51 protein-coding genes, 4 tRNA genes and 2 pseudogenes (2 of these 57 running past the window's edge) are annotated in these 57671 nt (G+C 63.3%); 30 read left to right on the forward strand and 27 right to left on the reverse strand.

From position 1 onward, the window contains the following. The 5 genes from glgB to glgX all read right to left on the reverse strand — a co-directional run. Positions 1-678, reverse strand: the beginning of a protein-coding gene (glgB, locus tag BQ7471_RS04745) for a 1,4-alpha-glucan branching protein GlgB (RefSeq protein WP_407922680.1). Its footprint begins 1506 nt before the window's first position; 678 of the gene's 2184 nt are visible here — the first part of the coding sequence; the start codon lies at positions 676-678; the stop codon falls past the left edge of the window. Positions 679-778: 100 nt separating this feature from the next. Further along, complete coding sequence (locus tag BQ7471_RS04750; protein WP_076464633.1) at positions 779-2830, reverse strand: alpha-1,4-glucan--maltose-1-phosphate maltosyltransferase; 2052 nt, start codon at positions 2828-2830, stop codon at positions 779-781. Between the two features lie 110 nt (positions 2831-2940). Then, the gene (locus BQ7471_RS04755; protein ID WP_129583361.1) at positions 2941-3690 is read right to left on the reverse strand and encodes a VIT1/CCC1 transporter family protein; all 750 of its coding nucleotides are present in this window, start codon (positions 3688-3690) and stop codon (positions 2941-2943) included. Positions 3691-3843: 153 nt separating this feature from the next. Beyond that, positions 3844-4944, reverse strand: a complete 1101-nt coding sequence (trpS, locus tag BQ7471_RS04760; RefSeq protein WP_076464634.1) for a tryptophan--tRNA ligase — start codon at positions 4942-4944, stop codon at positions 3844-3846. A gap of 63 nt (positions 4945-5007) precedes the next feature. Further along, positions 5008-7302, reverse strand: a complete 2295-nt coding sequence (gene glgX / locus BQ7471_RS04765) for a glycogen debranching protein GlgX (RefSeq protein ID WP_076464636.1) — start codon at positions 7300-7302, stop codon at positions 5008-5010. Positions 7303-7467: 165 nt separating this feature from the next. Here glgX and BQ7471_RS04770 point away from each other — a divergent pair, with 165 nt between their 5' ends. From BQ7471_RS04770 to BQ7471_RS04790, 5 genes are all read left to right on the forward strand, one after another. Then, a complete protein-coding gene (locus BQ7471_RS04770; protein ID WP_076464638.1) occupies positions 7468-8259 on the forward strand; it encodes an electron transfer flavoprotein subunit beta/FixA family protein in 792 nt (263 codons plus the stop codon). A gap of 2 nt (positions 8260-8261) precedes the next feature. Beyond that, on the forward strand, positions 8262-9254 hold the full coding sequence (locus BQ7471_RS04775) for an electron transfer flavoprotein subunit alpha/FixB family protein (RefSeq protein WP_076464639.1): 993 nt from the start codon (positions 8262-8264) through the stop codon (positions 9252-9254). A gap of 2 nt (positions 9255-9256) precedes the next feature. After that, on the forward strand, positions 9257-10456 hold the full coding sequence (locus BQ7471_RS04780) for a cysteine desulfurase family protein (RefSeq protein WP_076464641.1): 1200 nt from the start codon (positions 9257-9259) through the stop codon (positions 10454-10456). A gap of 49 nt (positions 10457-10505) precedes the next feature. Continuing rightward, positions 10506-11624, forward strand: coding sequence for a tRNA 2-thiouridine(34) synthase MnmA (gene mnmA / locus BQ7471_RS04785; RefSeq protein ID WP_076464642.1), 1119 nt, complete (start codon positions 10506-10508; stop codon positions 11622-11624). Between the two features lie 110 nt (positions 11625-11734). Then, positions 11735-11815: transfer RNA gene (locus BQ7471_RS04790), tRNA-Leu, on the forward strand. Between the two features lie 247 nt (positions 11816-12062). Here the strand turns inward: BQ7471_RS04790 and BQ7471_RS04800 are convergent. The 3 genes from BQ7471_RS04800 to BQ7471_RS04810 all read right to left on the reverse strand — a co-directional run bounded on the left by BQ7471_RS04800 (position 12063) and on the right by BQ7471_RS04810 (position 13193). After that, positions 12063-12536 carry a peroxiredoxin gene (locus BQ7471_RS04800; RefSeq protein WP_076464645.1) on the reverse strand — a complete coding sequence of 158 codons (474 nt, stop codon included), beginning with the start codon at positions 12534-12536 and terminating at the stop codon, positions 12063-12065. 477 nt (positions 12537-13013) lie between these two features. After that, a tRNA-Lys gene (locus BQ7471_RS04805) sits at positions 13014-13086 on the reverse strand. A 34-nt stretch (positions 13087-13120) separates the two neighbouring features. After that, positions 13121-13193, reverse strand: a tRNA-Lys gene (locus tag BQ7471_RS04810). Between the two features lie 226 nt (positions 13194-13419). On the opposite strand from BQ7471_RS04810, the gene BQ7471_RS04815 reads away from it, so the two are divergent. Further along, positions 13420-14184, forward strand: coding sequence for a metal-dependent transcriptional regulator (locus BQ7471_RS04815; RefSeq protein ID WP_407922681.1), 765 nt, complete (start codon positions 13420-13422; stop codon positions 14182-14184). 39 nt (positions 14185-14223) lie between these two features. On the opposite strand, the gene BQ7471_RS04820 is transcribed toward BQ7471_RS04815, so the two are convergent. After that, complete coding sequence (locus BQ7471_RS04820; protein WP_076464646.1) at positions 14224-14670, reverse strand: HIT family protein; 447 nt, start codon at positions 14668-14670, stop codon at positions 14224-14226. Between the two features lie 200 nt (positions 14671-14870). On the opposite strand from BQ7471_RS04820, the gene BQ7471_RS04825 reads away from it, so the two are divergent. After that, on the forward strand, positions 14871-17801 hold the full coding sequence (locus tag BQ7471_RS04825; protein ID WP_076464648.1) for a leucine--tRNA ligase: 2931 nt from the start codon (positions 14871-14873) through the stop codon (positions 17799-17801). A 77-nt stretch (positions 17802-17878) separates the two neighbouring features. Beyond that, positions 17879-18841 carry an Fpg/Nei family DNA glycosylase gene (locus BQ7471_RS04830; protein WP_076464649.1) on the forward strand — a complete coding sequence of 321 codons (963 nt, stop codon included), beginning with the start codon at positions 17879-17881 and terminating at the stop codon, positions 18839-18841. A 70-nt stretch (positions 18842-18911) separates the two neighbouring features. Here the strand turns inward: BQ7471_RS04830 and BQ7471_RS04835 are convergent, their stop codons facing one another. From BQ7471_RS04835 to BQ7471_RS04855, 5 genes are all read right to left on the reverse strand, one after another. Next, complete coding sequence (locus tag BQ7471_RS04835; protein ID WP_076464651.1) at positions 18912-19403, reverse strand: GNAT family N-acetyltransferase; 492 nt, start codon at positions 19401-19403, stop codon at positions 18912-18914. A 203-nt stretch (positions 19404-19606) separates the two neighbouring features. Then, positions 19607-20215 carry a serine O-acetyltransferase gene (gene cysE, locus BQ7471_RS04840; RefSeq protein WP_076464652.1) on the reverse strand — a complete coding sequence of 203 codons (609 nt, stop codon included), beginning with the start codon at positions 20213-20215 and terminating at the stop codon, positions 19607-19609. A gap of 179 nt (positions 20216-20394) precedes the next feature. After that, the gene (gene cysK / locus BQ7471_RS04845) at positions 20395-21327 is read right to left on the reverse strand and encodes a cysteine synthase A (RefSeq protein WP_076464654.1); all 933 of its coding nucleotides are present in this window, start codon (positions 21325-21327) and stop codon (positions 20395-20397) included. Between the two features lie 219 nt (positions 21328-21546). After that, entirely contained in the window at positions 21547-22203 is a 657-nt protein-coding gene (locus BQ7471_RS04850) for an IMPACT family protein (RefSeq protein ID WP_076464655.1), read from the reverse strand. Positions 22204-22318: 115 nt separating this feature from the next. Continuing rightward, positions 22319-23365, reverse strand: a complete 1047-nt coding sequence (locus BQ7471_RS04855) for a GTP-binding protein (RefSeq protein ID WP_083663265.1) — start codon at positions 23363-23365, stop codon at positions 22319-22321. A gap of 108 nt (positions 23366-23473) precedes the next feature. On the opposite strand from BQ7471_RS04855, the gene rpmB reads away from it, so the two are divergent. The 9 genes from rpmB to BQ7471_RS04900 all read left to right on the forward strand — a co-directional run bounded on the left by rpmB (position 23474) and on the right by BQ7471_RS04900 (position 26496). Next, a complete protein-coding gene (gene rpmB, locus BQ7471_RS04860; protein ID WP_076464658.1) occupies positions 23474-23710 on the forward strand; it encodes a 50S ribosomal protein L28 in 237 nt (78 codons plus the stop codon). Then, the gene (gene rpmG, locus BQ7471_RS04865) at positions 23710-23880 is read left to right on the forward strand and encodes a 50S ribosomal protein L33 (protein WP_076464660.1); all 171 of its coding nucleotides are present in this window, start codon (positions 23710-23712) and stop codon (positions 23878-23880) included. Before rpmB ends, rpmG begins: the two co-directional genes overlap by 1 nt. Before the next feature lies 1 nt (position 23881). After that, positions 23882-24187, forward strand: a complete 306-nt coding sequence (rpsN, locus tag BQ7471_RS04870; RefSeq protein ID WP_076464661.1) for a 30S ribosomal protein S14 — start codon at positions 23882-23884, stop codon at positions 24185-24187. 34 nt (positions 24188-24221) lie between these two features. Then, complete coding sequence (locus BQ7471_RS04875; RefSeq protein ID WP_076464663.1) at positions 24222-24494, forward strand: type B 50S ribosomal protein L31; 273 nt, start codon at positions 24222-24224, stop codon at positions 24492-24494. Continuing rightward, entirely contained in the window at positions 24494-24616 is a 123-nt protein-coding gene (gene ykgO, locus BQ7471_RS04880; protein WP_076464665.1) for a type B 50S ribosomal protein L36, read from the forward strand. Before BQ7471_RS04875 ends, ykgO begins: the two co-directional genes overlap by 1 nt. Positions 24617-24845: 229 nt before the next feature. Continuing rightward, complete coding sequence (rpmF, locus tag BQ7471_RS04885; protein WP_076464666.1) at positions 24846-25016, forward strand: 50S ribosomal protein L32; 171 nt, start codon at positions 24846-24848, stop codon at positions 25014-25016. Between the two features lie 111 nt (positions 25017-25127). Continuing rightward, the gene (locus BQ7471_RS04890; protein WP_076464668.1) at positions 25128-25418 is read left to right on the forward strand and encodes a putative quinol monooxygenase; all 291 of its coding nucleotides are present in this window, start codon (positions 25128-25130) and stop codon (positions 25416-25418) included. A gap of 150 nt (positions 25419-25568) precedes the next feature. Then, positions 25569-26207: a MarR family winged helix-turn-helix transcriptional regulator gene (locus BQ7471_RS04895; protein WP_076464669.1), complete on the forward strand. Its 639-nt coding sequence runs from the start codon at positions 25569-25571 to the stop codon at positions 26205-26207. Between the two features lie 216 nt (positions 26208-26423). Continuing rightward, positions 26424-26496 (forward strand) — tRNA-Arg (locus BQ7471_RS04900). A gap of 76 nt (positions 26497-26572) precedes the next feature. On the opposite strand, the gene BQ7471_RS04905 is transcribed toward BQ7471_RS04900, so the two are convergent. From BQ7471_RS04905 to BQ7471_RS11640, 6 genes and pseudogenes are all read right to left on the reverse strand, one after another. Beyond that, positions 26573-28309 carry an ABC transporter ATP-binding protein gene (locus BQ7471_RS04905; RefSeq protein ID WP_076464671.1) on the reverse strand — a complete coding sequence of 579 codons (1737 nt, stop codon included), beginning with the start codon at positions 28307-28309 and terminating at the stop codon, positions 26573-26575. Then, positions 28306-30036 carry an ABC transporter ATP-binding protein gene (locus tag BQ7471_RS04910; RefSeq protein WP_076464672.1) on the reverse strand — a complete coding sequence of 577 codons (1731 nt, stop codon included), beginning with the start codon at positions 30034-30036 and terminating at the stop codon, positions 28306-28308. The genes BQ7471_RS04905 and BQ7471_RS04910 overlap by 4 nt, the downstream gene beginning before the upstream one ends. Before the next feature lie 5 nt (positions 30037-30041). Next, a complete protein-coding gene (locus tag BQ7471_RS04915) occupies positions 30042-30857 on the reverse strand; it encodes an energy-coupling factor transporter transmembrane component T family protein (protein WP_076464674.1) in 816 nt (271 codons plus the stop codon). Then, positions 30854-32668, reverse strand: coding sequence for an ABC transporter ATP-binding protein (locus tag BQ7471_RS04920; RefSeq protein ID WP_159438520.1), 1815 nt, complete (start codon positions 32666-32668; stop codon positions 30854-30856). Before BQ7471_RS04920 ends, BQ7471_RS04915 begins: the two co-directional genes overlap by 4 nt. Beyond that, positions 32665-33252, reverse strand: coding sequence for an ECF transporter S component (locus BQ7471_RS04925; protein WP_076464675.1), 588 nt, complete (start codon positions 33250-33252; stop codon positions 32665-32667). Before BQ7471_RS04925 ends, BQ7471_RS04920 begins: the two co-directional genes overlap by 4 nt. A gap of 355 nt (positions 33253-33607) precedes the next feature. Then, positions 33608-33871, reverse strand: a pseudogene (locus tag BQ7471_RS11640) (GyrI-like domain-containing protein); the annotation flags it as partial. Positions 33872-34151: 280 nt separating this feature from the next. Between BQ7471_RS11640 and BQ7471_RS11795 the strand changes: the two are divergent. Beyond that, positions 34152-34283 carry a hypothetical protein gene (locus tag BQ7471_RS11795; RefSeq protein ID WP_268874465.1) on the forward strand — a complete coding sequence of 44 codons (132 nt, stop codon included), beginning with the start codon at positions 34152-34154 and terminating at the stop codon, positions 34281-34283. On the opposite strand, the pseudogene BQ7471_RS11895 reads toward BQ7471_RS11795, so the two are convergent. Further along, positions 34257-34439: pseudogene (locus tag BQ7471_RS11895) on the reverse strand (MerR family transcriptional regulator); the annotation flags it as partial. The gene BQ7471_RS11795 and the pseudogene BQ7471_RS11895 sit on opposite strands and share 27 nt — an antisense overlap. Before the next feature lie 336 nt (positions 34440-34775). On the opposite strand from BQ7471_RS11895, the gene BQ7471_RS04935 reads away from it, so the two are divergent. Further along, the gene (locus BQ7471_RS04935; protein WP_076464677.1) at positions 34776-35213 is read left to right on the forward strand and encodes a winged helix-turn-helix domain-containing protein; all 438 of its coding nucleotides are present in this window, start codon (positions 34776-34778) and stop codon (positions 35211-35213) included. 128 nt (positions 35214-35341) lie between these two features. On the opposite strand, the gene ilvA is transcribed toward BQ7471_RS04935, so the two are convergent. Then, the gene (ilvA, locus tag BQ7471_RS04940) at positions 35342-36631 is read right to left on the reverse strand and encodes a threonine ammonia-lyase IlvA (RefSeq protein WP_076464678.1); all 1290 of its coding nucleotides are present in this window, start codon (positions 36629-36631) and stop codon (positions 35342-35344) included. A gap of 163 nt (positions 36632-36794) precedes the next feature. On the opposite strand from ilvA, the gene orn reads away from it, so the two are divergent. The 3 genes from orn to ettA all read left to right on the forward strand — a co-directional run bounded on the left by orn (position 36795) and on the right by ettA (position 40099). Then, positions 36795-37427, forward strand: a complete 633-nt coding sequence (gene orn, locus BQ7471_RS04945; protein WP_076466166.1) for an oligoribonuclease — start codon at positions 36795-36797, stop codon at positions 37425-37427. A gap of 59 nt (positions 37428-37486) precedes the next feature. Further along, positions 37487-38278, forward strand: coding sequence for a single-stranded DNA-binding protein (ssb, locus tag BQ7471_RS04950; RefSeq protein WP_076464680.1), 792 nt, complete (start codon positions 37487-37489; stop codon positions 38276-38278). A 138-nt stretch (positions 38279-38416) separates the two neighbouring features. After that, positions 38417-40099, forward strand: coding sequence for an energy-dependent translational throttle protein EttA (gene ettA / locus BQ7471_RS04955; RefSeq protein WP_076464681.1), 1683 nt, complete (start codon positions 38417-38419; stop codon positions 40097-40099). A gap of 180 nt (positions 40100-40279) precedes the next feature. Here ettA and BQ7471_RS04960 read toward each other — a convergent pair whose 3' ends face one another. Next, a complete protein-coding gene (locus BQ7471_RS04960; RefSeq protein ID WP_076466167.1) occupies positions 40280-41254 on the reverse strand; it encodes an acyl-CoA thioesterase in 975 nt (324 codons plus the stop codon). Positions 41255-41363: 109 nt separating this feature from the next. Between BQ7471_RS04960 and BQ7471_RS04965 the strand changes: the two genes are divergently transcribed. Next, the gene (locus BQ7471_RS04965; protein ID WP_076464683.1) at positions 41364-41609 is read left to right on the forward strand and encodes a PTS sugar transporter subunit IIB; all 246 of its coding nucleotides are present in this window, start codon (positions 41364-41366) and stop codon (positions 41607-41609) included. Positions 41610-41727: 118 nt separating this feature from the next. Then, positions 41728-43875, forward strand: a complete 2148-nt coding sequence (malQ, locus tag BQ7471_RS04970) for a 4-alpha-glucanotransferase (protein ID WP_076464684.1) — start codon at positions 41728-41730, stop codon at positions 43873-43875. A gap of 41 nt (positions 43876-43916) precedes the next feature. On the opposite strand, the gene BQ7471_RS04975 is transcribed toward malQ, so the two are convergent. The 3 genes from BQ7471_RS04975 to BQ7471_RS04985 all read right to left on the reverse strand — a co-directional run bounded on the left by BQ7471_RS04975 (position 43917) and on the right by BQ7471_RS04985 (position 45624). Continuing rightward, on the reverse strand, positions 43917-44408 hold the full coding sequence (locus tag BQ7471_RS04975; protein WP_076464686.1) for a PTS sugar transporter subunit IIA: 492 nt from the start codon (positions 44406-44408) through the stop codon (positions 43917-43919). Continuing rightward, on the reverse strand, positions 44399-44635 hold the full coding sequence (locus tag BQ7471_RS04980) for a PTS sugar transporter subunit IIB (protein WP_076464687.1): 237 nt from the start codon (positions 44633-44635) through the stop codon (positions 44399-44401). Before BQ7471_RS04980 ends, BQ7471_RS04975 begins: the two co-directional genes overlap by 10 nt. 65 nt (positions 44636-44700) lie before the next feature. Beyond that, positions 44701-45624: an HAD family hydrolase gene (locus BQ7471_RS04985; RefSeq protein ID WP_076464689.1), complete on the reverse strand. Its 924-nt coding sequence runs from the start codon at positions 45622-45624 to the stop codon at positions 44701-44703. 331 nt (positions 45625-45955) lie between these two features. Here BQ7471_RS04985 and BQ7471_RS04990 point away from each other — a divergent pair, with 331 nt between their 5' ends. The 6 genes from BQ7471_RS04990 to BQ7471_RS05015 all read left to right on the forward strand — a co-directional run bounded on the left by BQ7471_RS04990 (position 45956) and on the right by BQ7471_RS05015 (position 56351). Beyond that, positions 45956-48334, forward strand: a complete 2379-nt coding sequence (locus BQ7471_RS04990; RefSeq protein ID WP_076464690.1) for a glycoside hydrolase family 3 N-terminal domain-containing protein — start codon at positions 45956-45958, stop codon at positions 48332-48334. A 96-nt stretch (positions 48335-48430) separates the two neighbouring features. Beyond that, positions 48431-48862, forward strand: a complete 432-nt coding sequence (locus tag BQ7471_RS04995) for a hypothetical protein (RefSeq protein WP_076464692.1) — start codon at positions 48431-48433, stop codon at positions 48860-48862. A gap of 155 nt (positions 48863-49017) precedes the next feature. Continuing rightward, positions 49018-51963, forward strand: coding sequence for a glycoside hydrolase family 3 protein (locus tag BQ7471_RS05000; RefSeq protein ID WP_205408255.1), 2946 nt, complete (start codon positions 49018-49020; stop codon positions 51961-51963). A 199-nt stretch (positions 51964-52162) separates the two neighbouring features. Next, positions 52163-54580: a glycoside hydrolase family 3 C-terminal domain-containing protein gene (locus BQ7471_RS05005; RefSeq protein WP_235821241.1), complete on the forward strand. Its 2418-nt coding sequence runs from the start codon at positions 52163-52165 to the stop codon at positions 54578-54580. 33 nt (positions 54581-54613) lie between these two features. Further along, positions 54614-55219, forward strand: coding sequence for a hypothetical protein (locus BQ7471_RS05010; RefSeq protein ID WP_076464695.1), 606 nt, complete (start codon positions 54614-54616; stop codon positions 55217-55219). A 112-nt stretch (positions 55220-55331) separates the two neighbouring features. Further along, positions 55332-56351 carry a glycosyltransferase gene (locus BQ7471_RS05015; protein WP_076464697.1) on the forward strand — a complete coding sequence of 340 codons (1020 nt, stop codon included), beginning with the start codon at positions 55332-55334 and terminating at the stop codon, positions 56349-56351. Here BQ7471_RS05015 and BQ7471_RS05020 read toward each other — a convergent pair. Then, positions 56344-57671, reverse strand: partial view of an ATP-binding protein gene (locus tag BQ7471_RS05020; protein ID WP_076464698.1) — the 3' portion only. Its footprint extends 16 nt past the window's final position; only the last 1328 of its 1344 coding nucleotides appear in the window; its start codon lies off the right edge, out of view; its stop codon occupies positions 56344-56346. The genes BQ7471_RS05015 and BQ7471_RS05020 overlap by 8 nt on opposite strands.

The following is a 57671-nucleotide window of genomic DNA, read 5'->3' on the forward strand; positions in this document are numbered from 1 at the left end:
CTCGTGGAAGTAGTCGGTGACGACGGAGGCCGTCGCCGGAGGGATCTCCGTGGCGCGGGCGAGTGGATCGGCCTTTTGCATCCAATTGCCGCCGGGGCCCTGGATCTCGAACTTGTAGCGGGTACCGACACCGATGCCGGGGATGAAGATCTCCCAGACGCCGGAGGAGCCCAGGGAGCGCATCGCGGTGCCCGAGCCGTCCCAGAAGTTGAAGTCGCCGACCACGCGCACGGCACGGGCATTGGGAGCCCACACGGCGAAGGCGACGCCATCGACATCGCCCATTTCGCCGCTGTAGTGCGTGACATGAGCGCCCAGTACCTTCCACAGATCCTCGTGGCGGCCCTCGGAGATGAGATAGGTGTCCATCTCTCCGAGAGTCGGCAGGTAGTGGTACGGGTCGTCAAGGACCGTGATCTGGTCGCCGTAGGTGACGCGAACCCGGTAATCGGGAATCTCATCGATGGGCAGTACGACGACCCACACACCCGCCCTTTCGTGTACTGCGGGGTACGACGCGGCAGAGGTCACGACGTCGACGGCATCGGCGAGGTGGTGCACTGTCCGAATGGTGACTCCGCTGTCCCCGAGGTGTGCTCCGAGGATCGAGTGGGGAGCGTAATAAGTTCCGTTGCCAATCGCGTCGAGGACTCCGTCGTCGACCGGAATTGGGCTCATGTCCGTATCCATAGGTGTAATTCTCCCACAGTTGGCGCCCGATGTGTGAGCCGTGCGACATTTCGGTCGGCAGCGGTCAGCGCACCGGGCGCATCGGTGTTCAATTGCGGTGGTTCGTCCAGGGCTCGACGCTGGTGGCGGGTTCAACCGAGAAGACGTGCCCGAGTCTGGTGACGGGCGACAACTCCACCCAGTTGCTCGTACCCCATGTGTAGGTCCTGCCGTCGAGTTCGTCAACGACGCGGATGTGCCCGCCGGGTGTTTCCACTCCCAACTCCCCAAGATTGAGTTCAACGGTGCCATTGACCCCGTCATGGGGGTTGAGAGAAATCACGCAGATGACAGTATCGGTTTGTCCGGACTCGGTGAAGCGGCCGGACATCTGTCGGGAAAAGCACACGATCTCGGGATGTGAGGTCGGGTGGATCCTGATCTGGTGAAGCTGTTGCAATGCGGGGTGCTTCGCGCGAGCCGCATTGAGGAGGGTGAGAAGGCGGGAGATGCCTAGGTGCTCCGCGTCGGCCCACTTGCGTGGGCGGAACTCGTACTTCTCGTTGTCGTTCTGCTCTTCGAATCCGGGGCGCTGAATGTTCTCAACGAATTCACACCCCGAGTAGATGCCCCATGTGGGCGAGCCGAGGGCTGCGAGCATGGCGCGGATCGCGAAGATTGCGGTGCCGCCCGTCGTCATCTGGGGGGTCAAGATGTCGTGCGTGGCCGGCCAGAACGTCGGGCGCATGAGGTGCGGCGTCTGAGTGGAGACCTCGGAGAAGTACTCTTCGATCTCCTGTTTGGTTCTGCGCCACGCGAAGTAGGTGTAGGACTGGTCGAATCCCGCCATACCGAGGGTGCGCATCATCGCGGGGCGGGTGAAGGCCTCGGCGAGGAAGAGGATATCGGGGTGGCAGGCGCGTACATCTGCGATGATCTCCTGCCAGAAGCGCACGGGCTTCGTGTGGGGGTTGTCGACGCGGAAGAAGGTGACGCCGTGGGTGATCCACACTTCGATGACATCGCGGATGGCCCGGTAGATCCCCTCGTAATCGTTGTCGAAGTTGAGGGGGTAGATGTCCTGGTACTTCTTCGGGGGGTTCTCCGCATAGGCGATGGTGCCGTCCGCGCGGGTCGTGAACCATTCGGGGTGCTCGCTCACCCACGGGTGGTCGGGGGAGCACTGCAGCGCGAGATCGAGGGCGACTTCCATGCCGAGCTCATGGGCGCGGGCCACGAATGCGTCGAAGTCGTCGAAGGTCCCCAGATCGGGGTGGATCGCGTCGTGTCCGCCCTCGTCGGAGCCGATGCCATAGGGCGACCCCGGATCTCCGGGTTCGGCGACGAGCGTGTTGTTCTTGCCCTTGCGGTTCGTCGTTCCGATCGGGTGGATCGGCGTGAGATAGACGACGTCGAAGCCCATGTCGGCGATGCGGTCGAGATCGCGGGCGGCCGCATTCAATGTGCCCGACACCCAGGTACCGTCGGGGCGCTGGAATGCCCCGGCGGAGCGGGGGAAGATCTCGTACCAGGAGCCGACGAGGGCGCGCGAGCGGGCGACCTCGAGCGGATAGGAATGCGACGCCCCGATGAGGTCGCGCAACGGGTTGGCGCGGAAGTAGGCGCGAACCCTCGAGGAGATGCCCGCCGAGAGGCGCTGCTGGGGGGAGCGGCTGGTATCGCGCAAATGAGTGGCAGCGTCGGCGAGGATGACGGCGTCCCGGGGGTCGGCCGCTTGTTGGGTAGGATTGCAGAGCGCCTCTCCTGCGATCGCCCTCTCCATGAGGCGCGCGCCCTCTTCCAGCATGAGTTCGACATCAACACGGGCGTCGATCTTGATGGTCGCGTCGTGGCGCCACGTGGCGTACGGGTCGGACCAGGAGTCGACGCGGAATGACCACGCCCCCGGCTCATTCGGCATCACCCACGCCTCATAGCGGTCGAGGCCGGGCGCGATGTCGACCATCGGGGTGCGAGAGAACTCGGTTCCATCCGGCGCGATGAGCACGGCCTCGGCGGCGAAGGCATCATGTCCCTCGCGGAACACCGTGGCGCGAATGGGCAGGGGCTCATTCTGCGTCGCCTTTGCTGCGAGTCTGCCGTTCTCAATGACTGGGAACAGTTCAATAACAGGGATCCGGGGCAGAAGAATGTCGCTCACGTCACTAAGACTACCCATGGAAGCGATCGAATGCTCGGCCCATGGAGAATCTGAGCGGGCCTTGCGCGTGTTGCGGAAATCATGAACGCCCGTTCACCCCGATGCGGATATCAGACGTTCACGCCGAAGAGATGGCCGACGATGAAGGTCAGGGCCATGGCGGCACTGCCCCCGACAAGCAGGCGGATGATCGCGGGCCTCCTGGGTGCCTCGCCGAGGACAGCACTGATCCAACCGGTCAATGCCAATGCGACGAGGACGGCGACCGCAGTCGCGCCGATGCGCAGGTGTGCGGGGAAAGCCAACATGGTGAGAAGGGGGAGCAGGGAACCTGCGATGAATGCGAGGAATGAGCTCCCCGCCGCCGCCCACGGATTCGTCAGGTCGTCGGGATCGATATTGTGCTCGGTGCGAAGGTGTGCATCGAGGGCGTCATGGGCACTGAGATCCTTGGCGACGAGGGCCGCGGCCTCAGCAGACAGACCGCGCTTCGTCCACATGTCGGCGAGCTTGCGCTCCTGCCCCTCGGGATCGGAGACGAGCAGGGCGCTTTGATCGGCGACGAGTTGGCGCTCCGTGTCGCGCTGGGTGGACACTGATACGTATTCTCCGACGGACATCGACAGCGCTGCTGAAACGATTCCGGCGACTCCGGCGATCGCGATGGCAGTGGTATTCGCCGGATTCGCGGCCGCGACGCCGACGAGGAGGCCCGAGATGGAGACGATGCCGTCATTGGCGCCGAGCACTGCTGCGCGCAACCAGTTGAGCCGCCCCGCAAGTGAGCGCTGCTTGGCGGGTTGATCGCCGTGAGACCGTGTGAGGAATGCGCTCGCATTCGGGCGCGTGAGTGTCATCATTGGGCAACAATATCCGCATGATTCAGCGGATTCCACGAAGGAATGGCATCCCTGTCGCTGCTGCGGGGACCCTCCGTTTTCGGATGTTGTCATACAAGACTTCGGGGGTTCTCACCGCAGTGAGGACCCCCGAAAACCGTATCCGCGGTCCGCTCAATAGTTCATTTGCATGGCGGTGCGCACCTCGGCGAGCGTCTCATCCGCTTGGGCGTTCGCCCGCTCATTGCCCGCGTGAAGCACGGACAACAAGTAGCCCTCATCAGCGATGAGTTCGGTGCGCCGGACGCGCATCGGTGCGAGCATCTCGTTGAGAGACTCGGTCACCCGCATCTTGAGCGTCCCCGCCCCCTTGTCACCGATCTGCTCGGCGATGACCTCGGGCGCTTCACCGGAGGCGAGGGAGGCCAGCATGAGGAGGTTCGCGACCTCGGGGCGAGTCACCGGGTCGTAGGTGATGACGCGGTCAGCGTCGGTCTTCGCCTTCTTGAGGATCTTCGCCGTCTCATCCGCGCTCATGCCGAGTTCGATGGTATTGCCCCGCGACTTCGACATCTTCGTCCCATCCGTTCCGAGAAGAAGCGGGACTTCGGATAGGAGGGCCTCGGGACGGCGGAAGACGGGGCGCTCGGGCGTCGCGCGCCCGTAGCGCTTATCGAAGCGCTGGGCGATGAGCCGCGCCTGTTCGAGGTGGGGGAGCTGATCCTGGCCGACGGGGACGATATTCGCCTTGCAGAATAAGATGTCGGCCGCCTGGTGGACGGGGTAAGTGAGCATCAGGCCGGTCATGGCGCGTCCCTGGGTGGCTTCCAACTCGGCCTTCACCGTCGGATTGCGATGCAGTTCGGACTCGGTGACGAGTGAGAGGAACGGCAGCATGAGTTGGTTGAGGGCGGGGACCGATGAGTGGTTGAAGATGACAGAGCGCTCGGGATCGATGCCCGCCGCGATGTAGTCGGCGATGAGTGCGAGCACCCGCTCTTTGATGGGGCCGACGCCGTCGCGGTCCGTGATCACCTGGTAGTCGGCGATGAGGACCCATGTCTCGACGCCCCGGTCCTGCAGGAGCACGCGGTTGCGCAGCGTCCCGAAGTAGTGGCCGAGGTGGAGGTGGCCGGTCGGGCGGTCGCCTGTGAGGATCCTGAACTGGGACGGATCCTGGTCGATCGCGAGATCGATCTGCGCCGAGCGCTCCTTCGAACGGGCGAGCGACGCATCCGACGTCGAATTGGCGAGAGCATCTTCACTGGAAGTCATGCCCCGGATTCTATCGTGGAGCCCGGGGGCGCTCGAATCCGTCCGTGCAGGCGCAGCCCCTGGTCAGAGGTTGGGGCTCGGAGCCACGTCGGTGAGGAGGACGAGAACAGACAAGGGCCCGACCTCGATGCTCGTACCGTGTGGCACCAGTTCAAGTCCGACGCTCAGATCCTTCGGATCCGTACCCTCGGGAATACCTTCGCCCAGAGAGTTCCACGCGGTGTTGACCGCCAGCAGCCAGTCGAGCTCATGGCCGACGGGGGGCGTGACCTCTTGAACGTCAAGGGTTCCGTTGATGATGACGAGGGCGTCACGGTCGTTCCATCTGAGGCCCGAGCGCAGCATCTGGAAGACTCGGTTCTCCGTCTTCGACCACGCATCTGAAGGCATGGGGGAACCGTTGGCGCAGTACCACGTCAGATCGGGGATCGAGTCGCCCCCGTGCGGCTGACCCGAGGCGTAGACATCGGGGCGCAGCACCGGATGCGCCTTGCGCAGCGCGATGAGCCACTTCGTGAACTCGATCTGGTCGCGCTGAGAGCGCGTGAGATTCCAATCGACCCACGAAATAGGGGAGTCCTGGCAGTAGGCGTTGTTATTGCCGTACTGGGTGCGGGCGAACTCGTCGCCGCCCAAGAGCATCGGCGTGCCGACGGAGATGAACATCGTCGTCAGGAGGTTGCGCCGAGTCTTGCGACGCTTGACGAAGATCTCCTCGTTGCCCTCCGTGCCCGACTGGAGCTCAGTGTCATCCTCCTCGGTGCGCGCCAAGGAGGCGACCGACCCCTCAATGCCATGGTTCCACGAACGATTGTCGTCGGAGCCGTCCCGGTTGCTCTCGAGGTTCGCCCAATTGTGCTTGAAATCGAAGGACGTGAGATCAGCGAGGGTGAAGCCGTCGTGCGCAGTGATGAAGTTGATGGACGCCCTCGGGCCGCGGCCAAGGCCCGTGTGGTGGTCGTAGACGTCACGCGAACCCGCCAGACGAGTCGCCAGATCATTCGGCCCCTCGGCGTGCCCGCCCTCGTCGAGGGCGCGCGCATCAGAGAGCCAGAATCCCCGCAGGGCACCGCGGTAGCGGTCGTTCCACTCGGAGAAGGGGAAAGGGAAGTTGCCAGTCTGCCAGCCCCCCGGCCCGATGTCCCACGGTTCGGCGATGAGTTTCACCGTCCCCAGGTCCGGGTCAGTCGCCATTGCCATGAGGAGCGGGTGCATGGGGGAGTAGCCGGTGGAGAAGCGTCCGAGCGTGGCCGCGAGGTCGAAGCGGAACCCGTCAACGCCCATCGTCTGCGACCAGTAGCGCAAGGAGTCGAGGATCATCGCCATAGTCTGAGGATGATCGACGTTCATCGTGTTGCCGCAGCCCGTGTCATCGATCATCTGGGTCGGTCGTGAGGGCGTGTGGCGGTAGTACAGGTCGGAGTCGAGTCCGCGCCACGACAGCGACGGACCGGCATCCCCGCCCTCGCAGGTGTGGTTGTACACGACGTCGAGGATGACTTCGATACCCGCCTGGTGAAGGAGCGATACCATTCCGCGGAACTCGTCGACGACCGCCTGAGCCCCCTGGGCCTGGGCCGACTTCGACGCGTAGGACGGTTCGGGGGAGAAGAAGGACAGGGTGGAATAACCCCAGTAGTTCGTCAAGCCCCTCTCAGTGAGGAAGGGCTCCTCGCACTTGGCGTGGATGGGGAGCAATTCGACGGAGGTGATCCCGAGGTTTTTGAGGTAGTGGATGCACGCCGGGTGGGCGAGTCCCGCATAGGTCCCCTGCAGGTCCTCGGGAACGCCCGGCATATTCTTCGTGAAGCCCTTGACGTGGATCTCATAGATCACCGTTTGTTCCCAGGGGATCCGCGGTTTGGGAGCGATGGGGAAACCATTCGACACGACGACTGACACGGGCACGTGTCCGCGCGAATCCAGAGGGGAGCGCTTGAGAGGGTAGGAGATCGGGTAGAGGTCCTCATCAACTTCGTGAGCGTAAACGGCGGGTGAGATATCGACTTCGCCCTCGATGCCGCGCCCGTAGGGGTCGAGGAGAAAATGAGCCGGATTGTGGAAGAAACCGGCGTCGGGATCCCACGGGCCGTCAACCCTGAATCCATAGCGGGTTCCCCTGCCGTAGCCGTGGATATGACCGTGCCAGATTCCGGCATTCGAACTCATGAGGCGGTAGCGGGTCTCGGTGCCATCGACTCCGATGATGCAGAAGTCGACACTCGTGGCGCTGCGCGCGATGACGGAGACATCGAGACCACCATCTCGGATGGTGACGCCGTAGCGTCCGGGAACCGGATGCGGATCTGTGACAGTGACTACAGTGGTGCGGCGATCGTAAGCATTGTCGCGGGTCATCGCACTGCGCCTCCACTATCAATCGAACACTCGTCTGACAAGCTGATCCCCACATTATGCGCTGAAGGTCCAGTATGTGCGAAAACACAGTGTTTTGGTGTGGGAATGACCATGTGTTCCGTCCGTGACGGCGGTATGTGAACACCGGTATGGCACGCTTGAGCCATGAGAATTGTGGTATGCGTGAAGCACGTTCCGGACGCGCAGTCCGAACGTCGATTCGAAGACGGCCGTCTCGTGCGCGGCGAGGACGACGTCCTCAACGAACTCGACGAGAACGCCGTCGAAGCGGCTGTACAACTCGTCGAAGAGCACGGCGGCGAGGTCATCGCCCTCACCATGGGTCCCGAGGACGCCGAAGACGCAGTCTTCTCAGCGCTCCAAAAAGGCGCTGATCGCGGTCTTCTCATCACCGACGAGCGCCTAGTCGGCGCTGACGCCGGAGTAACGGCACTGGTCCTCGCAGCCGCCATTCAGATGCTTGCAGAAGAAGAACCCATCGACATGGTGATCACCGGCATGGCGTCCCTCGACTCCATGACCTCCCTGCTCCCCGCGGCGCTCGCGACGCGCCTGCACATGCCCCTGCTCGGCCTAGCCCACGGGCTCAGGGTCGACACCGCGGCGCACACCGCCACGATCGAGCGCAACGCCGACGGATACGACGATGTCCTCATGGCGCCGCTGCCCGCCGTCATCTCGGTCACCGACCAGCTCAACGAGCCGCGCTACCCGGCCTTCGCCGCGATGAAGGCCGCGCGCAAGAAGCCGCTCGACACGTGGGGCCTCGACGAGGTCGAGGGAACTGAATGCGGCTCCCTCATCGCCGAACACCCCAGCCTCATCACCGTGATCGAGGCGAATGAAGTGACGCGCGACGGGGCGGGAACGATCATTCCGGATTCTGGAGACGCCGGCAAGCGCCTGGCCGCCTACCTCCTGGAAGTGGTGAAGTGACAATGACGGATACGACCAACGCCCCCCTCCTCGTCCTCGTCGACCATTCGGGCTCCGATGCCGACGGGTGGACCCTCACCCCCGCATCCGCGCAGATCCTCACACTCGCGCGCACCCTCTCCACGGCGCCCGTCACTGCGATCTCATTGACCGGTGCCCCCGACCTCGACGCGCTTGCCCGCTTCGGTGCGGCAACGGTCCTCACCCCGGCGCTACCCGACGCAGCCCCACGGGTCAGTGCCGTCGTCGCCGATGCCGTCGCCGCGTGCCTGGACACCGACTCCTTCAGAGCGCTCCTCATCGTTTCAACCTACCGCGGCCGCGAGGTCGCCTCGCGCATCGCGACCCTCACGGACTCCGGCGTCGTGGCGGACGCAGTCTGCGTGGAGATTGTCGACGGAACAGTCGTGGCGACTACCACCGCGCTCGCGGGCACATGGTCGACGCGCATCCGCGTCCAGGGCCGACTCCCCGTCATCACCGTGCGCCCGGGCAGTGTCGATGAGGCCAATGCCGCTTCTATTGCGGCGCCCCGAGTACAGTCCGTCGCCGTCTGCCCCTCCGCGGAGGCGGCCGCAGTCGCCGTCGTCTCGTCATCGGCACTGGACTCCGATGGGCGCGTCCCCCTCACCGATGCGTCGACTGTCGTCGTCGCGGGCAGGGGAGTCGGCGGCGATATGGCGATCGCCGAACAACTCGCCGATGCCTTCGATGCAGCCGTGGGCGCGACTCGCGTCGTCTGCGATGAAGGGTGGGCGACGCGTTCGCTTCAGATCGGGCAGACCGGTGTATCCGTCTCGCCGAATGTCTACATCGGGCTGGGCGTGTCCGGCGCGATCCACCACACCGTCGGCATGCAGTCGGCCCAGCATATCGTCGCCGTCTGCGATGACCCGGATGCCCCGATTTTTGAGATCGCGGACTTCGGCGTCGTCGGGGATATCTTCGAGGTCGTTCCCGCGGCCCTCGAGGCGATTGCGGAAGCGCGCGCCTGACAGTGGCCCATTACCTCGATCACGCTGCGACCACGCCGATTCTGCCCGTCTCCCTCGAGGCGTGGACGCGCGCGCAGCGCGACCTGATGGACCAGCCCGGCAACCCGGCGGCTCTGCACTCGGGCGGCAGGAGGGCGCGCCTCATGCTTGAGGATGCTCGTGAAAGAGTGGCTGCGGCGCTGGGGGCGCAGCGCGCCGAAGTCGTCTTCACCTCCGGTGCTACCGAGTCCAACGCCCTCGCAATCGCAGGGGGTGCGCGCGCCATCCGCTCCCTCGATGCGTCGCGCAAACGGGTCCTCCTCTCGGGGATCGAGCACGACTCTGTCGCGGAGCAGTCCTCGACCCTCGCCCGCGAGGGCTTCTCCGTTGATGCGCTTCCCGTCGGCTCCGACGGGGTGGCGGTCATCGACACTGACCGGCTTGCGCAGATGTCGGACGTCCTCGCCCTCGCATCCTGCGTCCTCGTCAGCTCCGAAGTCGGAACGGTCCAACCGGTCGAGCGCCTCGTCAGCGCACTCGGAAGCGGAGGACAGCGTCCGCCCGAGCGCCCTCTCGTCCACACCGACGCCGCACAGGGGATCGGACTCCTCGACGTCTCCTTCGCTGGCCTCGGCGTCGACCTCATGTCGGTCGGTGGACACAAAATCGGAGCCCCCGTCGGCACGGGGGTCATATGCGCGAAGCGGGGAATTCCGCTGGAGACGGACCGTCCCGGCGGCGGACACGAGCGGGGCCTGCGGTCGGGGACACCCGATGCCGCAGGAGCCTGCGCCCTCGCCGCGGCCCTCGAGGCGGCAGTCGCCGGGCGCGACCAGTGGCGCCGCCGTGCGAGCGCCCTGCGCACCAGGCTCGCCCAGGGGCTGCCCCCGTCAGCCCGCCTCACCGTCGATCAGTCGGCGAGTGTCGCGTCGATCATCCACGTGTCGATCCCCACCCGCCATCCCGAGACCGTGCTCATGGCGATGGATGCGGCAGACGTCCTCGTGTCCGTCGGCTCGGCCTGCCATGCGGGCGTGACGAGGCCGTCGAAGGCGCTCCTCGCGATGGGCGCGTCCGAGGAGCAGGCCCTCGGAGTCCTGCGCGTCTCCACGGGCCCGGATACGACCGACGAGGACGTCGACGCCTTCCTTGAGGCTCTGCCGCGTGCGATCGAGGCGGGATGCGCCCTCGACGCCCTCGACGACACCCGGGCGAGGACCTGACACGACGCTCGCATTAGACCACCTGCCCCACCCACCCCAGAGGGAGACCATGAGAGTCCTCGCCGCACTGTCCGGCGGAGTCGATTCCGCCGTTGCCGCAGCCAAGGCCGTTGAAGCCGGACACGATGTCGTCGGAGTCCATATGGCGTTGTCGACGCAGCCACAGGAGTGCCGCATCGGCTCGCGGGGCTGCTGCTCCGTCGAGGATGCGGGCGATGCGGCGCGCGCCGCGCAGATCATGGGGATCCCGTTCTACGTGTGGGATCTCGCCGAACAGTTCGAGGCCACCGTCATCGACGACTTTATCTCCCGGTACAAGCTCGGACACACCCCCAATCCGTGCGTGCGCTGCAATGAGTTCGTGAAGTTCCGCGAACTCGCCGAACGTGCGAGGGCCCTGGGCTTCGACGCCGTGTGCACCGGCCACTACGCTGCGATCGTCGACGGGTCGGCCGGTCCCGAATTGCATCGCGCTGCGGATGCGGCGAAGGACCAGTCCTATGTGCTAGCAGTGATCGGGCGCGAGGAACTCTCCCGGATCCTCCTGCCGTTGGGAAATGCGGCCTCCAAGGAGTGGGTCAGGGCGGAGGCCGACAGGCTCGGGCTCGGGGTATCGAATAAGCCCGACTCCTACGACATCTGCTTCATCCCCGACGGGGACACGCAGGGATTCCTGCGCGCACACCTGGGCTCGGCGGAGGGGGAGATCGTCACCCCCGACGGCGAGGTGCTGGGAACGCATAAGGGGTACTGGAATTACACCGTCGGCCAGAGGAAGGGTCTCAACATCAACCGGCCCGCCCCCGATGGGAGGCCCCGCTACGTGCTGGAGACGCGCCCGGAGTCGAATCAGGTCGTCGTCGGCGCATTGGAGTTGCTGAGCGTCACGCGGATCGACTGTACGGACACGGTGTGGCTCGCCCCTGACGATGATGGACAGGATCCGGCGGATCTATTCGTCCAGGTGAGGGCTCATGGCGAAGCCGCCCCCGTCGCTTCGCTCAACCGCAGCGGGGGTTCGGACGGCGACGAGGGCGGGGTGCGCCCACAGCTGACAGCGCGTCTGGCGGAGCCGATCCGCGGGGTCGCTGCAGGCCAATCCCTCGTCGTGTACAGGGGCAGCCGAGTCCTCGGACAGGGGACCATCACCGGGTCCACGAGGGCGTAGAAGCACTGGCGGACACGATTCGTTCCCGCACGGGTGGCGGGGCGATTGAACCGCGGGCGCAGTCTGGCTTTTTTACCCCGGGCTGCCGATACCCGTAAACTGGACGGTACGCGCGAGTGGCGGAATTGGCAGACGCGCTGGATTTAGGTTCCAGTGTCTTTGACGTGTGGGTTCGAGTCCCATCTCGCGCACTCAGACACCGGTCGGCAGCACCATCGCCGCGGTGCCGATTCCCGAAGGCCCCGGGAATGATCGGTTCGACGGGTTCGAACCGATCCTGTTCGACTTCGCCGAGGGGGCGGGACTTCTACACGGTGCGGCGAGCAGGTCGGAAATCCATGAGGTTCATTGAGATGGGCCCGATCAGTGTCGGGCGTGGGAGCACAAAAGAGACCCCTCGTGCAGCGACTGCACGGGTCGGTGTTGTTGTTATCACTGTCAGTCGAGTCCGAGGTCTCGGCGGAGCCTCGCGACATGACCGGTCGCCTTGACGTTGTACTGCGCTAGGCGCACCACCCGATCCGGGCCGATAACCACAGTTGAGCGGATGATCCCGACGTAGGTCTTCCCGTAGTTCTTCTTCTCTCCCCAGGCGCCCCAGGCCTGAAGGATCTCGTGGTCGGGATCGGAGACCAGAGGGAAGCTCAGCGATTCCTTGACGGCGAAGTGCTCGAGTGCCGCCATCGAGTCGGCGCTGACGCCGACGACCGCGTAGCCGCTTGAGGAGAGGGAGGACAAAGAGTCCCGGAAATCGCAGGCCTCCTTCGTGCATCCGGGGGTCGACGCCTTCGGGTAAAAGTAGACGATGACGCCTCGGGCGGAATCTGCTGCGAGGTCAGACAGGGTGATGGTCCCGTGAGTGGATTGGACTGTGAAATCGGGGGCGAGCGTTCCGGGTTCGAGTTGGGTCATGCGACCAGTGTAGGAATCGCGCGGGTGTGGTGTCGCGCGAGGAGTCGGGTGATTTGCAGCGAGGGGGACCGTTGAGCGCCTTCTCCGCAGCCTCAAGTCTCTCGCGCTCCTGTCATTCGGGGGCCTCGACGTCCTCGCACACTGCCGACCCACCACCATCACCAACGCCATTGAGGAGGTGACCGAACTTCTCACCCCTACTGCCTAGCCGAAGGAACCGCTACACCACTCCACTGGACGTGACCTCGACGTGGGTGCGTCGAGGGGACTTGAACCCTCAACCCGTTGAAACGCGCACAGTGTACCCATGAGACTTCCCGCGCCTACCGATAGGTTCTGAATATTCGCAGGGGTGGGAACTGTATAATTCGTCTTTGGTTTCTTGGAACTGTGTGCGTTTTGGCGGGTACGACATGAAAACGATATGAACCGGACACGCAATGAAGTCCCAGAACAATGTCCTGGGACTTCACGGAGTGCGTCATGGGGGACTTGAACCCTCAACCCGCTGATTAAGAGTCAGCTGCTCTGCCAATTGAGCTAATGACGCGGGACTCCGTGGCGAGATCGTCGCCGTGGAGCTGTGCGTCATGGGGGACTTGAACCCTCAACCCGCTGATTAAGAGTCAGCTGCTCTGCCAATTGAGCTAATGACGCGGGGGTCGTAACGACCGGAAGACAACTCTAGCTCCACGGGGATGGACAATGCAAAGACACCGGGTGAGAATACGGACACATTCGCTGGGGGCTGTGCTCGGAGCACTCGCACTATGAGGGCTGAATGTTCCCGCACGTGCTCCCGCTGCGGCACTACAGTTGGATGCAGCACCGGCGCTAGGCGCGCAACAATGAACGGCAGAGACATGGAGCCGAGGAGGAGCAGGTGACGATTCAAACCGCGCAAGCCCGCCACTCCGCAGTCACAGAGGACTATCTCAAAGCGATCTGGAGTGCCAGCGAGCATGCGCAGCGCGAGTCCTCAGAACCATCGGACTCCACGGCCCCCGACGCGGGGCTGACCGTCAATGAACTCGCCGCGCGCATGGGCGTCGTCGCATCAACTGCCTCGGAGAATGTCCAACGCCTCAAGGCCCAGGGACTCGTCACTCACGAGCCCTATCGCAAAGTCCACCTCACCGCCCAGGGCAGGGCCGTGGCACTGGGGATGATCCGCCGACACCGCCTCCTTGAGACGTATCTGCACGACAAGCTGGACTTCACGTGGGACGAGGTGCATGAGGAGGCGGAGATCCTCGAACACGCCGTCTCAGACCGACTGCTCCGCCACCTCGACAAGGCCCTCGGGCACCCGGCGCGCGACCCGCACGGCGATCCGATCCCCGGTGAGGACGGTTCAATCCGCACTCCCGAGATGATCCTGCTCACGCGCCTCGACGAGGGCTCGCGCGCGGTCGTCGCGCGCATCAGCGACGACGATCCCCAGGCACTGCGCGAACTTGAAGAGGCGGGCATCCGGCTCGACGTGTGGGTGTCCATTGCAGGGGAAGGCGATGGTGGTGCGCGCCGCGTCCTCGTCAGCCCGACTGACGCCACGGCGCTCGGCGAATCCGACGGGGACGGCACCGTCGTGGAACTCGACGCGGCACGCGCCGCCCTCGTCTCGGTTGCGCTCATCGGCGAGGAGTAGCCCCGCGCCCGATTGATGAGGCGACGCGGACAGTCGACGTCAGCGCTGGGCGGCTGAGCCCATGTCAGCAGGCACGTGAACGCTGTGCCCCGCTGCGAGCAGAGCGTCGCGGAGGAGGGTCATCGCCTCATCGAGGTCGGCGTCGGAGGCGGGCGAGGCAGCGGAGAGCAGCACATCGGCCTCGGTCCGCAGGGGGATGACGTGCAGGTGAGTGTGCGGCACCTCGAAGCCGGCGATGACCAGGCCCGCCCGGGGAACACCGAATGCGTGCTCCTGGGCGCTGCCGATCACACGCGCCACCTTCATGAGATGCGCGGCCACATCGCTGGGGGCATCCGTCCACTTGGCGTACGGCTCGCGCGGGACGACGAGGACGTGCCCGGGAGAGGTCGGCTCAATAGTGGCGAAGGCGACGCAGATGTCGTCGGCCCACACGAAGCGCCCGGCCCACTGCCCGGAAATGATCTTCTCGAATACTGTGCTCATAGGGTCATTGTCCCCCTTGCGGCTGCGCCGGGCGCGCGAATCGAGCGAGTCGAGTCGCCCACAGGCCGCCCATCTGAAGGCGAGGTATCGGCGGAGTTGACTATGAGCGCCCTCCCACTGGGCGCCGCAGCAATGATTCCACCCCATGGTCTACCCTTGGTGTGGCCGCATATGTCGAGAATTACTAGGGGAGTGCCCTGATGAGCCAGACTCCGGGAACGGAACCCGCATTTCGGTACACGGCGAAGCTCGCCGGCGACATCGAGACTGCATGGCAGGATCGCTGGGATGAACGCGGAACCTTCAACGCCGACAATCCGACGGGGGAATTCGCTGGTCCCCTTGCGGTGCTCAATCCGTTCTTCCTGCTCGATATGTTCCCCTACCCCTCGGGCAAGGGCCTCCACGTCGGCCATCCCCTCGGCTACATCGCAACCGACACCGTCGCCCGCTTCCGGCGGATGAAGGGCGATAACGTCCTCTACACGATGGGCTACGACGCCTTCGGTCTGCCCGCCGAGCAGTACGCTGTGCAAACAGGCCGGCACCCGCGCATCACGACCGAGCAGAACATCGCGAATATGCGCCGTCAGCTGCGCCGCCTCGGCCTGTCCCACGACCGCCGCCGCTCCCTGGCAACGACCGACACCGAGTATATTCACTGGACCCAGTGGATCTTCCTGCAGATCTTCAACTCCTGGTTCGACCCCGACGCGAGCGCCCCCGACGGCTCGCAGGGCGCCGCACGTCCGATCCGCGAACTCGAGGAGAAGCTCGCCGCCGGCGTGATCGGCGTGCCCGACGGGCGCGACTGGACGGACCTGGATCGCGTGGAGCGCGCGAAGGTCGTCGACTCCTTCCGCCTCGCCTACGTCTCGGAGGCCCCCGTCAACTGGTGCCCGGGATTGGGCACCGTCCTCGCCAATGAGGAGGTCACCGCAGACGGCCGCTCCGAACGCGGCAACTACCCGGTGTTCACCCGCAACCTGCGCCAGTGGATGATGCGCATCACCGCCTACGGCAAGCGCCTCTTAGACGACCTCGACACCATCGACTGGCCCGAGAAGGTGCGCACCATGCAGCGCAACTGGATCGGACGGAGCGAGGGCGCCACTGTCCGCTTCGACGTTCCCGGCGCCGCCCTCGCAGGAGCCTCGGCGACGAGCCTCGATGTCTACACCACGCGCCCCGACACCCTCTTCGGGGCGACCTTCATGGTCGTCGCCCCCGAACACCCGATCCTGGGCGGCACCTCCGCCTCCGATGCCGACGATCAGCAGGCCCTCACCGTTCCCTCCGCCTGGCCCGAGGGTACCAAGCCCGAGTGGACGGGCGGGGCTGCGACGCCGGCCGAAGCAGTCGCCTCCTACCGCGCCCAAGCGGCGGCCAAGACGGAGGCGGAGCGCATCGACGAGGAGCGCACGAAGACCGGCGTCTTCACCGGCCTCTTCGGCATCAATCCGGTCAACGGTCATCGGGTCCCCGTCTTCGTCGCCGACTACGTCCTGTGGGGCTACGGGACGGGAGCGATCATGGCCGTCCCCGCGCACGACGACCGCGACTGGGAATTCGCCCGCGCCTACGCTCTCGACATCATCCGCACCATCGGCCCCGCCGACGACCCTTACAGTCACGATCTCGACGCATCCGCCTACACCGGCGACGGGGTCGCAGTGGACTCCGCCAACGACGAGGTGAGCCTCGACGGCCTGGCGAAGGACGAGGCGAAGGCCGTGATGATCGACTGGCTCGAATCAAAGGGATTGGGCCGCGGCACCATCACCTACCGCCTGCGCGACTGGCTGTTCTCGCGTCAGCGATACTGGGGCGAGCCCTTCCCGATCGTCTGGGACGAGGAAGGGCTGCCCCACGCGCTGCCCGAAGACCAACTGCCCGTGGAATTGCCGGAGGTGTCGGACTATTCGCCCCGCACCTTCGATCCCGAAGACGCTGAAACCGCTCCGGAGGCACCGCTGGGACGCGCCGAGGAATGGGTGAATGTCACCCTCGACCTGGGTGACGGTCCCCGCAGCTATCGTCGCGAGACGAATACGATGCCGCAGTGGGCGGGCTCGTGCTGGTACGAGATGCGCTACACGGACCCGACGAACCCCGATGCTCTGGCCGCTGCTGAGAACCTCGAGTACTGGATGGGGCCACGCGAGGGCAAGCCGACCGGCGGCACCGACCTGTACGTCGGCGGCGTCGAACATGCGGTCCTTCACCTGCTGTACTCGCGTTTCTGGCAGAAAGTCCTTTTCGACCTCGGGCACGTCCCCGACGCCGAGCCCTACCACACACTCTTCAACCAGGGCTACGTCCAGGCCTACGCCTTCACGGACGCTCGCGGACAATACGTCCCAGCTGACGCAGTCGAAGGGGACGAGACCACCGGGTTCACCTACGAGGGCGGCGCCGTCACCCGTGAATACGGCAAGATGGGCAAGTCCTTGAAGAACATCGTCACCCCGGATGAGATGTACGAGGCGTACGGCGCCGACGTGTTCCGCGTCTACGAGATGAGCATGGGGCCCCTCGATGTGTCCCGCCCGTGGGAGACGCGCGCCGTCGTCGGGTCGCAGCGTTTCTTGCAGCGCCTGTGGCGCAACGCCCTCGATGAAGAGACCGGCGAGGTCACTGTCGTTGACGACGCCGCCGACCTGGAGACGAAGCGACTGCTCGCGCGCACGATCGCCGACGTGACCGTCGAGTATGAGAATATGCGCATCAACACGGCGATCGCGAAACTCATCGTGCTCAACAACCACCTCACGCAATTGGGGTCCGTGCCGCGCGAGGCGATTGAAGCGCTCATCCTCATGGTCTCCCCGGTCGCCCCGCATATCGCAGAGGAGTTGTGGATGCGCCTCGGCCACGACGAGTCACTCGCGCGCGAACCTTTCCCCGTCGTCGAGGACGAGTCGCTGCTCGTCGAGAAGACCGTCACCGCCATCGTCCAGGTCAACGGCAAGGTCCGCGCCCGCCTAGAGGTGGCGTCCTCGGTATCCGAGGATGATCTGCGCGAACAGGCACTCGCCCAGGGCCCCATCCTCAAGGCCCTCGATGGGCGTGAGCCTCTCAAGGTCATCGTCCGTGCACCCGCGCTGGTGAACGTTGTCGTTCCGAAGTGACGTGCGCGCCGTGATGGATGCGCCCGCCTTTGCGGTGTGCACCGCCGGAGACGAACCGGGGAACAGGGGAGTGGAACATGCCCGAAGGTGATGCGATTCGGCGACTCGCCGGGACGTTCGACGAACTCTTCGTTGGAGAGTCTGTCGAGGCCTCTTCGCCGCAGGGACGATTCGCCCAATCGGCGGCGCGCCTGGATGGGCTGCTCCTAGAGAGGGTGCGTGTCCGTGGCAAACACATGTTCATCGGCTTCGTCGACCCTGCGAATGCGGGCTCGTGGCCCGACCAGTGGGTCCACATCCACCTCGGTTTGTACGGGTGGTGGAGATTCAACGGGGACGAGACCCTCCTCGACGAGGGACATGGGGTCGCCCGCCGCATCGCCTCCGTTCCCCGCGGCGAGTGGGACGGCCACTTAGAGACGCGCTGGGGTGAGGGATACGGCCAAGCGGAGGCGGGCGCATGGGAGCCCCCCGAGCCGGTCGGCCAAGTCCGGCTGCGCCTCGTCAACGATCATGCGGTGGCCGACCTCGTCGGGCCGAACCGCTGCGAGCTCATCACGGATGAGCAGCGCGACGCCGTGGAGGCCAGGCTCGGACCCGATCCTCTCGACGAGGGGGCGCGCGACGATGCCGAGGCTGCCCAGCGCTTCGCAGAGGTCGCTCACGCGAAGAAGCGCGCCATCGGGGAGATCGTCATGGATCAATCCATCATTGCGGGAGTGGGGAATATCTACCGTGCCGATGCGCTTTTCCTCGCCGGGATCTCCCCCTACCGCAAGGGGGTGAATGTCTCCGTCAAGCGACTGCGGGCGCTGTGGGTATTGATCTGCGACCTCATGAATCGTGGGCTTGCTGCCGGACGGCTCGAGACGATGGACCCCGACGAGGCGCCGACACCGCCGATCGAGGGCGACGAGGAAGCGTCGCGCTGGTACGTCTACCATCGCACGGGGCGGCCCTGCCTGCGCTGCGGCACGCCCATCCGCGAGTCGCTCATGCAGACGCGGCGCCTGTTCTGGTGCCCGACCTGCCAGAGGTAGTCCGGGCACACGTCAGCCCGTGCGCGCCATCTCCGCACGGGTGGGTCGTTCCCTTGAGAGCCGAGCGGCCTCAGTTGACGTCTTCGAAGCCGAGGACGTTGTACAGCTCGGCGGCGCCATCATGGCGACTATCGATGCGCAATGTGAGGGAATCGAATCCCCATTGCCTGCACCGGCCGGCAACCTCGGAAATGAGGGCGGTGGCGATACCGTGACGGCGATACTCGGGGTCGACGACGAGGTCGACGACGAACGGGCCGTCAGGGGCATCATCCCAGGGTGACTCGCGGACGACGAGGATCGCACCGACGAGGGTGCCGCCGTCCCAAGCACCGACGAATGAGTCTTCGGTAGTGGGGCCGAATGCGCCCTCGAAAACCATGCGGAGTTCCTCCGAGGTCTCGATGACGTCCTCGGGGGTGAGCGGACGCCCATAAGCCTCAAGGGTGAGGACCGCGAGCGTGGGAATATCGTAACGGGTGAGCGTTGCGATCTCGACCCCCGCGGGGCGTTCGACATCGGCCAACGCATCCAACTGTGTCTGAAGTGTGCGCTGTTCCATACCCCCAGCATAGGTGGAGCCGCGCTCAGGCCACGGCATTCCCCGAGGAGGCATGACAAAGGTGCCCCCGACGGCCGCTTCACCGACTTCATTCGTTCGAATAGTGCGGAAAAGGCCTCGCCACGCGCTCAATCAGGGGATACTGAAAAGCGTGGGTCATTTTGCGCGTCACGTTGCTCGGCGCCGGGATCACACAGCGGCTGTCAGATATAGAGCTCCGGCTCATCGAGGAAGAACGACGGGTCGACGATGAGATCCCGATCGGCGGTATCGCGCTCCGGCTTGGGAAGCAGACGCGCGGGCACGCCGATGGCGACCCGGCCGCAGGGCACGTCTTTCGTGACCACCGCATTCGCGCCGATCTTGACCCCGTCCCCAATGGTGATCGGGCCGAGGACTTTCGCGCCCGCGCCGATCATCACATGGTTGCCGACAGTGGGATGCCGCTTGCCCGGAGACATCGACACGCCTCCGAGGGTGACTCCGTGGAAGATGACGACGTCCTCACCGACTTCAGTGGTGGCACCGATGACGACTCCTGTCGCATGGTCGATGAACACACGACGGCCGATCTCGGCTGCGGGATGGATATCGACGCCGGTGACGGAGCGGGACAGCGAAGAGAGGATGCGCGCGGGCAGGTTCGCGCCCCGACGCCACAGAGCGTGGGATACGCGGTGCACCCACAGGGCGTGCACGCCGGGATAGGTGAGGGCCACTTCAACCGTCGAGGTCGCCGCCGGATCGCGTTTGCATGCGGTCTGAAGGTCTTCCTTGAGGAGAGACAGAGCACGACGCGGATTGATTGGCATGAGTGGTCCTTGTTGGTCCGATGAGGGCGAACAGGTCGAGTCTATCGGGCGTCGGCGTCTCGTGCTCGTCCCATCCGATCCTTCATCGGTGCAGGTCGACGGCGAGGACGGCAGAGCGCGCCCCTGGCGGATACGAGCGGGCCGGGAATGCTAAGTCCCCGACCCACTGCGCCTGCCGATCAGTCCTTGAGATGTTCGAAGAGGGCAGTCGACAGGTAGCGCTCACCGGTGTCGGGGAGCAGGGTGACAATTTTCTTTCCAGCGAACTCTTGGCGGGCGGCGACTTGCGCGGTGCCCGCGAGGGCGGCGCCCGAGGAGATGCCCACGAGGAGGCCCTCTTCAGCTGCGGCTCGACGCGAGAAGGCGAGGGCGGTGGCTGTGTCGACGGAGATCACCTCGTCGACGATGGACGCGTCATAGGTGTCGGGGAGGAAATTCGGCATGAGCCCCTGAATACCGTGGGGTGCGGGAGCACCGCCGGTGAGCAGCGGTGACTCGGCCGGTTGGACGGCGATGATACGCACATCGGGGTTGTAGCGCTTGAGCACGGTGCCGACCCCGGAGATGGTGCCTCCGGTGCCCACTCCCGCGACGAAGACATCGACGTTACCGTCCGTATCCGCCCAGATCTCCTCGCCGGTGGCTCCGATGTGGGCCGCCGGATTCGCAGGATTGGTGAATTGGGAGGCGATGATCGCGCCGGGGCGCTGGTCGCGGATGCGCTCGGCCTCGGCGACTGCTGCGGCGACGCCGCCCTTGGGGTCGGTGAGCACGAGTTCGGCACCGAATGAGCGGACGATGATGCGCCGCTCGACGCTCATGGATGCGGGCATGACGATGACGACCCTATAGCCGCGTGCAGCGCCGACCATGGCGAGGGCGATCCCGGTATTCCCCGAGGTCGCTTCGATGATGGTGCCGCCGGGGGAGAGCTCGCCCGACGCCTCGGCGGCGTCGATGATGGAACGGGCGATACGGTCCTTGACGGATGACGCGGGGTTGAAGGCTTCGACTTTGGCGACGACATCAACGCCCGGGCCGGTCACCGTGTTGAGTCGGATGAGGGGGGTATTGCCGATGAGGTCTGCGACGCTGGAAGCGATGCGGGACATGGTTTCTCCTGATGAGTGGGGGTGCGGATTGAAGGTATAGGGGCGCACGGGGGCGCGGGTGGAAGAGCGGACTGGATGCCGCACAGGGCGAATGACGACGCGCAGAGGCGTCCAAGCGGTCATTCGCCCGATGTACACGGACACGGGCGCACTGAAGCGGCGCACATGGGCAGTGCGCTAAGAAGAACAAGGCTGTCAGTGGTTGTCACGGCATCCACTCTAGGGGTGCGGAGCAGCTCCGTCTATTTGAATAGTGTATTTTCCTGAAATGTGGAATTGTGAAACACCGCTCGTGATCTCGGCAAGCAGTGTGTCAAAATCTGAACGATCACCTTCGGGTACGCCGATGCGCAGTGTCAGATCAGCGCCCCACCGAGCGTCGAAGACGTGCGCCCCCGCACGCCGCAGCTCTGCCTCCACCCTGCCTGCGAGCGCCAGATCGACACTCGTTTCGAGAACATCGAGGTCGATGAGGTGCGCTCTCGGCGCGAGGGCGAGAGCCTGGGACACGGACGAGGAATAGGCTCGCACCAGGCCGCCGCCGCCGAGCAGAATCCCCCCGAAGTAGCGGGTGACGACCGCAGTCACATTCCACACGCCCGCTTGGCGGAGCGCTTCAAGCATTGGCGTCCCCGCAGTCCCCGCAGGTTCGCCGTCGTCGCTGGAGTGCTGGACCGGGGACATATCGGGGATGCGGATGAGGAAGGCAGAGCAATTGTGTCGGGCCTGTGGATTCGCTCCCTTTACCTCATCGATGAGGGTGCGGGCCTGTGCAGGAGAATCCGTTCTGGCGAGAGTCGTGATGAACCGGGACCGTTTGATCTCGATCTCGTTCTCAATGCGCGTTCCGGCCGCGATTGTGTCAATGGCTGCCATGGCGACTCCCGAAAGAAAAGGAATATGCACCACGAGTATGCCCGACGAAGCGCTCCGAATCCGCATTGTAGACAGTATGCGGCGCGCCGATGAGTGGTAGTGGGAGGCTTCGTGTTCAGTCCTCGCCGAACCAGTCGTCGAGACCGTCGGCTGCGCCGATCCATGCGAGGGCATCCGCCATCTCACTATCCGTCATGAGTAGGCGCCCGAACGCCTCGGCGATCTCCTTTCGGTCCTCATCGGAACCGACGCCGGTCACAATGAGATGGGTGAAGGCCCCATCCTCCCACTCACCTGCCCGTCCAATAGATGCACCGCCGCTCGATACCTCCCAGGTGCCGACCATTGTCGGACGGGACGGCACCCAGAAACAGCCTCGGGCACAAATGCCCTGTGGTGCGAGTTCGTGCGCATGGCGGGCCAGGCGGTGCGGGTGGAATGGCTTGTCGGAATGCAAATCGAGCGTCCATACACCGTGTGTGCTCGGTCCTCCCCATGCCTGGGTGGAGGCGGGGTGGATGCGCTCAATGGCGGCCTCGGGGTCGTGTCCGGCGCTGAATAGTATTTCGGAGGTGAGTTGATCGAGATGGGCGACCATGAGGGTGTCGAGTGGTCGAAGGCGCTCGATGAGTTCAGTCCCGACCGTGTCGCAACCCAGAGCGCACACGATGTCGGCGTACTCGACTGAGTTCATGAGGATCTCCCCGGTGCATCGATCATCGTTGTCGAAGAGTGCGCATCCCACATCCACTAGCGGTACGTGCTCGAACATGTCGCGCGCAGCGCAGTCCGCATCAGTGATATGCACTGCGCTCGTCACCGTCATCCCGACCAATGGGCCGTCGGGGAGTGTGAGGTTGACCAGGGCGGGTACGGTCGACATGAGTTCGGCACCAATGGGAAGGGCGAGCAGGAGCGTAGGGATGTCCGATTCGCCGAGCTCTTCGAGTAATGGGGTGATCCCCTCGCGTAGGGAGCAGGTCATGCATGAGTGGGCGAGGGGGACTCGCCGAGACAACGTCTCTTCGAAGCCGTCGAAGAGTCGCATGGACATTCCGCCCTCGTCGATGTCGACCATGAGGATCGGGCACATGTCTGCGAGGGCGAGTGTTGTGGCCGAGCGCATCATTGGTGATGACGCGGAGAGTGGGCAAATGCGCATGACGAAGCTTCCTCACAATGGTGTCGCATGAATTGCATGAGAATCGTTCTCAATAGTATAACTATGTTCCGCAAGGTGCGAACGCACAGGAATTACGAAGGACCCGCCATGAGTAGACACTGCCAAGTACTCGGTACGACCCCTGGCTTCGGCAACTCGGTCTCCCACTCGCATCGTAAGACCCGCAGGCGCTGGAATGTCAACGTCCAGACGAAGCGCTATTGGGTGCCGTCACTGGGGCGCCACATCGCGATCACCGTCTCCGCCAGGGGCATCAAGACCATCGACAAACTCGGCATTGAGACGGTCGTCGCAGATATGCGCGCCAGAGGGGAGACGTTCTAATGGCAGCCAAGAGCAAAAACCTGCGCCCGATCATCACCCTCCAATCGAGTGCCGACACTGGGTATCGCTACGTCATCACCAAGAACCGTCGCAACAATCCTGACCGGATGCGTATCCGCACATACGACCCCATCGTTCGCACACACGTTGAATTCGTGGAGATCCGTTGATATGGCGAAGAAATCCAAAATCGCGCGCAATAAGCAAAGAGCCGCAATCGTTGCCAAGTATGCACAGCGCCGTGCCGAACTGAAAAAGGCCTGCGTCGATGTGAATCTCAGTCCGGTGGAGCGCGACGTCGCAATGGCGGCGCTTCACGCCCTCCCCCGAGATGCCTCGCCGACCCGCGTGCGGGGACGTGGTGCAAGCGATGGGAGGCCCCGCGGCTACCTGCGCAAGTTCGGACTCTCGCGTGTTCAATTCCGTCAGATGGCGCTGCGCGGGGAACTTCCCGGAGTGACCAAGTCCTCCTGGTGACCCGACCAGCAACCGACAGTTAGATAGTCGAACCGTGAAACCTGGAATCCATCCCTACTACCGCCCGATCATCTTCCGTGACAGGGCTGCGAACTTCGCGTTCCTCACCAAGTCCACGATGACATCCTCTCGGACGATCGAATGGGAGGATGGGAACACCTACCCGGTGGCCGACGTGGAGATCTCGTCGGCCTCCCACCCGTTCTGGACCGGGAGGTCGCGTCTCATTGACACCGCTGGGCGGGTTGAGAAGTTCCGCGCCCGCTATGGCGAGCGCTATGCGGGGCGCCGTGAAAGAGAGCAGTGATGAAAGTCCGAGCGTCATTGAGATCCCTCGCCAAACAGCCGGGCTCGAAAGTCGTGCGCAGAAAAGGGAGCTTGTACGTCATCAACAAGAAGAATCCACGTCTCAAGGCCCGGCAGGGCTGAGTGGGTGGGAGCGCGTGGCGATGCCATTGCTGTAACGAGGATCGCAGTCGCACCCCCGCTCTGAGATTTAGGCATATGCGGCCCGCATGCTACTATTTTCGGGTTGCCGTCAGTGGGAAAAGGCCGGTCGGGTCCTTCTCGCGGCGCCGAGCGTCGGACGGCGACTGCGAAGAATCGCAGTCACCATCCCGACCATACGACTACACAGATAGAGAGGGGAGGCGCGATCATGGCAGTTCCGAAGCGGAAGATGTCTCGTGCGAACACCCGCACTCGCCGCAGCACATGGAAGGCCGATCTTACCGAGCTCAACACCGTTAAGGTTGCCGGCCGTGAGATCCGTGTCCCGCGTCGCCTGGCGAAGGCGTACAAGAACGGTCTGCTGGATGTCGAGGCCTGACCTCGAATCTGCAGAGGGCCCGGTGCATCTGTACCGGGCCCTTTCTCTACCCGCCCAGGGACGGAAGCCTACGATGGACGTGCTCGTAGCGACTGATCGAAGGAGATCGTCATGAAGGTTCTCATCGCCCGTTTCACTGCCCGCCCCGGATGCGCCGACGAAGTCGCAGACATGATCGTCGACCTCGCCCAGAATGTGCACACTGAAGCGGGCAATGTCGTCTTCGAGCCGTATCGCGACGCCGATGATCCGAATCGCTTCATCGTCATTGAGAAGTACCTCGACGAGGACGCCTTCCACGTGCACCTCGCCATGCCCTACGGCAAACCCTTCAATGATCGGCTCAATGAGCTCATCGAAGAGCCGTATTCCCAGCTCACCTTCCTCAAGGCCGTCGAGTAGCCCGGGCAGCGTCGACTCCATCGGCGCCCATCGCATTCACCCGTTCTTTGAGGGAAGTTTCCGCTTGCAGCGTATTACAGGTACCTGTATCTTAAGAGTGTTCAATTCATACAGCTGCCTGTAGAAGGTGCTGTGAGACGAGGAGACATCATGGACGCCATGCGAATACAGTGCCGCGAGCGGCTCCGCCGCTACGGATGGCTCATGCGCCGCAATCGTGCGAACGCGCGAGCCGGTCACGGACGCTTCGCCGATCCGACAAGGGGGCAGGGGCGCGTCCTCGCCGCCCTGCAACTGTCGAGCCCGATCCCGACCCGCGATCTCGCATTCCTGCTCGGAATGCGTCAACAATCCCTCAACGAACTCATCGTCAAGCTCGAAGCCGATGGATATATCACCCGCGCCCCGTCCCTGAGCGACAAGCGCGTTATGGAGGTGCACCTCACCGACGAGGGCGCCGCTGTGCAGGTGGGTGTCGGAGTCGGAGGCATAGATCCGCTTCAGGGCCTCTCAGATGATCGGGTTGCCTCGCTCATGGCGATCCTCGACACCATGATCGCCACCCTTGAAGAGGGCCTCGGCATCAACGAGGACGAAGCCGTCGATGAGTGGAAGCGAGGAGCCCGCGGGCGCATCGATGGTGAAAGGCTCGATCAGATGATCCTCATGCGCGAACGGGGTTTCGGCTTCGAGGGGCGCGGCCACGGCAGAAGACATGGATGCGCAGATGGCGCTGTCCGCGGTCACTGCGATGGCCGCGGACAGCGCCGCGAGAGTGACAACGACTGATCCTGAGATTACAGGTTCGAGTCGGTGCGCCTCCCCGGGGGAAGAGAGCGTCTGCGCCACCCTCGGCAAGTACTCCGAGCGTGATCGGCGATGCCCCGCTTATGGGACTGTCGCCCGGGCCCTTCAATCAGTGAGGGACTGAAGCTGTGGTGAGCCGCATCCGCTTTGGGGGTCGACGCGAACGCCGGGTAGGCTTGTATCCGGCGTCCGCGCCGTGCCTCCGTAGCTCAATGGATAGAGCAAGGGCCTTCTAATCCCGAGGTTGCAGGTTCGAGTCCTGTCGGGGGCGCCGAATACGGGCGGAGCCGTCTTCGAAAAAGAGAGCGGTCCCGCCCGTGTATTTCGGCGATAGCATCGGCGGGCGCTTATGCGGAGCGGGATATCCTCCAGCGCTCGACATGATACTGATCGTCCCAGAACTCGCGGTAGGTGCCCTGTGTTTCGTAAAGCTCCTCATGGGTGCCGATAGCCTCGACTTGGCCATTGCGCAGGACGACGATGCGATCGGCTCGTCGGATCGTTGAGAGTCGGTGGGCGATGACGAGGACGGTGCGTCCCCGCGACAAGTCGGCGAGCGCCGACGTCACCGACGCCTCGTTGACGCCGTCTAAGGCGCTCGTCGCCTCATCGAGTAGAAGGATCGGAGAATCCTTCAAGAATGCCCTGGCGATGGCGACTCGTTGCCGCTCACCGCCCGACAGTGCGCATCCGCCCTCGCCGACACGCGTGTCCCACCCGTCGGGGAGCCTGTCGATCACCTCCGTGAGGCCGGCTCTCTTCGCCGCGAGTGCCACATCGTCATCGGTGGCGTCGGTGCGTCCGATGCGCACATTCTCCTCAATGGTCGTATCGAAGAGATACACGTCCTGGAAGACCATCGACACGCGGTCCATGAGATCTGCCACCCTCATGTTCCGCACATCAACCCCTCCAATGCTGATCGACCCGGTGTCGACGTCCCAGAAGCGCGCGATAAGGCGCAGGAGGGTTGACTTGCCCGACCCGGACGGCCCTACGAGCGCCGTGACTGAGTGCGCCGGCAACTCCAGGTCGATCCCGGTGACGACGGGGACGCCCGGCGTGTAGGAGAAGGACGCATTGTCGAGGGCGACGGTGAAAGGCGCATCGGGCCTCTTCGCATGGGAGTCGACGGGTTCGGGGAGCGCGTCGGTGCCGACGATCGCGCTAATATCGTCGAGGGCCACCTGCGACTGATGGAGTGGGTCGACATAGAAGGCGAGCATGCCGATGGGCTCGGCGAATCGGACCGCCATGAGGGCGAGGGCGATGAAGACCGTTGGCTCGAGGGCTCCGCCGAGCATTTCAAAGGCGCCAATGCCGAGCGCGAGGATGAGTCCGCCTTCGACGCCCGCATGGAAGAGGGAAGCAGCCGGGCCCTTCGACAATTCTGCTCGAGTCGTCGTCTCGTGCTCGTGGTCGAGTGCACTGCTCAGCGGCTCCCAGCCGCCCTGAAGGGAATCAGTCGCCCGCAGGACTGGCTGGAGTCTGGCGAATTCGAGGATCCTCGAGCTGAGCGTCTGCATCGTCTCCTCTTCGGCGATGTGTGCGCGCACGACGGTGCGCCGCAGCATCCTCAGGGCGACGATGCAGATGGGGATCGAGAGAGCCATCGCGGCTGCCATTCTCCAGTCGTAGAGGAGGGCAGCCACAGCGATGGTCACGGCGGAGCCGCCCATGGATGCGAGTTTTGGGATGACGATGGACGGCAGATGGGACAGGGTGGAGATACTCGTCGAGGTCGCCGTCGCCACCCTGCCCGTCGTCGTCGCATCGAACCATCCCAGCGGCAGCTCTTGGACGCGCGAGCCCACCGTGCGGATGAGAGAGCCGCACACGTCGAATGCGGCGACGCGGAAAGCGATGATCGAGCCGATCATCGACAGGATCATTGCTGCCGCCACGGCGATGAGGACGGTGGCGAGCCATAGCGGATCGGTACTGCCCGTTGTGAGGAAGGATGAGAGGAATGGGACGAGGAGGGCGAGTGCGGCGCCCTGGAAGACTCCGGAGAGCGTGTGCGCGGTGATGATCGTTCTCATCGGCCCGGGATTATCGATGAGTGAGAAGAGGGTCTTGATCATTGTTGCGCCTCCCAGAGTCGGGCGTAGGTGCCTCTGCGTGCCAAGAGCTCGGCGTGGGTGCCGGTTTCACTGATCCGCCCGGAATCGAGTACCAGGATCTGGTCGGCGTCGACGATAGTGGCGAGTCGGTGTGCGATGACGATTGTGGTTCGACCGTTGGAGAGGGCTCCGAGGGCCTCTTGTATGCGCCGTTCGGAATGAGGATCGGCTTGAGCGGTCGCCTCGTCGAGGAGGAGAACCCTCGAATCGGCGAGGAATGCGCGCGCAAGTGCGATGCGCTGGGCCTCACCGCCGGAGAAGCAGGCGCCTTCGGTGCCGATGACGGAGTCGTAACCATCGGGCAGTTCCATGATGCGGTCGTGGATGCGCGCTGACTTGGCCGCCTCGACGATTTCTGCATCGGTGGCCCCGGGTTTGCCGAGGCGGATATTCTCGGCGACGGTATCGGTGAGAAGCCCGCCGTCTTGAAGGATAATGGCGAGCTGTGAGAGCAGGTCCGACGTCGATAGGTCGCGGATGGGAACGCCGGACAAGAGGATCCTCCCCTCGCTCACATCCCAGAAGCGGGCGATGAGCTTGACGAGAGTCGATTTGCCTGAGCCTGAGGGTCCGACGACAGCGGTGACCGAACCGGCGGGGAACGATACTGAGATGCGGCTGAGCGCATCGGGCCCGTCCTCGTGGTAGTGGAAGGAGACGTCCTCGAAGACGATATCGGCGGGCGCACTGGGATCGAGGAGTGCGGGGGCGCTGTTCTCGGGGAGCACGTCTTGTGAGAGGAGGACGCCGATTCTGGTCGCTGCATCCTGTCCCTGACTGATGAGATGGGCGAGGGGGACCACGTTGTCGAGTCCGGAGGGCAGTGCGATGCCGACGAGGAGGAAGGGGACGATGAGGATCGGTTCGATGACTCCGAGGGATGCGAGGAGCCAACCACCGAGGATGACGGGGGCGAGCATCCCGGCGGGGGAGATGAGGACCATGAGGATCGCCATTGGCCTGCCCGGTCCCTTCATCCACTCGTAGGAGGCGGTCGTGTACCGGTCGAGGGCGTTAGAGAAGCGTTGGAAGAGACTGCCGGACGTGCCGAAGGCCTTGACTGTGGCGATGCCGTCGACCATTTCGACCGTGGACGAGGCGAGGTCCTTCTCCGCTTCGGTGAATTCGTCGATCCCGGACGCCGGATTGAACATCATCGCGACGATGAAAGCCACGAGGGAGAGGCACACCCATCCGACGATGACGAGGGCATAGGGCCACGACAAGATGAAGAGGTAGATGGAGCCGAGGAGCAGCGTGCCGATGGCAGTGCCGAGGTCGGTACCGAGATGCGCGATGATCGTGTGGATCTTCGTCACGTCCTGCGCGATGATGGTGCGGACACGGCCGGAGGACTCTGAGACGAACCACCCCAGCGGCAGGCGGGATACGTGGCGGGCGATGCGCTCTCGTAAGTCGTGGCGGAATCGGTGTTCAACGATATGTGCGTATCCGGTTGAGCCCGTCCCGAGGAGGTGGGCGGCTGCGAAACCAACGAGGATCATCGCGAGCCAGAACCACGTCTGGGGCGCGGTGAGACTCCGATCAAGGGCTCCGGCGGCGAGCCTCGTCACGGCGATCGGCGACAGGAGCATGAATCCCGCTGAAGCGACCCCGCAGGCGAAGACCATCAGGAGCGCCGGATAGACGGGTCTGAGTAGCGTGGACAGTGTAATAGTCGGTTTCATGGTGCTCACGAACGATTGGGGGTCAGGGCGAAGCCACTGTCCCAGATGGAGTGGATGAGGAGTGCGGCGACGATGAAGGCGGCGACCAGCAGCGCCGTGTCGCGACGCCGCCATGAGAAGTCTGTGGACTCGGTCCGCGTGTTGAATGCTCCGAAACCGCGCGCGTCCATCGACATCGATACCCTCTCGGCGTGGCGGACGGCAGCTGCAACGAGGGGGAGCATGGAACGCATCCACCGAATGGGCCATTCGAGGATCGGCATGTCGAGGCTGGAACCGCGCAACATATGTGCTTCGAGGATCGAACGCTGTTCTCTTCGCAGCGCGTGGACGAATCCGAGGGCGGCGATGCCTGCCTGATCGATTCGATTCGGCATCGCGAGATGGATGACAAAGGCCCTCACCGTGTCCTCCGGGTCCGACAATAGCCCCGCTACGAGCAGCAGCATGAGGATCGCTCCGATACGGGAAGTGATGTTGAGCGCCGTATTCCACTGATCAGACTCGAATAACGGCAGTCGGGCGAGCGGGGCGGCCTCGTCGAAGACGGGCGCCCCAGGTGTCGAGGAGGCGAAGCCGAACGTGAGCACGGACAGGAAAACAGCGACGGCGAGGACACTGATGGAGCCGCGGCGTGGCTGAATGATGATGAGCAGCACCGCCGCCACCGCACACACGAGTACAGCGGGATGCCACGACAGCGACAGCCCCACGATCGCGATGAACGGAAGTACGGCGATGAGGGGCGCGAGGGGATCGAAGCGGAGCCTGCCCGATAAACCCGGCTGAATCGGGGGCGGCGGCGGAAGGGGAATAGTCATTGATGGACTCCACTCATGACGGGGACATCGGCCCATGAGATCCACTGCGGAATGCGTGCGTCGGCCTCGCGCGCCCTCGCTGCGATGATGGCCAGGGGTGTCGGTACCAGACCCGCCCGCTCGAGAAGAGCGTTATCGGATAAGACGGCGCGTGCGGGCCCGTCTGCGATGACGGATCCCGCGTCGAGGACGACGACCCGATCGGCGTGTGCAGCCGCCACATCGAGATCGTGGGTCGCGAAGAGAACGGCGCCGCCCCGATCCGCGAAGGCCCGTATATGCTCCATGAGGGCGATGACGCTGCTCTCGTCCTGTCCGAAGGTCGGTTCGTCGAGGAGAACCGCGTCGCGGGGAATCGTGAGTGCCGCCGCGACGCTGAGGCGGCGCTTCTGCCCTCCTGACAGGGTGAAGGGATTGTGGTCGGCGAATGCTTCCAGGCCATAGTCGACGAGCAGACGTTCGACCGTCGCTGAGACGTCCGGAGCGGGGTAGCGTGCCAGTCGCATCGAGTGGGCGAGCTCGTCGCGCACGCTCGCCGTGACGAACTGGTGCTCGGGGTTCTGAGTGACCAGCGTGCACGCCGAGCGGATACGTCGCCTCATGAGCCAACCGGTCGCCGCCCGTCCGTTCACCCTGATCGTTCCGGATCGAGGGGCCTCCAGTCCGACAAGCGTTCGCAGCAGAGTAGACTTGCCCGCTCCATTCACCCCGAGCAGGGCGACCATCTCCCCTGAGAACAGCGACAGATCGACGCCGCGCAGGACCGGCCTCTTCGAACGATCGACGCACAGTTTGTCGGCCTCGAGCGCTGCGGGCAGTGAATCCGCGCGCGACGGCGGCCCTCCGGTGAGGGAGGCGTCCCCGGCTGTCGGTGCGGGTAAGGATGGTGCGAGCCGTGCGAGCAGGGCCGTCGTCTCATCGGGGGTGAGGGGAGGAGGAGCGGAACCGAGGCGCTGACCGAGTCGGACAGACACCGGGATGCGGATTCCCGCCTCAACGAGGGCATCCGCGTATTCGGAGAAGACCTGTCGGGGTGAGCCGTCGGCGATGATAGAGCCCGTCGCGTCGAGTGCGACGACCCGGTCGATGCGATGTGCAAGATAGTCGAGATTATGTTCGATGACGAGCAGCGTCATCGCCTCATCGGTGATGCGTGTGAGTGCTTCGTGGAAGTCCCTGGCGGCCGTCGGATCGAGGTTCGCCGTCGGCTCATCGAGAATGAGGAGGCTGGGGCGCACGGCGAGCGCTCCTGCCAGGACAACCCGTTGGCGCTGACCGCCGGACAGGGTCCATGGGTCGCGCGCAGCGAGGTCGTCAATGCCGAGTAATCGCAGCGCGTCGGCGGCGCGCTCATCGATTTCCTTCCGATCGATGCAGAGATTCTCGAGGGCGTAACAGACTTCGTCCCAAACGCTGCGCGTCACGATCTGAGAGTCCGGATCCTGCATGACGAGGCCGACGCGCTGGGCGAGCGGAGCGATATCCGCATCGGCGACCTCGGTTCCCGCGACGAGAATGGACCCCGAATAGTCGGAGGGGATCGAGTGGGGGACGAGGCCGTTGAGAGTGAGTGTGAGCGTCGATTTGCCGCATCCGGACGGGCCGATGAGAACAGTCTGTGAGCCCTTGAGAAGATCCAGGTCGACGGGCGTTGCAGGCGTCCACGCGCCGGTGGCGTGATAGTGGACTCGCACGCCGCGTAAGCGGGCAATCGGATGGTCGGCACCCGCCTGCGCGGTGCGTGCTCCGCCCTTCGATCGGGCATTGTCCCCCGCGCGGACGTTTTTTCCCTTCGGGTGATTCTGGATCACCTGGCCACTCCGACGCCGGAGCGTATGAGGGAGCGGCGCAAGAGGATGCACAGTGCGAGTGTCGCATAGCAGGAGATGATCGCGAAGACGATGCCGAGGATGTACTCGCTTCGGTTCTGGGAGACGGAGTAGGCAACACCGTACATGGCGGAGTTGAAGCCGGCGAATACGGTTGCACCGAGTCCGTAACTCCACCATGTCCACTTCTTGTACAGGAATAGGGCGAGGGGGATCTCGAGGAGGGCGGCGCCGATGAGATTGCCGATGATGGCGCTGGGACCCAGCGGCGTTGTGAAGGTGGAGATAATGCCGATGAGAAGACCCGCGATGAGGAATGCCCCCGGCTTGGGGACGAAGAGTCCCGGTAGGAGGTAGGCGATGTACCAGGCACCCATGGTGGCGCACATGATAAGGATCGCCTTGGGGGTGGTCGCGAAGACGGGGGTGAGGATCGACAGCGGGACTACGAAGAGTGCGCCGACGACGCTGAGTGCGGCAATAGTCATGAGGTTCCGCGTTCCCAGTGCCGAGTCACGCAATCCTGTGCGCTTCGAGGTGCGGATCTGGTCTGCAATATCGGACATGGCGCTCCTTCGATGCGACGAACTGATGAAAATCCATCCTATTCATAACAGCTAAGGGCAGCCTTCGTAAAGAGCGGTTAGCGGAATTTAATTATGGGTGTGCTGAGTGGTGGGGCGTTCCGGGTCGATATGCGCGTGGCACGGTCGACTGAGCGGCACCGTCGATTGAACTGACGAGCCTTCGAGGCGGTGAAGCGGTGGGGAGGACGGCATGTGCAGTGCAGGGGCGGCATCCCAGCGACTGGTTGACCCGAAGCGGCGTAATCAATGGGGGTGTTGTAGGTCACAGACTCGGCGAAAACGCGCAGCCTCGATGGATGAGGGAAACTGTGTGCGTTGCGATAGGACAGGAGGTTCATGAGTCGATTATGGGGAAGCAGACGTCGGTCACCCATGTCGACGGATCGGGGTTCTGTGCCGGGCTCACCCGGTAGATGTTGAACATCGGGCCGACGCTCAAGCCATTCGCCGCGATGTGGGTGCCCACTGCGGCGGTGACTTCGGGCATGCCCTCGTAACTGCCCTGCAGCGTTGCGACTACGACCTCGCACGGGGGAATGATGCGGCACTCGAGGGGAGCGACGGGCGTGAACGAGGACGGAACCTGGAGCCATACTTCGACATCGACATCGACATCGGATTCCCGATACTCCTATGCCCTCTCCATGGTCGGGCATGCCGACGCCGCTCGCAGCCATGAGCGGGCCGATCTCCTGCCATAGGACGCCCTCGTCGCCGTAGGATGCGAGGACTCTGCGCAATGAAGCGACGATCATTTCGGGCATGTGAATCTGGCGGACGTCGATATCCATGGTGGACTCCTGAAGGTAGGTGTTGATCTGCTGGAATACGTGTCGTCTGGACTCCAGGCGAGCAAAATCGGACTCAAGGCGCTCCCCATGAGCCGACAGGATGAGGCGCAGGCGCTCGGGATCCTCACGATTCGCCATGACTTGAGCGATCTCATTGACCCCGAGTCCGGCATCGCGAAGCCTCACGATCCAGTGGGCGTCGGTGAGCTGGGTCGGTGAATAGTAGCGGTGGCCGGTGAAAGGATCGATGCGGGCAGGCTCCAACACCCGTCGTTCCTGATAGTGACGGAGCATCCTCACGCTGATCGCCGTCAGTCTGGAGAACAATCCGATGTGCAACAGTTGGTTGTCATTGTCCATGAGTCCATCAGACATCCTGACACCGTGTCAGATGCACGCTTCGGGCTCGATTCATCTCGAGTGGCGTACTGCGTCGAACGTCGAAGGGATGGCGAGCGCCCCCGTGTGACATGAGTCCGGGATCTGGGACGTCGTTTGACCGGCGCCGTCGCTCCTGGCACGCTGTGTGCCATGACGAACTTTGCTTGCGAGATGCTCGGCCAGCGCTTCATGCTGCGCGCCGACATGCGCGGGCGAATGTGTATGTGATTGACCATCCCCCTGTCAATCACTGCCGCCACTCATCAAGCCCCGACGGACCCACATCTGAAGTGGAGCGGGCGAGCGGCACCGAAGAAATCGGATACAACCATGACTCTCGTCAATGCCCCCACCTCGTCCTCCGTTCGTAACATCGACGAAGCGCCGCAGACCACCTTCGAGGAATTCCTCGATATCCTCGCCGGTCTGCGCCTTGCATCCGCCCACGTCGACATCGACATCGACCGCGGACACGTCGTCGTCAAGGGCAACCGCATCGAGCTGTGCGGCAAGGAGTACGAACTCCTCGCGCACCTCGTCCTCAATGCCGACCGCGCCGTTACGCGCGACGAGCTCTTCACCACCGTGTGGAGCGGATCCGAACTCAACGCGCAGTCGCGCACCGTTGATGCCCACATCCGTCGACTGCGCAAGAAGCTGGACTCGGCAGCCGACCTCATCACGACGATCCGCGGCGAAGGATATCGTTTCAATACGGCTCCCGGCGTTCGAGTCAACGCGACGCGCGCCCACGCCCTCGCCGCCTGACTCCCGGGTGCGAACCCGCGCTATCAAAGGCAACCAGTCACGCATGATCTACCACGTGCCGAGTGGTGCATTTGGATGACCGCTGAGCAGTACTTTTCCACTGAATCAGCAGCGCGAGCGGAGTGCCCTCAGATCATGAAGCGGAAGATCTCTGAATCAGCCTGAAGCTCCTCGACATGCAGCGGCGAGTCCTCCATACGGCGCCTCAGCCCCGTGATGTCCTCCTTCGCTACGATATCGATTCCGACGAGTGCCGGCCCGGACTCCCGGTTGTTCTTCTTCGTGTATTCGAAGTGAACGATGTCATCGGCGGGGCCGAGCACATCCTCGAGGAACATGCGCAGCGCACCCGGCTGCTGCGGGAAGGTGACGAGGAAGTAGTGGCGCAACCCCTCGTGGCGAAGCGAGCGCTCCATGACTTCCGCGTAGCGCGTGAGGTCGTTATTGCCTCCCGACACGACTGTCACGATCGCGCCGTCCTCGCGGCCCAGAAGGGCACGGCGCTGCTCGGGGGAGGCGAGAAGAGTGTGGACCGCCGTCGACGCCAAAGCGCCAGCGGGCTCGGCGATGACGCCGTCAGATTGATAGAGCTCGAGCATTTCCGTGCATACCGCCCCCTCCGGGACGACGACGACATCATCGACGTAGGCCATCGCAGCATCGAAGGCGAGTGAACCGGCCCGCCCCACAGCAGTGCCATCGACGAAAGGATCGACACGATCGAGGTCTACCGGCATCCCCGCGTCAAGAGCCGCGCGCATCGACGGGGCACCCTCGGGCTCTACGCCGATGACCGCCACCCCCGGGCGCACCGCATGCAGCCATGTCGCAATCCCCGCAATCAGACCGCCGCCCCCGACCGGAACGAGAACGGCCGCCGTATCATCGGGCATCTGATCGACGAGTTCGACTCCGATCGTCCCCTGTCCGGCGATCGTCGTCGCATCGTCATAGGGGTGGACGTAGATGCGGCCCGTTACCCGCGCCGCCTCCTGGGCGAGTGCATTCGCCTTGTCGAAGGTCCCATCGACAATGACCTGCTCCACCCAGTCGCCGCCGATGACCCTGATCCGCTTCCGCTTCTGCGACGGGGTGTTACTCGGAAGATAAATGGTGCCGTGAACGCCCAGGTGCGCGCACGCATAAGCGACTCCCTGAGCGTGATTACCCGCCGAAGCGCACACCACGCCGCGCTCGCGTTCAGCGGGCGACAGCACGCTCATCCGCGCATAGGCGCCGCGGACCTTGAAGGAGCGGCACTTCTGAGTGTCCTCGCGCTTGAGCAGCACCGGCACTCCTGCCTCGTCGCTGAGACGCTCCGAGCGGGACAGGGGAGTGCTGCGAACGACCCCGCGCAGAACCTTCGCAGCCTTCTCGACGTCCGCAGGAGTGGCGCCCGCTCGGATGCTGTCGCTCATGGCTATCTCCTTCGCGTTGGCGGTAAGGTATCACGCGGATGAGAGCGGTCCTGTCCGCGCATTCACAGATGTGCAGTCTATCGACGAGGACGTCCCCGCGCTCCGCCATGATCACAGGGCGACGGGGTGCCCGCCGGACGACGCGCCGATCCGACGCCCTAAGATGGGTGCCGTGACTAAGAAACTCAAAGACCCACTCGTGTGGATGGACTGCGAAATGACCGGCCTCGACGTGGTCGAGGACGCCCTCGTAGAGGTCGCCGTCGTCATCACGGACGCAGACCTCACCATTGTCGACCCCGGTATTGACATCCTCATCACACCTCCACAGTCCGCACTCGACCATATGAACGACTTCGTGCGCAATATGCACACCACATCGGGCCTCCTCAATGACCTCACGGATGGTCTGCCTCTCGAAGAGGCGACGACGCGGGTCCTCGACTACATCACCAAATTCGTGCCCACCAAAGGAGACGCCCTGCTCGCCGGGAACTCTATCGGCACCGACAAGATGTTCCTCGAAGCCTATATGCCCAGCGTCATCGACCACCTTCACTATCGCGTCGTCGATGTCTCCTCCATCAAGGAGCTCGCCAAGCGGTGGCATCGCAAGGCATTCGACGGCGCCCCGGTCAAGCACGGCGGGCACCGGGCGCTCGCGGATATCCGCGAGTCCATTCAAGAACTCGAGTACTACCGCCGCGTCCTCTTCCCAACTGAGCCCGTCACTGCGGCTCAGGCGAAGAAGGCCGCCGCGGAGGCACTGGCGCTGGGCATTACCACCGACGCTTGACACCGCCCCAAGCGCGGGTCGCTGCATGCACAACGCGCGTGCATTCACAGGGAGCCTCAATGGGCGACACCATCCACAAGGGGGCGCAGGCGCGGTGGACCGCCATCGTTCGGCGGACAAGAGTGGCCGTATCGACACGATTCGGACACTTCCCGGAGGACCCAATGAACGACACGACCATCACGCTGCGCGGCAATGTCGGTTCCGACATTTCCACGACGAAGACCGCCGGCGGCCACTTCGCCATCCGATTCCGACTCGCCGTCAACCAGTGGTTCGTTTCGAATGACGGGGTCCTCACTGAGGGGCGCACCCGTTGGTACACGATCCGCGCGTGGGACCGGCTCGCTGAGAATGCCATTCGCTCCATCATCAAGGGAGAGCCCGTTATTGTGGTGGGCCGTTCGACGCTGGACCAATGGGTCGACCGCGGAGGAAAACAGCATGTGGAACTCGTTGTGACCGCGCAGTCCATCGGCCACGACCTCACTCTCGGGCGCTCGACCTTCACGAAGGTCCGCCGTCCGCAGGGACAACAGGCCCCCGATCAATGGAGCGTTCCGCCCAATGATGCAGAGCAGGCGACGGACGACGAGGGCGCCGACCAGGTGCCGACCGCTGATGCGGAGGAGTCTGAGCCCCAGGCGGGCACCGAGGCGGGCTGCGACGCTGCCCCCGCCGTCTACTCGGGACTCGAAGTGGTTAGTGACGAGGAGCGCTCGCAGTCCTCTCATCGAGCGCCCATCGCCCACGAGCGGGACGAGGGACCGCTCGTGAGCGAATCAGATAACGAGGGCGACGCGGCCGCAGCAGCATTGAGCGAGGCCCGACCGCTCGCATTCGCTTATTGAGTCCGACGGAGGCATTCAACGTGGCCACGCCCACGCCGCTGCGCCTTAGCGCGGTGCGCCGAATGGTGGGGGCGTGGCCTAGCATGGAGTCACTGGGCGGCAACGGATGTCGCACCCGCATACGTTGGATGGAGAACAGTGGCTGAGTACATCTACCAGATGATCAAGGCTCGTAAAGCGCATGGGGACAAGGTGATCCTCGATGACGTCAGCATGTCATTCTTCCCGGGCGCCAAGATCGGCATGGTCGGCCCCAATGGCGCCGGCAAGTCGTCGATCCTGAAGATCATGGCCGGTTTGGATGAGCCGAGCAACGGCGAAGCGCGTCTGACCCCCGGATACACCGTCGGCATCCTCGAGCAGGAGCCTATGCTCGACGAGTCGCTCACCGTCATTGAGAATGTGCGCCTCGGTGCGGCCGAAATCTTTTCCAAGCTCGCGCGCTTCAATGAGATCTCTGAGGAGATGGCGAATCCGGACGCCGATTTCGATTCCCTCATGGATGAGATGGGCACACTACAAGATGCCCTCGACGCCGCGAACGCCTGGGACATCGATTCCCAGCTGGAGCAGGCGATGGATGCTCTGCGCTGCCCTCCCGCCGACCAGTCGGTCAGCGTTCTCTCCGGCGGCGAGCGTCGCCGGGTCGCACTGTGCCGCCTGCTCATCGAGGCCCCGGACTTGCTCCTGCTCGACGAGCCCACGAACCACTTGGACGCCGAGTCCGTCCTGTGGCTGGAGAAGCACCTGTCGACCTACCCGGGCGCCGTCATCGCCGTTACCCACGACCGCTACTTCCTCGATCACGTCGCCGGCTGGATCGCCGAAGTTGACCGCGGGCATCTGTACCCCTACGAGGGCAATTACTCGACCTATCTCGAGACGAAGGAGAAGCGCCTCGAGGTCCAGGGGCACAAGGACGCCAAGCTCGCCAAGCGCCTCAAGGAAGAGCTCGAATGGGTCCGGTCGAATCCGAAGGGCCGTCAGGCCAAGTCGAAGGCCCGTCTCGAGCGTTACGAGGAGATGGCCGCTGAGGCGGAGCGCACGCGCAAGCTCGATTTCGAAGAGATCCAGATCCCGCCGGGCCCGCGCCTGGGGTCCGTGGTCCTCGAAGCATCGGGACTCAAGAAGGGCTTCGGGGATCGTCCCCTCATCAATGGCCTGTCCTTCTCGCTGCCTCGCAACGGCATTGTCGGCATCATCGGTCCCAATGGCGTCGGCAAGACGACCCTGTTCAAGACGATCGTCGGCCTTGACTCCCTTGACGAGGGCGAGCTCACTATCGGTGAGACGGTGAAGATCTCTTACGTCGATCAGAATCGTGTGGGCATCGACCCGGATAAGTCCCTGTGGGAGGTCGTCTCCGATGGACTGGACTTCATTCAGGTCGGCAATGTGGAGATGCCGTCGCGCGCCTATGTGTCCGCTTTCGGTTTCAAGGGCCCGGATCAACAAAAGCCCGCGGGCGTCCTGTCCGGCGGCGAGCGCAACCGTCTCAACCTGGCCCTGACCCTCAAGCAGGGCGGCAATCTGCTGCTCCTCGATGAGCCGACGAACGACTTGGATGTCGAGACGCTCGGCTCCCTGGAGAATGCTCTGCTTCAGTTCCCCGGATGCGCCGTCGTGATCACCCATGATCGGTGGTTCCTCGATCGCGTCGCCACGCACATTCTCGCGTGGGAGGGCACCGAGGAGGATCCTGCGAAGTGGTACTGGTTCGAGGGCAACTTCGAGTCTTATGAGAAGAACAAGATCGAGCGACTCGGCGCCGACGCCGCCACCCCCCACCGAGTCACCCACCGAAAGCTCACGCGCGACTGAACCGAGTCGCCGAAGCGCGTGCGGTTCGAGCGCGAGGTGATGGAAGCGCGCCGTAGGGCGTGGTCCCGAATACGCGCGACTGAACCGAGTCGCCGAAGCGCGTGCGGTTCGAGCGCGAGGTGATGGAAGCGCGCCGTAGGGCGGCCGACAGCATGTCGGCCGCCCTGTCGGCATCTGCGGTTATGCGGGTGAGACGCGCAGTTCTCCAGTCCCCGGATCGACTCCGAATCCCCAGCGTCCTGAGCCGTGCTGGCCCTGACCGGGAATACGCAGCATCCCCTGTTGCTCCGCTTCAGCGACGAGCGAACCGGATCGGGTGAAGACCCTCGTCCTCGCGAGCGTCCTCCCATTGTTGACGTTCGTACATTCGCCGTCGAAGAGCAGCCATTCGTTGATGTCGACATCGCGATGGAACCACATGGCGTGGTCGAGGGATGCAGCTGACATTCCAGGTGTCATCCACGACAGGCCGGTGACCCTCATCGCGGGTTCAAACATCACCTGGTCGATGATGTAGGCGAGGAGCGCTCGGTGGACGTCTTGGCTCGCCTCTCGGGGCACATCGGCCCGGGGCTTCATCCACAACTGCTGTCGGTTCCCCCTCGATGGGTCGGGACTCGTATACAGCGATTGCTGGACGTGGCGGACATCGAAGGCGGTCGTCTTGCCGAGGAAACGGCCGACGGGGTGATCCATGGCGCGGAAGATCTCGAGTGCGGAGTCGAGATCTTCGGGTTGGACGATGCTCGGGGCTTGCGGAGCGAAGGCGAGACCGCCCTCGGGCCCCTGATAGGACGCGAGGAGTGCGAGGATTTCCTTGCCCTCCTGACTGCAGATGACGCGCCTGGAGGAGAATGAGCGTCCGTCGCGGATCCTCTCGACTTGGAGGACGAAGGGGAGCTCTGGGTCTCCTCCGCGCAGGAAGTATGCGTGGAAGGAGTGGGGGAGGCGCTCGTGGGTCGCGGCGGTGTCCTCCATCGTCGCCGCTGCCGCGAGGAGGGCTTGGGCGATGACTTGGCCGCCGTAGACCCTGCGGACCTGGGGAAGGGAATGACCGACGAAGATATCATCGCCCGCATCTTCAAGGCACAGGATGCGCAGGACTGATGCCACAGGCTCAGTGGAAATCAGGGGGACGGATACGGGAGCGGTCATGCCACTATTGTTCACCACCGCGTTGGAATCGTCGTGGCATGCGTTGCCCGGCACGTCTGTCATCGTTAGACTGTGGCCCGGATCGCATGAGACGGGAAGGGGATTCGTGATGGATGCGGCTCGCGCGCTCGTAGAGGCGCTCGGGGGCGGTGACAATATCGTCGGCATCGAGCCGTGCTCGCTGCGAATCCGCGTCGAGGTTGTCAGCCAGCTCCCCGTTCGCGAGGACGATCTGCGCATTCCCTGCGTCCTTGCCGTCCTTCGCTCAGGTCCGGTCGTCCAAATCATCGCAGGCGCGGATTCCGATGAGATCGCGGGCAAGATGAAGGAGATCATCGGCGGGGACGAGCCGTGAAAGACGCACCATTGAGGAGTGATGACGTGACGAACTGCACGGACATCTCAATGTCATCTTCTTCTCTTCGCTCCTAAGATGGGAGATCAACACGAAATCAATCGAAGGAGCAGGATTCGTGGATTCGAGTGCCCCCGCAGCTGATGATCTGGATAAGTTGCGCCTCCTCGCGGACCGCAACGGAGTGGGAACATTCCTGTGGGACTGGTACGGCAATAAGAAGGATGTCGGGGCGCGTTCACTGCTCGCCGTCCTCGAATCGCTCGGCCTTCCCGTCACCCAGGACGCCACCGTCGCCGATGTTGATAACGCCCTGCGCGTGACCGAGGATCGAATCTGGCGCCGCACACTCCCCGCGACGCTCATCGCGCGCGAGGGGAGTCGTCGCGACTTCCCGGTCCATGTGCCCGACGGGTCCTGGGTGCGCGTCACGTGGATTCTTGAAGATGGCACCACCGGCGAATGCCCTCAACTCGAGAACTGGGATCCCGCGCGCAATATCGACGGAAAGTGGATCGGCCGTGCGACCTTTGAAATCCCTGCGCACCTGCCTCTCGGCTATCACCGCGTTGTCGCGACCCTCGAAGGCGGCTTCGTCCACTCAACGACACTGATCGTTGTCCCCGATACTCTGACGAACACCCCGCTCAGCGATTCCAAGCGCCGATGGGGCGTCGCCGTGCAGTTGTACTCCACCCGCTCGCAGTCCTCCTGGGGTATCGGAGACGCCGAGGACCTCGCGAATCTCGCGGCTATCTGCGCCGATAAGGGAGCGGACTTCCTCCTCATCAATCCGATCCATGCGTCCTCTCCGGTCGCACCGATGGAGAACTCGCCGTACTTGCCGGTCTCCCGGCGCTGGATCAATCCCGTGTACATCAGGCCGGAGGCGATTACCGAATTCTCGAGCGCACCCGCCGAAACTCAGCGCGCTGTCGAAGAACTGCGCCTCGCCGCGGCGGCGCCGCATGCCGAGACCCTCGTCGATCGTGATCGGACGTGGGAGGCGAAGCGCAAGGCCCTCGAACTCATCTTCGCCCTGCCGCGCTGCTACCACAGGGAATCTCAGTTCCATCACTTCATGGACATGGGCGGTGATGATCTGCGTAACTTCGCGCTGTGGTGCGCCCTCGCAGAAGTGAATGAGAGCATTATCTTCCCCGAGGAATTCGCGACGCTCACGAAGCCGACTGCTGACCGTATGCGGCTCGAATTGGCGGATCGCATCGAGTTCTGGCAGTGGTGCCAGTGGATCGCCTCCGAGCAGATGAGGCGCGTCCACAGGATCTCCAAGGCGGTGGGTATGGACATCGGCATCATGGCGGACCTCGCCGTCGGAGTCCACTCGAGGGGATCCGAGACGTGGACGAATCGCGATGTCTTCGCCCCCCGCATGACGGTCGGGGCACCTCCGGACATGTATTCGCAGCAGGGACAGGATTGGTCGGAGCCGCCGTGGTCGCCGAGGGCGCTCGCCGAATCGGGGTATGCGCCGATTCGCGAAATGGTTCGCGCAGCCCTGACCAACTCCGGGGCAATCCGCATTGACCACATCCTCGGACTGTTCCGTCTGTGGTGGATCCCCTCGGGGATGGGGGCGCGCAATGGCACCTACGTCTATTACGACCATGAGGCGATGGTCGGCGTTGTCCTCTTGGAGGCACAGCGCGCGGGCGCCGTTGTTATCGGTGAGGATCTCGGTACGGTCGAGCCCTGGGTCCGCGACTATCTGCGCGACCGCGGCATCCTCGGAACATCGATCCTGTGGTTCGAAAAAGACTCTGGCGGTTGGCCGCTTCATCCGGGGAACTACCGGCGCGCCTGCCTCGCCGCAGTCAACACGCACGACCTGCCGCCCACGGCCGGATACCTCGCCGGCATTCAGACGACATTGCGCGCTGAACTCGGACTGCTCGTCGAGGACGTCGCCGATGTTCGCGCTCAGGACCGGTTGGAACTGGAGCAGATGACGGCGCGTCTGCGTGAATACGGCCTCGTCTCTTCCCCGGAGCCGAGCGAGCGCGAACTCATCGAGGCGTTTCACGAATACGTTGCCAAAACGCCATCCCAACTGGTAGTCGCCTCACTCGTCGACGCGGTGGGGGATAGGCGCCCGCAAAATTTGCCGGGGACCGACCAGGAGTATCCGAACTGGCGCGTACCGCTGTGCGACTCGGATGGCGAGGAGGTCCTCATAGAGGATCTGCCGACCAATGAGCGTCTCATGTCGCTTTTCTCCCGTATTGACGCGCAGATGCGTGATTGAGTCTGTACCCGCCTGTCGCTGCGGCGGATCCCCAGTCCGCGTCAGAGCGCGGGTCCTCCGGAGTCATCGGTAATGATGATTTCAGCAATGGGGGTGCGGGCCTTCACGGTGGTTCCCAGGTCCTCAAGCATGCGGATCGACACACCCGCGGGGATGAGGACGATGATTGGTACGACGACGGAGTGATCACTGGCGCGCGCGGGGCCCAGGTCCCAGCCGATGAGCGGATCGCAGGCTTTGACCGGAGCGGACTTGTCCGCGTAACGGGTGAATCCCGCCCCCTTCAATTCCACCGTGTCGATGCCCAGGTGGACGAGGAGCGGAATGGACTCCTCGGAGTGCAGGACGAAGGCATGGGGATGGATGGTGACGATGGAGCCGCCCACCGGCGCACACACATCGAGGCGGGTGGCATCGTCGGCGGGGGCGAGTGCGAGCCCGGGGCCGACGAGTTCTTCGGCGAAGACTGGATCGGGGACATCGCTCAGTGCGATGAGCGTCCCATCGATCGGCGCGTGAAGCGTCAGGGGCACTTCAGCGCCTCAATGGCATCGACGATGCTCTCCGTTTCCGGGCCCATGACGACTTGGACGGTGTTGGACACGACGATCACGCCAAAGGCGCCCGCCTGCCGCAGTGCCGCCTCATCAACGGCGTCACTATCAGTGACATCGACACGGATTCGGGTGATGCATGCTTCGAGGGCGGTGATGTTGTCCCACCCGCCAAGCGCCTCAAGAATGGATTCTGCCTGGTTCATCGGATCCTCCTAAAAGACCGCCGCAGTAGGATGTGCGTCACATTCAAGGATAACGCCTAACCTGCCTATTCGCTTTCATGCCGTGAAGTAGGACACGGTGCATTCCGCGATATGGGAGAACTCGCGGCAACGGGGCGCCCGGATCGGATAGCGGCGGAGGGCGGCGTCAGCCGGACCAGGCCGAGTTCGCGGAGCGCCATTGCGAAGCCGTTCTGCGTGATCGGGGCGGTCACCATATCCGACGCAGCTTTCACGCCCGGTGTCGCATTCCCCATCGCAACGCCCACTCCTGCGACTTTCAACGCCTCGATATCATTGTCGGAATCTCCAAGGGCGATCGTCTGTTCGATGTCGAAGCCTAGGTGATCGGTGATGAGGCGCAGCGCGGTCCCCTTCGTTGCGTCTGCCCTAGTGATCTCGATATTGAGGTCGATCCCATTGTCGACGGAGCCGCGCACCATGGTGAGTCCAGCGGGAAGCGCCTCTTCGATCTCCTCGAAGCGCGCCGATCCGGCGGGGAGGTACGCGGTGCACTTCGATGACGAATCGGGCAGACCGGGGCGGAAGAACGGGCTGATCAACTGGATGTAGATGCTCCACTCCCTCGCGAAGCCGCTGTCCGCCGCGGAGAAGTAGTCGACGAAGGTGTCGCAGGGGTGTATCGCGTCGGGCCCCTGCCAAATCCACGTGCCGTCGCGATCAGCGAGAATGTGTGTCACTTCCTGGATCGCACCGGCCCCGATCCGCAGATCGCAGAGCAGATCATCGCCCACCTGGACATGTGCGCCCGCGCCGGTGATGACCCCGTTGAAACCGATGTCGTACAGATACGGGTAGAGCTCGGGCAGGGATCGTCCGGTGCAGATGAACACCTGATGGCCCCTCGCTTGAGCCTCTCGTACAGCGTTGAGGGCGGATGCGGGAATGGTCTGATCATGACTGATGAGCGTTCCGTCGAGGTCGGTGAAGATCAGGCGGGGATCAGACATTGATGCTCCATCGGTGGCGGCAGGCACTGGGCGCGCTGCAGGGGTCGGGTTCTATCGGTCGGTGCAAACAGCGTCCTCTCCACTGTAGAGCTTTCGCATTGTGGATGCAGTGCACCATGAAGCGCAGCACTCGACGAGGGTGCGGACACGGGTTGGTCACGGTCGTGTAACGGGGTGACAGTTTGTCCGTTGAAATCGACAGATCATGTTGGCGCGGGGGACTGGGGGTGCGGGAGTGAATAGTGTCGGTGGTGTCGGTCGGCCACGTTGGTGTGTCGGCGCGATCCTTGCACAGATGTCGATGTTGATCTGCAATTTTGAGGAGAATGCGATGAGGAATTCTCGTGGTGTGAGTGCGGTGGCCGCCGTTGGTGTGCTTGCTTTTTCGCTTGCGGGGTGCTCAGCCACCCAGACCGCGTCCGGTGGGAACACCGGCAAGTCCTTCACCAGTGCTGAGAAGACGGATGGGAAAACGACCTTCACTCAGGTTCTGAATCCTAACGGCGGACAGACCCTGTCCTATTCCGTCGAGGGCGGGATGGGGATTGTTGAGGTTCAAGATGGCGGTTACACGTACGCCTTCAAGGACCTCAATGATAACGGGGAGCTGGATCCTGCTGAGGACTGGCGTCTGAGTGCCGCGGAGCGCGCGGCTGATTATGTGTCTGGCCTGACGAAGGAGCAGATGTCGGGCCTGATGCTGTTCTCGTCCCACGAGCGTGCTCCCGGCGATGGTTTGACAGATGATCAGAAGACGTATCTGTCGACGTCGTTCCTGCGCAATGTTCTCAATGCCGGCCCGTCGGATACGAAGCAGAATGTTCAGTGGGTCAATGAGATGCAGGCGTATGTAGAGACCCTGGCGTCGGCCGAGACTCCGTATATCCCTGTCAACTACTCCTCGGATCCACGTTCTGATGCGTCGAATACGGGTCTGTTCACTGAGGCCGGCAGTATCTCGAAGTGGCCGAGTTCGCTTGGTTTGGCGGCGACGTTCTCGCCCGAAACTGTTCTTCAGTTCGGTCGGATGGCGTCGTCGGAGTACAAGGCCCTTGGCATTTCCACCGCCCTGTCCCCCCAGATCGACCTGGCGACGGAGCCGCGCTGGCTGCGCGTGTCGGGGACGTTCGGCGAGGACGCCGCCATGGCCGGCGAGATGGCGAAGGCGTATGTCGATGGTTTCCAGGGAACCTTCGACGAGGAGGGGGCGAATACGGGGTGGGGCGACCAGTCCGTGAATGCGATGATCAAGCACTGGCCGGGTGACGGCGCGGGCGAGGGCGGCCGCGAATCGCACACCAATGCGGGCAAGTATGAAGTCATGGTCGGTGGGAACTCCGCCGAGCATCGGTCCGTGTTCCAGAAGGCACTCGACTCGGCGGCGGTCATGACCTCCTACTCCATCACACTCGATGCCGAGGGCAACCCCGTCTACACGGATCGCAAGGGCTCCTCCTACGATGTGGGAAAGCTTGCAGAGCTGCGCGTCGAGAACGGCTTCGACGGTGTCGTCTGCTCCGACTGGGGGATCACCAATGCGACGACGGATCCTGGTGTCAGGATCGCGACCGGCTGGGGCATCGCCGATCTGACGAAGGAGGAGCGCCACTACGCTGTTATCAAAGGCGGCACTGATATGTTCGGCGGCAATAATGACGGTGCACCGGTTTTGGCCGCGTATGACATGTGGCAGGCTGACTACGAGGCCGGTGTGAATGACATCGATGCGCAGACTCGTTGGCGCCAGTCCGCTCAACGCGTCCTCACCATGGAGTTCAATGCTGATGCGTTCGACAACCCCTACCTCGAGCTCGGGGCTTCTGAGGCGACCGTCGGTTCGCCGGAGAAGGTGGATGCGGGTATCGAGGCTCAGCTCAACTCCATTGTCGCGCTGAAGAATGACGGCGTCATCACCCTTGATGAGAAGGCCGACTTCTCTGACAAGACCGTCTACGTCCCCCACAGCTACGATCTGGGATGGCCGAGCCTGTTCGGCGATGCGGAGATTTCAGAAGGATCCTCCATCGATGAGGACGTTCTAGCGAAATACTTCAAGGAGGTTATCACCGATGAGGTGACCGAGAACGAGGACGGCACCTTCACCTACACCGCTCCGGACCTGTCCACTGCGGACATCGTCCTCGTCGGCCTCAACTCGCCCAACAACGGCGGTTCCTTCTCGAACTCGGGATGGAACAAGGAACAGGGCACGTGGTACCCGCTGTCCCTGCAATACCGCCCCTACACCGCCGATGGTGCGAATGTCCGTCAGACCTCCATCTCCGGCGACATCCTGTCCGATGGTGCCAAGGAGAACCGATCCTACTACGGCCAGACCTCGAAGGTGAGTAACGAGGCCGACCTCGACGCACTCCAGCGCGCGAGTGCCGCAGTCGCGGCGAGCGGTAAGGATATTCCACTTATCACGCTCATCCGCGCGAAGAACCCGGTGATTCCCGCGGAATTTGAAGCCCAGTCCGATGCGATCATCGTCGGGTTCGGCACTGCTGATGAGGCGCTCGTCCGGATTGCCCTGGGCATGCACGAGTCCAACGGTCGTCTGCCGATCCAGTTCCCCACAGACATGGATACGGTCGAGGCCAACAAGGAAGACGTCGCCAAGGACGTCACCCCCTATACCGACTCGAAGGGCAACACCTACGACTACGGCTTCGGCCTCCACCTCGATGGAACAGTCATCACCGACTGACCCAATGGCTCATTGAGCCCCGGGGTGGGCTCGTCGGTGACGAGCCCACCCCACACCACCCAGACGGATCCCGTCCGTCATGAAAGGACACCACTCGTGAAGACATCAATCCTGCGCATCGGCCTCGCCGCAATACTCGCCGTCGCCCTCGGCGCCGGTCTGGGAGCCTGCTCCTCCGACTCCTCCTCTTCCAGCGCCACCACCCAGGGCGCTCCCGCTGAAGCGGCAGACGGAGAGGATGCGGAGACCAAGGCCGACCTGGAGCTCGCACGTCAGACCATTCTCGACACCCTCGCCGAGAACCCCGACCTCGACCAGATCTACCTCGCATCCGACGTGAAGAAGCCGACCGAGAAGTACGGCATGCTCGTCGTACCCTACGCCTACTCAGAGGCAACCGAGAAGCTCACCACCTCGATCGTAAAGATCGAGCCCGGCCCGAAGTTCGTCATCGGAGCCGTCGCCGCCGAATCCCAGAAGACCTGGGAAATCGATCAGGACGGCAATATCACCGAAGCGACCAAGTGATCTCGATTTCTGAGTGTTGACCCCGGCCGTCGTCCGAGTCCCATGCGATTCGGACGACGGAGGAGCCGCAGCCGTTCAACGGTGCGGGCGGGTCTATCGCCCACATACGGCTTGCAACAGTCGACCCGCACAACATCTGAGCTGAAGGAGGAAACGTGGCTAGTACAAAAAAAGCTCCGATGACGAATAAGAAGTACATGGCGATCTGGATCCCCGTCCTTGCCGTCGTCCTCATCCTCGTCGTCGTCGCCAACATTGCAATCGGTATTTTCGATAAATGGATCGGATCCCAAATCGGGTCCGGAACCTATACGGTGTCGAACTCTCCCGAGGGCGAGACCTGGGACACCGACTACTACACTGCCGACTACGGCGGCATTGACGACCTCAATGCCGCTGCATTCGAACTCATCGAACAGATTGAAGCCGAGGGCATCGTCCTGGCGAAGAACGAGGGCGAGGCCCTGCCCCTGACGACGGGCGCCAAAGTTACTATGCTCGGACGCTCGGCCGCCGAACCGATCTACGGCGGCTCCGGTTCCGGTTCCGTCGACACGACCACTGCGGTTGATGCGCGCGCAGGCCTCGAGAACGCCGGCTTCGAGATCAATGACACCGTCTACCAGACCATTAAGTCCTACGCCGCTGAGAACGAACGCGCCATCATTGAAATGGACAGCCCCGCCACATCGACCTACTACATCGGTGAACTCCCCGTCAGCCAGTATGAAGCTGTCGAATCCTCCTTCGCAGACTACAGTGACGCCGCACTCGTCTTCATCGGCCGCGGTGGCGGTGAAGGCGGTGACCTCGCTCAATCCATGGAGGGATGGGACGACAACTACACCGACGGCCAGCACCAGCTCGAACTCAACAAGGACGAGCAGGATCTGATCGCCTTGGCGAAGAAGAATTTCGACACCGTCATTGTCGTCGTCAATTCATCGACCACAATGGAACTCGGCACACTCCACAACGATGCCGATATCGATTCGATTCTGCTCATCGGCTCTCCCGGTCTGTCCGGATTCAACGCCGTCGGTCGGGTCATCGTCGGCCAGGTCAACCCCTCCGGTCGCACCACCGATATCTGGGCCGCCGACTTCACAAAGGACCCGACCTTCGTCAACTTCGGCGACTACAAGTACGACGACCTTGACGCCACGTACACCGCCTCGGCTCTTGCGACCGCAGCCTCTAATGCCACAGTGACGAAGGACGCCCCCTTCGTCAACTACCAGGAGGGCATCTACATCGGCTACCGCTACTACGAGACGGCAGCCGTGGAAGGCTATATCAACTACGATCAGGCAGTCGTCTTCCCCTTCGGATACGGCCTGAGCTACTCCAATTTCTCTCAGAGGGTCGTATCCCAGAACTTCGGCGATATCGATGGTGAAATCACCGTTGACGTCGAGGTGACCAACAACGGCACTACAACCGGCAAGGACGTCGTGGAGCTCTACTACTCCGCCCCCTACACCAAGGGAGGCATCGAGAAGTCTGCCGTCGTCCTCGGGGCATTCGCCAAGACCGGCGACCTCGCTCCCGGCGCCTCACAGACCCTGACCCTCGCCTTCAAGGTTGAGGACATGGCGTCCTACGACTACAAGGACGAGAAGGCGTACGTCCTTGAAGCCGGCGATTACACGATCACCGTTCAGTCGGACTCCCACACCGTCGCCGAGGGCACGGAGCCTATGATTTATACGGTCGCCGACACCATCGTCTACGACGAGAAGAACCCCCGTTCGACCGACGCCGTTGCCGCGACGAACCAGTTTGACGACGTCTCCGGCGAGTTCACCGACGACGCTTCGCAGACGGACAAGATCCGCAACATGTCGCGCGCCGACTTCGAGGGGACCTTCCCGACATCGCCGCTGGGCACCGATCTCATGCACGCGTCCGACGCGGCGAGGGCCGGATTCGCCGAATACGATGTCAAGGCCGCTGCGGCGGCTTCTGACGCTGAGATGCCTGCAACCGGTAAGACCTCGAGTCTGACGCTCATCGACCTGCGCGGGCTGTCCTATGACGATCCGAAGTGGGATGAACTGCTTGACTCCCTCACCGTTGATCAGATGACGAATATGCTCCTCAACGGCGCATACAACTCTGCGGCAATCGAATCCATCGCGAAGCCCGCAGTCGTCGACCTCGACGGTCCCGCCGGATTCTCCTCCTTCATTAACCAGTCCGTGAACGGCCCGGCCTACCCGTCGGAGTTCACCATCGCGCAGACGTGGAATGTGGACCTCGCCAAGGCCATGGGCGCCATGGTCGGCAACGAGTCCCTGCTCAAGCAGGTTTCCGGATGGTACGCACCCGCGATGAACCTGCACCGCAGCCCCTTCGCTGGCCGCAACTTCGAGTACTACTCGGAGGATCCATACCTGTCGGGCGAGATGGCCGCAGCCGTCTCACAAGGCGCCATCGAGAAGGGCCTGTACACGACGCTCAAGCACTTCGCCCTCAACGACCAGGAAACGAATCGCGTCAATAACGGCGTCGCATCCTGGGCGAATGAGCAGGCGATCCGCGAACTCTACCTCAAGCCCTTCGAGCTCGCCGTGAAGAACGTGTCGACCGAGATCATCTACATCTGCGATGACCATGGCAACACATCGACCACCGAAATCGGCGGCCTTGCAGTGATGAGTTCCTTCAACCGCATCGGTGCGACCTGGGCGGGCGGGTCGAAGCCCCTTATGACGAATGTTCTGCGCAACGAGTGGTCGTTCACGGGCTTCGCCATCACGGACTTCAACCTGTACAACTACATGAACCCGAACCAGGGCATTGATGCCGGCACGGACCTCACGCTGTCCTTCGCTCCGTCGAAGAGCTACTCGGATACGAAGTCCGCGCACGCCGTGTCAAATATCCGCAATGCCACGAAGAACATCTTGTACTCGGTGGCGAACTCCAATGCGATGAACGGCCTGGCACCGGGTGCAACAGTCACCTACACGCCTCCAATGTGGAAGTACATCCAGTACGGCGTCTCCGCGCTGTTGATCCTTCTCGTCGCAGGCGGAGCATTCGCAGTGGCGCGCCGTGTCAAGCGCACCAACGCCGCTCGGACAACAGTCGAGTGATGACTGGGACGAGTGAGTGACTCACCTTCGGGCGGCGCCCCTGCGCAGGGCGCCGCCCGAAGACAAAACATCAAGAAAAAACGACAAGCCATGCATTGTCGGTCGAAATCCACGCCGAACAACGCGTTTGATAAGAACAACGGTTGGTCGACGATGCCGACCGATCCCAATGCAACGGCGCTCACGAAGGGACAACGACGTGGCCTCCATCGATGCACACGATCTCACGCTGCTGGAAGCAGCCTCCTTACTGTCAGGGTCGAGTGAATGGGACTCGCGCCCCCTGCCCGGACGCTCCATCCCCTCCTTCGTCATGTCGGATGGACCCCACGGCGTGCGCCGTCAGCTCGGCACCGGCGACCACCTCGGCATTGCCGCCTCTGAGCCCGCCACCTGCTTCCCGACCGCCGCTACCGTTGCGAACTCGTGGGATCCCGAACTCGCCGAGCAGATGGGCGCCGCACTGGGGCAAGAGGCCCGCGCCCTTGGCGTCGACGTCCTCCTCGGCCCCGGCCTCAATATCAAGCGCTCCCCGCTGTGCGGACGCAACTTCGAGTACTACTCCGAAGACCCGGTTCTTGCTGGGCGCATGGCCGCCGGCCTCGTCCGCGGCATCCAATCAGAGGGCGTGTCCGCATGCCCCAAGCACTTCGCAGTGAACTCCCAGGAACTGCGCCGCATGTCATCCGACTCCATCATTGATGAACGGACAATGCGCGAAATCTACCTGACGGCCTTCGAAATCGTCGTCCGCGAAGCGAAGCCCCGCACCCTCATGTCCTCCTACAACCTCATCAACGGCGTCTACGCCCACGAGAACCACCACCTGCTCACCGAGATCCTCCGCGACGAGTGGGGATTCGACGGCATGGTCGTATCCGATTGGGGAGGCTCCAACACTGCAGTGGGAGCCGCGAAGGCAGGCGGAAGCCTTGAAATGCCAGCCCCCGGGCTGTGCGGCACCCGCGCCATTGTCGCGGCCGTCGAATCCGGCGAACTCGGCGCCGAAGACGTGTACGCCCGTGCTCAGGAAGTCATCAACATCGCGGTTGCGGCCCCGTCCAATGGTGAACTGCCCGCTCTCGAGGCCGACGCCCACCACGCACTCGCGCGCCGCGTGGCAGAAGAATCCATCGTACTCATGCGCAATGAGAATGCGACCCTCCCACTCGCTCCCTCCACGAAAGTTGCCGTTATCGGGGATATGGCGAAAACCCCCCGCTACCAGGGATCCGGATCCTCCCAGGTGAATCCGATTACGCTCGAAACAACCCTCGACGTCATCTCCGACTTCCCGCTCGACGTCGTCGGCTACGCCCAGGGCTACGACCGTCAAGGCGCCAAGAACGACGCCCTCGCCGCTGAAGCGGTGACGCTCGCCGCCCGGGCCGACATTATCCTCGCCTACATCGGGCTCGATGAACTCTCCGAATCCGAGGGCCTCGACCGCTCGCATATGCGCCTCCCGCAGGTCCAGATCGACCTTATCGATGCCCTCGAAGCAGTCGGAACCCCGATCGTGGTCGTCCTGTCCACGGGTTCCTCCGTCGAAACCCCCTGGGCGGAGAAGACGGCGGCCATCATCCACCAGTCCCTGTCCGGACAGGCCGGTGCGAGTGCGGCCCTCAAGGTGCTCACCGGAGAAGTGAACCCGTCGGGACGCCTCAATGAGACCTACCCGATTCGCTACGAGGACACTCCCACATCGGGCTGGTACCCCGCGACGCAGCAGCTGTCCCACTACAAGGAGGGCCCCTTCGTCGGATACCGCTACTTCACGACGACGAAGACGCCCGTGGCCTATCCCTTCGGATTCGGAATGTCCTACTCGACCTTCGAATACTCGAATCTGGTCGTCAACGCCGAGGGAGCCCACTTCATCCTCACGAACACATCCGACAGGGCGGGAGCCGAGGTCGCTCAACTCTATGTGTCGACCCCCGAAAGCGCCTGGGGACCGGTGCGCCAGCTCAAGGGATTTACGAAGGTCCGCCTTGAACCCGGAGCGTCGGCTCGAGTCGTCATCCCCTTCGACGACTACACCTTCCGTCACTTCGACACGGCCTCGAACACATGGGTGCGCACAGCGGGAGAGTGGACGGTATCCATAGGGCGTAATGCCGATGAGATGGTCGAATCCGCCCCCTTCCGGGTCGAGGGCATCGAGCCCTCCGCTCCGTCGGCTCTCGGCCACTACCTCACCGGCGAAGTCGACCTCGCCACCGATGAAGAGTTCGAAGCGCTTCTTGGACACCCCATCCCCCGACAGATGACGAAGAACGTCCTCGATGCATCGGATCCACTGTCCTCCATGGAGCACGCGAAGTCCGCCCTCGCCCGTTTGGGCGCGAAGATGTTGTTCAAGCAGAAGGAGAAGGCGGATGCGACGGGCGAGCCCGACCTCAATGTCCTCTTCGTTCTCAATATGCCGTTCCGCGCCATGGCGAAGATGACGCAGGGAGCCGTGTCCGATCAGATGGTCGATGGAATCGTCGACATCGTCAATGGTCACTTCTTCCGCGGCGTCGGTGCCACCGTCGGCGGTTTCTTCTCCAATCGCACGGCGAACGCTCGAACGCAGCGCGATATCGACGCCGCCTCGACCGCAGCCGAGTAATCCCATCCCACACAACTGTCAGGAAGAACAACTATGGACACATTGAAGAACTGGTGGAAGAACTTCGCCGAGAAGCACGAGACCGCCTCACAGTTCATCGTCTTCTTCATCCTCTCTAACGGTGTGACGGTCCTTCAACTAGTGCTCATGCCGGTATTCAAATGGATCTTCTCCTTCACATCGCTACAGGGAACCCCCTTCCAATTCTTACCGGTCGGCAACTCCGGGGGTGAGACCGTCTACCTCTTCGACTACGCAGCGGGAGCGATCCAGGCTGACGGTTCCGGCGGCGGCCTGTCATACTTCCTCGCCGTTGAGATCACCCTCCTCATCGCCCAAGTCATCAACTTCTTCGCACAGCGCAACATCACCTTCAAGTCAAACTCGTCGGTATGGCGCGCGGCATTCTGGTACGCCCTCGCCTACGTCATCATCACGATCGTCGCAGCTGCGCTCCAGGTCATATACAAAGAGCCGATCTACTCGTGGTGCAAGGGCGCCATGGGTGCTGGAACGGGTGAGACCGTCGCCGATATCATCACGATGATCATCAATTCGGCGATCTCCTTCTGGGTGTTCTTCCCCATCTTCAAGCTCATCTTCACGCAGGCCCCCGAGACGGAGGAGGCCACTGCTTGAGGCCATCTGAGCGGGGCGGTTCGGACATTTCTGAGTCGCCTCCTATCCTTAGATGATGCGCCCCGAGGACGCCCCGATACGACCCGGGTCTTGATTGAAACAGGAAGACACTATGCCCGAGCAACAGCCGCTACTCTCCGTCATCGTCCCCTCTTACAACTCCGAGTCCTATCTCGATCGTGCGATGACCTCCCTCGTTGACTACCGTGACGAGGTCGAAGTGCTCATCATCAATGACGGATCGACGGACTCAACGGCCGAGCTCGCAGATCGTTGGGCGGCGCAGTACCCGACATGCGTGCGCGCCATCCACCAGGAGAACAAGGGGCACGGCGGGGCCGTCAACACGGGCGTCGGAGCGGCGACAGGCACTCATATCCGAGTCGTCGACTCCGACGATTGGGTGGACCGCTCGGCCATGAACCACGTGCTCGACGTCCTGCGCGCCGAGCGTGAGGCGGGCCGTGAACTCGATCTGCTCGTCACGAACTACGTCTACGAGAAGCAGGGCAAGGCCCACAAAGCGGTCGTCCGATTCCGCAATGTCCTTCCCACGGGCCGCACCATCGGCTGGGACGAGGTTCGCCGCTGCCGCTACAACCAGTACCTCATGATGCATGCGTTGACGATGCGCACCGACCTCGTGAGACAGTCGGGGCTCAACCTGCCCGAACATACTTTCTACGTCGACTTCCTCTATGCCCACACGCCCTTCCCCCTGATCCGCACAATCCGATACCTCGACGTCGATCTGTACCGGTACCTCATCGGCCGCGACGACCAGTCCGTCAATGAGAAAGTGATGATCTCGAGACTCGACCAGCTCATGACGGTCAATCGGGCGATGGTCGACGCCATCCCCGCTCAGGGGAGCGTGCCGGAGAACCTGTACCGCTACATGATCCACTTCCTGCGGATCAACTGCGTCGTGTGCACCATCATGGCGCAACTGTCGGGAACGCCCGAGCATCTCGCTATGAAGGATCGCCTCTGGGAGGATCTGGAGAGAGCGAACCCCGAGGCTGCGGCTCATGTCACACACGACCTCCTCGGCAGGGTCATCCGCATGCGCAGCCGTACCTTGCTGCGTGCGGGCTACGCCATCGCGCGTTCCGTCGTGGGCTTCAATTGACCGGTCTCTTCGCGTCATTGCCGACGGGCGTCGTATTGGGCAGGAGCACCGTGAGCGTGAACCACTGCCCATCCGTGCTCGTCGTCACCTCGCCGCCGTACTTCTTCGCTGTCCATCGGATCGACTTGACGCCGAAACCGTGACGCGCCCGATCGGGCTTGCGCGTCAATAGATTGCCCGCTGCGTCTATGGACAACGCGCCCTGATACCAGTTCTCCACGCGAATCACGACCATCTCGCCCATCTGGTGGAGAGCGACTTTAATGATGCGGCGTGAACGGTCGGCGACTTTCTGAGAGGCCTCGATTGCATTGTCGAGGGCATTCCCGAAGAGGGTGGCGATGTCCATCGAGCTCATCGCCGACAGGAGCTTGCCGTCGGCGACGGCGGTGAATTCGATATCTGAGGCGATACAGACCGACGCCTTCGAGCGCAGGATCACGTCGAGGACGGGATTGCCGGAGTGGAATTGCGTTCCCAAGTCGGAAATGGAGCGCTCGAGCTCCTCGAAGGTCGCATCCCGGGACTCGGGGTCTATCTCTGAGCGCAGCAGCACGAACTGATGCTTGAGGTCGTGGTGCGCGCGGCCGATCGCCTCGAAGTCCGCTTTCGACTGGAGGTACTGATTGTGCTGCGCATCGAGCATCGCGTGGATCGATGTGAGTTCCGCGGTGGTGCGCATTTGGATGATGCGCTCGTTCTGAGCGTAGAGGGCGGCCAGGCCGCACAGGTCGACGAGGGTCCGGATGTAGAAGATCTCCGGACCCAGGCGACCGGAGAAGGGAGTCGACGTGGACACGAAGGACAGGTTCGACATGGAGAAGGTGACGACGGTGATGAAGAAACCGATCCATAGGTCCGACTTGTCGAGGGCGAGAGGCTCATCGTGGGTGATATTGCGCCTCTCGAGCAGTGCCCACACAGTCAGGAGCAGCGCGAAGGAGCATAGCATGATCGTGAGCATGGGGAATGAATAGATGTCGTGTCGGGAGGTGAAGAACACGGACAGCTGCCACTGCAGCGATGCGATGAATTCGGCGAGGATGAACGCCCTGAAGGTGAGATGCCAGGTGGACACGAGGTCCAGTCGCGACAGCAGGTGGATGGAGGCCGCCATGAGGCAGAAGGCGCCGAGCATCCCCGGAATCCACAATCCCACGGGCAGAGCATCCGCCAAGAATTGAAAGGCAATGAGGGCTGCGAGGGACGCGGGCGCGATGAGCGCAGTCCGTGAAAAGAGCTTCGCCCTCGTGATGAGGAAGACGTAGGTGATGCACGCACCCCATTCGGCGATCCCAGTGTAGAGGCGCGGAATATCGG

Source organism: Actinomyces mediterranea (assembly GCF_900155595.1).
Classification (GTDB): Bacteria; Actinomycetota; Actinomycetes; order Actinomycetales; family Actinomycetaceae; genus Pauljensenia; species Pauljensenia mediterranea.

What these genes read in the sequence shown, in the direction of transcription:
- BQ7471_RS04835 (WP_076464651.1), bottom strand. Translation starts at nt 19,403, where the DNA reads ATGGAACAGCGCACACTTCAGACACAGTTGGATGCGTTGGCCGATGTC.
- BQ7471_RS05015 (WP_076464697.1), top strand. Translation starts at nt 55,332, where the DNA reads ATGCCCGAGCAACAGCCGCTACTCTCCGTCATCGTCCCCTCTTACAAC.
- BQ7471_RS04915 (WP_076464674.1), bottom strand. Translation starts at nt 30,857, where the DNA reads ATGACTATTCCCCTTCCGCCGCCGCCCCCGATTCAGCCGGGTTTATCG.
- cysE (WP_076464652.1), bottom strand. Translation starts at nt 20,215, where the DNA reads ATGCCAATCAATCCGCGTCGTGCTCTGTCTCTCCTCAAGGAAGACCTT.
- BQ7471_RS04775 (WP_076464639.1), top strand. Translation starts at nt 8,262, where the DNA reads ATGACGGATACGACCAACGCCCCCCTCCTCGTCCTCGTCGACCATTCG.
- ilvA (WP_076464678.1), bottom strand. Translation starts at nt 36,631, where the DNA reads ATGAGCGACAGCATCCGAGCGGGCGCCACTCCTGCGGACGTCGAGAAG.
- BQ7471_RS04990 (WP_076464690.1), top strand. Translation starts at nt 45,956, where the DNA reads ATGAGGAATTCTCGTGGTGTGAGTGCGGTGGCCGCCGTTGGTGTGCTT.
- rpmB (WP_076464658.1), top strand. Translation starts at nt 23,474, where the DNA reads ATGAGTAGACACTGCCAAGTACTCGGTACGACCCCTGGCTTCGGCAAC.
- BQ7471_RS05010 (WP_076464695.1), top strand. Translation starts at nt 54,614, where the DNA reads ATGGACACATTGAAGAACTGGTGGAAGAACTTCGCCGAGAAGCACGAG.
- BQ7471_RS04910 (WP_076464672.1), bottom strand. Translation starts at nt 30,036, where the DNA reads ATGAAACCGACTATTACACTGTCCACGCTACTCAGACCCGTCTATCCG.
- BQ7471_RS04755 (WP_129583361.1), bottom strand. Translation starts at nt 3,690, where the DNA reads ATGATGACACTCACGCGCCCGAATGCGAGCGCATTCCTCACACGGTCT.
- rpmF (WP_076464666.1), top strand. Translation starts at nt 24,846, where the DNA reads ATGGCAGTTCCGAAGCGGAAGATGTCTCGTGCGAACACCCGCACTCGC.
- BQ7471_RS04770 (WP_076464638.1), top strand. Translation starts at nt 7,468, where the DNA reads ATGAGAATTGTGGTATGCGTGAAGCACGTTCCGGACGCGCAGTCCGAA.
- BQ7471_RS04960 (WP_076466167.1), bottom strand. Translation starts at nt 41,254, where the DNA reads ATGACCGCTCCCGTATCCGTCCCCCTGATTTCCACTGAGCCTGTGGCA.
- BQ7471_RS04890 (WP_076464668.1), top strand. Translation starts at nt 25,128, where the DNA reads ATGAAGGTTCTCATCGCCCGTTTCACTGCCCGCCCCGGATGCGCCGAC.
- BQ7471_RS04820 (WP_076464646.1), bottom strand. Translation starts at nt 14,670, where the DNA reads ATGAGCACAGTATTCGAGAAGATCATTTCCGGGCAGTGGGCCGGGCGC.
- ykgO (WP_076464665.1), top strand. Translation starts at nt 24,494, where the DNA reads ATGAAAGTCCGAGCGTCATTGAGATCCCTCGCCAAACAGCCGGGCTCG.
- BQ7471_RS04965 (WP_076464683.1), top strand. Translation starts at nt 41,364, where the DNA reads ATGGATGCGGCTCGCGCGCTCGTAGAGGCGCTCGGGGGCGGTGACAAT.
- trpS (WP_076464634.1), bottom strand. Translation starts at nt 4,944, where the DNA reads ATGACTTCCAGTGAAGATGCTCTCGCCAATTCGACGTCGGATGCGTCG.
- rpsN (WP_076464661.1), top strand. Translation starts at nt 23,882, where the DNA reads ATGGCGAAGAAATCCAAAATCGCGCGCAATAAGCAAAGAGCCGCAATC.
- ssb (WP_076464680.1), top strand. Translation starts at nt 37,487, where the DNA reads ATGGGCGACACCATCCACAAGGGGGCGCAGGCGCGGTGGACCGCCATC.
- BQ7471_RS04905 (WP_076464671.1), bottom strand. Translation starts at nt 28,309, where the DNA reads ATGATCAAGACCCTCTTCTCACTCATCGATAATCCCGGGCCGATGAGA.
- BQ7471_RS11795 (WP_268874465.1), top strand. Translation starts at nt 34,152, where the DNA reads ATGAGCCGACAGGATGAGGCGCAGGCGCTCGGGATCCTCACGATTCGC.
- BQ7471_RS04850 (WP_076464655.1), bottom strand. Translation starts at nt 22,203, where the DNA reads ATGGCAGCCATTGACACAATCGCGGCCGGAACGCGCATTGAGAACGAG.
- orn (WP_076466166.1), top strand. Translation starts at nt 36,795, where the DNA reads ATGGGTGCCGTGACTAAGAAACTCAAAGACCCACTCGTGTGGATGGAC.
- BQ7471_RS04825 (WP_076464648.1), top strand. Translation starts at nt 14,871, where the DNA reads ATGAGCCAGACTCCGGGAACGGAACCCGCATTTCGGTACACGGCGAAG.
- BQ7471_RS04985 (WP_076464689.1), bottom strand. Translation starts at nt 45,624, where the DNA reads ATGTCTGATCCCCGCCTGATCTTCACCGACCTCGACGGAACGCTCATC.
- BQ7471_RS04800 (WP_076464645.1), bottom strand. Translation starts at nt 12,536, where the DNA reads ATGACCCAACTCGAACCCGGAACGCTCGCCCCCGATTTCACAGTCCAA.
- glgX (WP_076464636.1), bottom strand. Translation starts at nt 7,302, where the DNA reads ATGACCCGCGACAATGCTTACGATCGCCGCACCACTGTAGTCACTGTC.
- BQ7471_RS04935 (WP_076464677.1), top strand. Translation starts at nt 34,776, where the DNA reads ATGACTCTCGTCAATGCCCCCACCTCGTCCTCCGTTCGTAACATCGAC.
- BQ7471_RS04980 (WP_076464687.1), bottom strand. Translation starts at nt 44,635, where the DNA reads ATGAACCAGGCAGAATCCATTCTTGAGGCGCTTGGCGGGTGGGACAAC.
- rpmG (WP_076464660.1), top strand. Translation starts at nt 23,710, where the DNA reads ATGGCAGCCAAGAGCAAAAACCTGCGCCCGATCATCACCCTCCAATCG.
- BQ7471_RS04855 (WP_083663265.1), bottom strand. Translation starts at nt 23,365, where the DNA reads ATGCGCATTTGCCCACTCTCCGCGTCATCACCAATGATGCGCTCGGCC.
- BQ7471_RS04830 (WP_076464649.1), top strand. Translation starts at nt 17,879, where the DNA reads ATGCCCGAAGGTGATGCGATTCGGCGACTCGCCGGGACGTTCGACGAA.
- BQ7471_RS04925 (WP_076464675.1), bottom strand. Translation starts at nt 33,252, where the DNA reads ATGTCCGATATTGCAGACCAGATCCGCACCTCGAAGCGCACAGGATTG.
- BQ7471_RS04895 (WP_076464669.1), top strand. Translation starts at nt 25,569, where the DNA reads ATGGACGCCATGCGAATACAGTGCCGCGAGCGGCTCCGCCGCTACGGA.
- cysK (WP_076464654.1), bottom strand. Translation starts at nt 21,327, where the DNA reads ATGTCCCGCATCGCTTCCAGCGTCGCAGACCTCATCGGCAATACCCCC.
- mnmA (WP_076464642.1), top strand. Translation starts at nt 10,506, where the DNA reads ATGAGAGTCCTCGCCGCACTGTCCGGCGGAGTCGATTCCGCCGTTGCC.